Origin of the sequence: Pseudomonas sp. GM55 (assembly GCF_000282395.1) — a bacterium.
GTDB lineage: Bacteria > Pseudomonadota > Gammaproteobacteria > Pseudomonadales > Pseudomonadaceae > Aquipseudomonas > Aquipseudomonas fluorescens_CC.
Genome location: NZ_AKJJ01000106.1, coordinates 1 through 48,953, shown reverse-complemented (window position 1 = coordinate 48,953; position 48,953 = coordinate 1). Strand labels below are relative to the sequence as shown.

General features: G+C 60.8%; 40 protein-coding genes. 9 read left to right on the top strand and 31 right to left on the bottom strand.

Annotation, left to right across the window (positions count from 1 at the left end):
• Positions 1 to 396 precede the first annotated feature (396 nt).
• The 10 genes from PMI31_RS24045 to arnB form a co-directional block, all read right to left on the bottom strand.
• Positions 397 to 1,575 carry an MFS transporter gene (locus tag PMI31_RS24045; RefSeq protein WP_043302613.1) on the bottom strand — a complete coding sequence of 393 codons (1,179 nt, stop codon included), beginning with the start codon at positions 1,573 to 1,575 and terminating at the stop codon, positions 397 to 399.
• Positions 1,576 to 1,665: 90 nt separating this feature from the next.
• Complete coding sequence (locus PMI31_RS24040) at positions 1,666 to 3,258, bottom strand: ArnT family glycosyltransferase (RefSeq protein WP_238539317.1); 1,593 nt, start codon at positions 3,256 to 3,258, stop codon at positions 1,666 to 1,668.
• Between the two features lie 5 nt (positions 3,259 to 3,263).
• Positions 3,264 to 4,643 (bottom strand): UDP-glucose dehydrogenase family protein, encoded by a 1,380-nt coding sequence (locus tag PMI31_RS24035; protein WP_008021612.1) that lies wholly within the window; start codon positions 4,641 to 4,643, stop codon positions 3,264 to 3,266.
• Positions 4,640 to 5,041 (bottom strand): 4-amino-4-deoxy-L-arabinose-phosphoundecaprenol flippase subunit ArnF, encoded by a 402-nt coding sequence (arnF, locus tag PMI31_RS24030; protein ID WP_008021611.1) that lies wholly within the window; start codon positions 5,039 to 5,041, stop codon positions 4,640 to 4,642. Before arnF ends, PMI31_RS24035 begins: the two co-directional genes overlap by 4 nt.
• A complete protein-coding gene (gene arnE, locus PMI31_RS24025; protein WP_008021610.1) occupies positions 5,038 to 5,382 on the bottom strand; it encodes a 4-amino-4-deoxy-L-arabinose-phosphoundecaprenol flippase subunit ArnE in 345 nt (114 codons plus the stop codon). Before arnE ends, arnF begins: the two co-directional genes overlap by 4 nt.
• Positions 5,379 to 7,028: a lipid IV(A) 4-amino-4-deoxy-L-arabinosyltransferase gene (gene arnT, locus PMI31_RS24020; RefSeq protein ID WP_008021609.1), complete on the bottom strand. Its 1,650-nt coding sequence runs from the start codon at positions 7,026 to 7,028 to the stop codon at positions 5,379 to 5,381. The genes arnE and arnT (PMI31_RS24020) overlap by 4 nt, the downstream gene beginning before the upstream one ends.
• The gene (gene arnD, locus PMI31_RS24015) at positions 7,025 to 7,909 is read right to left on the bottom strand and encodes a 4-deoxy-4-formamido-L-arabinose-phosphoundecaprenol deformylase (protein ID WP_008021608.1); all 885 of its coding nucleotides are present in this window, start codon (positions 7,907 to 7,909) and stop codon (positions 7,025 to 7,027) included. The genes arnT (PMI31_RS24020) and arnD overlap by 4 nt, the downstream gene beginning before the upstream one ends.
• Positions 7,909 to 9,900: a bifunctional UDP-4-amino-4-deoxy-L-arabinose formyltransferase/UDP-glucuronic acid oxidase ArnA gene (gene arnA / locus PMI31_RS24010; RefSeq protein ID WP_008021607.1), complete on the bottom strand. Its 1,992-nt coding sequence runs from the start codon at positions 9,898 to 9,900 to the stop codon at positions 7,909 to 7,911. Before arnA ends, arnD begins: the two co-directional genes overlap by 1 nt.
• Positions 9,897 to 10,916 carry an undecaprenyl-phosphate 4-deoxy-4-formamido-L-arabinose transferase gene (arnC, locus tag PMI31_RS24005; protein WP_008021606.1) on the bottom strand — a complete coding sequence of 340 codons (1,020 nt, stop codon included), beginning with the start codon at positions 10,914 to 10,916 and terminating at the stop codon, positions 9,897 to 9,899. Before arnC ends, arnA begins: the two co-directional genes overlap by 4 nt.
• A complete protein-coding gene (gene arnB, locus PMI31_RS24000) occupies positions 10,913 to 12,061 on the bottom strand; it encodes a UDP-4-amino-4-deoxy-L-arabinose aminotransferase (protein WP_008021605.1) in 1,149 nt (382 codons plus the stop codon). The genes arnC and arnB overlap by 4 nt, the downstream gene beginning before the upstream one ends.
• A 392-nt stretch (positions 12,062 to 12,453) precedes the next feature.
• On the opposite strand from arnB, the gene PMI31_RS23995 reads away from it, so the two are divergent.
• Positions 12,454 to 13,392 carry a site-specific integrase gene (locus PMI31_RS23995; protein WP_008021604.1) on the top strand — a complete coding sequence of 313 codons (939 nt, stop codon included), beginning with the start codon at positions 12,454 to 12,456 and terminating at the stop codon, positions 13,390 to 13,392.
• Between the two features lie 4 nt (positions 13,393 to 13,396).
• Here the strand turns inward: PMI31_RS23995 and PMI31_RS23990 are convergent, their stop codons facing one another.
• The 19 genes from PMI31_RS23990 to PMI31_RS23900 form a co-directional block, all read right to left on the bottom strand.
• The gene (locus PMI31_RS23990) at positions 13,397 to 14,467 is read right to left on the bottom strand and encodes an ABC transporter ATP-binding protein (RefSeq protein ID WP_008021603.1); all 1,071 of its coding nucleotides are present in this window, start codon (positions 14,465 to 14,467) and stop codon (positions 13,397 to 13,399) included.
• Positions 14,464 to 16,062, bottom strand: a complete 1,599-nt coding sequence (locus tag PMI31_RS23985) for an ABC transporter permease (protein ID WP_008021602.1) — start codon at positions 16,060 to 16,062, stop codon at positions 14,464 to 14,466. Before PMI31_RS23985 ends, PMI31_RS23990 begins: the two co-directional genes overlap by 4 nt.
• Positions 16,063 to 16,066: 4 nt before the next feature.
• Positions 16,067 to 17,080, bottom strand: coding sequence for an iron ABC transporter substrate-binding protein (locus tag PMI31_RS23980; protein ID WP_008021601.1), 1,014 nt, complete (start codon positions 17,078 to 17,080; stop codon positions 16,067 to 16,069).
• A gap of 199 nt (positions 17,081 to 17,279) precedes the next feature.
• Entirely contained in the window at positions 17,280 to 18,035 is a 756-nt protein-coding gene (locus PMI31_RS23975; protein ID WP_008021600.1) for an ABC transporter ATP-binding protein, read from the bottom strand.
• The gene (locus PMI31_RS23970) at positions 18,029 to 19,090 is read right to left on the bottom strand and encodes a FecCD family ABC transporter permease (protein ID WP_008021599.1); all 1,062 of its coding nucleotides are present in this window, start codon (positions 19,088 to 19,090) and stop codon (positions 18,029 to 18,031) included. Before PMI31_RS23970 ends, PMI31_RS23975 begins: the two co-directional genes overlap by 7 nt.
• A complete protein-coding gene (locus PMI31_RS23965) occupies positions 19,087 to 20,265 on the bottom strand; it encodes an ABC transporter substrate-binding protein (protein ID WP_008021598.1) in 1,179 nt (392 codons plus the stop codon). The genes PMI31_RS23970 and PMI31_RS23965 overlap by 4 nt, the downstream gene beginning before the upstream one ends.
• 65 nt (positions 20,266 to 20,330) lie before the next feature.
• A complete protein-coding gene (locus PMI31_RS23960; RefSeq protein ID WP_008021597.1) occupies positions 20,331 to 22,763 on the bottom strand; it encodes a TonB-dependent receptor in 2,433 nt (810 codons plus the stop codon).
• A 100-nt stretch (positions 22,764 to 22,863) separates the two neighbouring features.
• Complete coding sequence (locus tag PMI31_RS23955) at positions 22,864 to 23,841, bottom strand: FecR domain-containing protein (protein WP_008021596.1); 978 nt, start codon at positions 23,839 to 23,841, stop codon at positions 22,864 to 22,866.
• Positions 23,842 to 24,357, bottom strand: coding sequence for a sigma-70 family RNA polymerase sigma factor (locus tag PMI31_RS23950; protein ID WP_008021595.1), 516 nt, complete (start codon positions 24,355 to 24,357; stop codon positions 23,842 to 23,844).
• 78 nt (positions 24,358 to 24,435) lie between these two features.
• On the bottom strand, positions 24,436 to 25,680 hold the full coding sequence (locus PMI31_RS23945) for an MFS transporter (protein ID WP_008021594.1): 1,245 nt from the start codon (positions 25,678 to 25,680) through the stop codon (positions 24,436 to 24,438).
• A gap of 164 nt (positions 25,681 to 25,844) precedes the next feature.
• Entirely contained in the window at positions 25,845 to 27,566 is a 1,722-nt protein-coding gene (gene arnT / locus PMI31_RS23940; protein ID WP_008021592.1) for a lipid IV(A) 4-amino-4-deoxy-L-arabinosyltransferase, read from the bottom strand.
• A gap of 176 nt (positions 27,567 to 27,742) precedes the next feature.
• Positions 27,743 to 28,399 (bottom strand): histidine phosphatase family protein, encoded by a 657-nt coding sequence (locus tag PMI31_RS23935; protein ID WP_043302611.1) that lies wholly within the window; start codon positions 28,397 to 28,399, stop codon positions 27,743 to 27,745.
• Positions 28,400 to 28,702: 303 nt separating this feature from the next.
• On the bottom strand, positions 28,703 to 29,260 hold the full coding sequence (locus PMI31_RS23930) for a PqiC family protein (RefSeq protein WP_008021590.1): 558 nt from the start codon (positions 29,258 to 29,260) through the stop codon (positions 28,703 to 28,705).
• 17 nt (positions 29,261 to 29,277) lie between these two features.
• Positions 29,278 to 30,954, bottom strand: a complete 1,677-nt coding sequence (locus PMI31_RS23925; protein ID WP_008021589.1) for a PqiB family protein — start codon at positions 30,952 to 30,954, stop codon at positions 29,278 to 29,280.
• Complete coding sequence (locus tag PMI31_RS23920; RefSeq protein WP_008021588.1) at positions 30,935 to 31,591, bottom strand: paraquat-inducible protein A; 657 nt, start codon at positions 31,589 to 31,591, stop codon at positions 30,935 to 30,937. Before PMI31_RS23920 ends, PMI31_RS23925 begins: the two co-directional genes overlap by 20 nt.
• Positions 31,588 to 32,184, bottom strand: coding sequence for a paraquat-inducible protein A (locus PMI31_RS23915; RefSeq protein WP_008021587.1), 597 nt, complete (start codon positions 32,182 to 32,184; stop codon positions 31,588 to 31,590). The genes PMI31_RS23920 and PMI31_RS23915 overlap by 4 nt, the downstream gene beginning before the upstream one ends.
• A gap of 178 nt (positions 32,185 to 32,362) precedes the next feature.
• Positions 32,363 to 33,664, bottom strand: a complete 1,302-nt coding sequence (locus PMI31_RS23910; protein ID WP_008021586.1) for an NAD(P)/FAD-dependent oxidoreductase — start codon at positions 33,662 to 33,664, stop codon at positions 32,363 to 32,365.
• The gene (locus PMI31_RS23905) at positions 33,661 to 34,749 is read right to left on the bottom strand and encodes a polyamine ABC transporter substrate-binding protein (protein WP_008021585.1); all 1,089 of its coding nucleotides are present in this window, start codon (positions 34,747 to 34,749) and stop codon (positions 33,661 to 33,663) included. The genes PMI31_RS23910 and PMI31_RS23905 overlap by 4 nt, the downstream gene beginning before the upstream one ends.
• A 156-nt stretch (positions 34,750 to 34,905) precedes the next feature.
• A complete protein-coding gene (locus PMI31_RS23900) occupies positions 34,906 to 36,264 on the bottom strand; it encodes a glutamine synthetase family protein (RefSeq protein ID WP_008021583.1) in 1,359 nt (452 codons plus the stop codon).
• Between the two features lie 161 nt (positions 36,265 to 36,425).
• Between PMI31_RS23900 and PMI31_RS23895 the strand changes: the two genes are divergently transcribed.
• Positions 36,426 to 37,358, top strand: coding sequence for a helix-turn-helix domain-containing protein (locus PMI31_RS23895; RefSeq protein ID WP_008021581.1), 933 nt, complete (start codon positions 36,426 to 36,428; stop codon positions 37,356 to 37,358).
• Here the strand turns inward: PMI31_RS23895 and PMI31_RS23890 are convergent.
• Both PMI31_RS23890 and PMI31_RS23885 read right to left on the bottom strand, forming a co-directional pair.
• Complete coding sequence (locus PMI31_RS23890; RefSeq protein ID WP_008021580.1) at positions 37,355 to 37,951, bottom strand: cupin domain-containing protein; 597 nt, start codon at positions 37,949 to 37,951, stop codon at positions 37,355 to 37,357. The two genes, PMI31_RS23895 and PMI31_RS23890, sit on opposite strands and share 4 nt — an antisense overlap.
• Before the next feature lie 171 nt (positions 37,952 to 38,122).
• Complete coding sequence (locus tag PMI31_RS23885; protein WP_008021577.1) at positions 38,123 to 40,084, bottom strand: oxidoreductase; 1,962 nt, start codon at positions 40,082 to 40,084, stop codon at positions 38,123 to 38,125.
• Positions 40,085 to 40,401: 317 nt separating this feature from the next.
• Between PMI31_RS23885 and PMI31_RS23880 the strand changes: the two genes are divergently transcribed.
• The 7 genes from PMI31_RS23880 (at position 40,402) to PMI31_RS23850 (ending at position 48,806) form a co-directional block, all read left to right on the top strand.
• Positions 40,402 to 41,451, top strand: coding sequence for an ABC transporter substrate-binding protein (locus PMI31_RS23880; RefSeq protein WP_008021576.1), 1,050 nt, complete (start codon positions 40,402 to 40,404; stop codon positions 41,449 to 41,451).
• A 183-nt stretch (positions 41,452 to 41,634) separates the two neighbouring features.
• Positions 41,635 to 42,423 (top strand): class II aldolase/adducin family protein, encoded by a 789-nt coding sequence (locus tag PMI31_RS23875; RefSeq protein WP_008021574.1) that lies wholly within the window; start codon positions 41,635 to 41,637, stop codon positions 42,421 to 42,423.
• A gap of 260 nt (positions 42,424 to 42,683) precedes the next feature.
• Complete coding sequence (locus tag PMI31_RS23870) at positions 42,684 to 43,331, top strand: TetR family transcriptional regulator C-terminal domain-containing protein (protein ID WP_008021572.1); 648 nt, start codon at positions 42,684 to 42,686, stop codon at positions 43,329 to 43,331.
• 94 nt (positions 43,332 to 43,425) lie between these two features.
• A complete protein-coding gene (locus tag PMI31_RS23865; RefSeq protein ID WP_008021569.1) occupies positions 43,426 to 44,142 on the top strand; it encodes a response regulator in 717 nt (238 codons plus the stop codon).
• A 5-nt stretch (positions 44,143 to 44,147) separates the two neighbouring features.
• Positions 44,148 to 44,921 carry a substrate-binding periplasmic protein gene (locus tag PMI31_RS23860; protein WP_008021568.1) on the top strand — a complete coding sequence of 258 codons (774 nt, stop codon included), beginning with the start codon at positions 44,148 to 44,150 and terminating at the stop codon, positions 44,919 to 44,921.
• Positions 44,918 to 47,173: a hybrid sensor histidine kinase/response regulator gene (locus PMI31_RS23855; RefSeq protein WP_008021565.1), complete on the top strand. Its 2,256-nt coding sequence runs from the start codon at positions 44,918 to 44,920 to the stop codon at positions 47,171 to 47,173. The genes PMI31_RS23860 and PMI31_RS23855 overlap by 4 nt, the downstream gene beginning before the upstream one ends.
• 208 nt (positions 47,174 to 47,381) lie before the next feature.
• Positions 47,382 to 48,806 (top strand): amino acid permease, encoded by a 1,425-nt coding sequence (locus tag PMI31_RS23850; protein ID WP_008021562.1) that lies wholly within the window; start codon positions 47,382 to 47,384, stop codon positions 48,804 to 48,806.
• The last annotated feature ends 147 nt before the right edge of the window (positions 48,807 to 48,953 follow it).

Sequence of the window (48,953 nt, the reverse complement as noted above, 5' to 3'; positions counted from 1 at the left end):
CCCACTGCGCAGAACCTGCGCTCGGCCTCTCGAGGGGGCGTGCACCGCAGAAGCACCGCGAGGCGAGCTAACGCTCGACCTCGTTGTTTGGTGGTGCACGCGTTCTCCTGTAGGAACTGCCGAAGGCTCGGGCCGCGTTCGGACGATCTTTTGATCTTGCTTTTGCGATCTGGATATTGCTGAAGATCAAGATCCAAAAGATCGCAGCCTGCAGCAGCCCCTACAGATACTTCGTTATCTGTGTTCCCCCGGGATTCCGTGAAGTATCAAAAAAAAGGGCTTGGCTGGGAGAACCAGAAAGCCCTTGAAGTTGTTCCAACTGTTGGGGGAGGAACGCGCACAGTGTGCCGTTCAAACCTGCTGCTGACAAATTCATATTAATGAGCTTTCAGTGCATTAATTTTGCTTTGAATGACTGCGTCGGCCGCTTATGTAGCACAGCAACCCACCCACGGCAGCGAGTGCACTCAAGGCATAAAACATCGTCGGTGCCGGGGTGTGCATCAACATGAAGCCGCAAATCATCGGGCTCAACGCGCCGCCAAGCGCAGCAAGGTTCTGCGCGCCGTAATAGCTGCCGCGCAGTTCTTCCGGAGCCAGGGTATCGACGAAGAGAAACTCGGCCGGGTAAATGATGATTTCACCGAGGGTGAAGATAAACATCGCCACGCACCAGCTCACCAGGCTGTCTGCCAGGCTGAAACCGATCAGCCCGAGGATGAACAGGCCGGTGCCGACAACGATCCATTGGCGCAGTTGCTCGCGCTTGAGAAAACGCCCGATCTGGTATTGCAACAAGATCACGCTGATGGCGTTGCAGGCGAGCAGGGCGGCCATGATTTCCATGGTGTGTCGGGGGTTGCTGATCACCAGCAGGTACTGCGACAGATAAAACGTAAATCGCCCATGCACCACCGTGCTGAGCAGGCAACCGGCGGTGAACATGATCAGGGTGCGGTCGTTTTTCAGGGTGATCAGGGTTTTGAGAAAACTCTGCGCCTGGCCGGTCAGGGAAACACTGGCCGGGTCCCGGGGAATACCGGTCATCAGGAAAATACTGAAAAAAGCGACGGCCGCAGCCACCAGGAATGGTGCGCTCGCAAAGGCGCCGGCGATCAGCACACCGAGCATCGGCCCGACCGCGTAGCCAATGTTGGTCAGTGTGTAGCTCAGGGAAAACGCCTTGGCGCGCTGGCCGACCTCAAGGTTGTCGCTGAGGATCGCTTTCGAACCGATCAGGAAAAGCGATGAGGCGGTTTCGGTGACGATCAGGGTGATCGTTGTCAGGTAAAGGTTTTCAGCAAAGGTCAGCAACACCAGGCCGATAGCACTGGACGCCATCGAGAGAACAAGCAATCGGCGTTTTTCGAAGCGATCGATGATGTAGCCGCCGTAGAGCGAGAGCAGGGTGGCGACGAACACTGCAATGCCGAGCAGCAAGCCAACGTCCTGTTGGTTGAGGCCAAGCTTGTCACTGACGAACAGAGTGAGTAACGGGCTGGTGATGGCGCGGCTGACGACGATGGTCAGCGAACAGATCAGCAGGCGGCGGATAAGGGGGGAGTAGGTGGTCACGGCGTGAATGTCCTTATTCGATCGGGCCGGCATCAGCCCGATCATGGGCGCTACTCTAACAGTCGGACGATTCGATTGTTGCCATGGGATTTACTTGAGGTGCAGCAGCACGAAATCATTCTTGTCGAAGCGCCCGCTCAGCACAGGCGGCAATGCACCAATGGCCGTGCCTTGCAATGTCTCGTACGCGTTCAAGTCCATCATCAGCCACGCCGGGCCCTTCAGGGCTTCAAGTTCCGCAGGGGAGTCGGTGAACACCGGGTGCAGTTCCTGCGGGATGTTGACCATGAACTTGATGGCCTTCGCGTCTTTGCCCATGCCGTGCATCACCAGCGGTGCCGGGTCTTCTTGCACCTGTTCAAACGCCTCGCGGCTGAAGGTCCGGGTATCGTAGAGCTGTCGTTGAACAGGCTCGAACTGCAGGATGTAGAACGACCAGAGTGCCAGGACCGCGCAAAGGGCCAGTGCCTGTGCTCGCTGCACTCGCCAGCGCGGTTGCTTGAGCGCTGCCACGGCGATCACTTGCAGCACCCCGAGAATAATGAACAACGAAGTGAGGTGGGCCACTTCATCGGGAAATTTTCGTCGTACAACCAGCAAGGTCACGATCAGCAGCCCAGGGATCAGCAGCCACAGTCCCTGCATCAACCCTCGCAGCCAGGCAAACAAACGACCCTGTGTGGCGTAGAACGGATAGGCCGCCACAATGGCCGCCATGGGCAGCATCGGCAACAGGTAGCGGGCCTTTTTCGCCTGTGGGACGGAAAGGCCGATCATCACGATCAGTCCGGCGGCGACGCAGTATTGCAACAGGCGCAATGCCGGGCTGGTTTCCCGGTGGCCGGAGACTCCAACCGCCAACAGCGCCAGCACCGCCAAGGGCCAGGCCAATGCGTAATTACCTAGCGAACTGGTGAAGTAATACAGCAAATCGTTGGAACCCTCGGTGCCGTCCATGCGCCCCATGAACTGCATGCGAATCACGTCTTGCAAAAACGCCGGGCCGCCACTGACATCTGCCAGCCACAGTAACAAACCTACACATCCTGCCAGCAGTACCGACGCCAGCAGGCCGAAGACAACCAGCTGTCGCCATTGGCGATTGACCAGAAAATAGCTGCAGAGCATCCCTGTCGGAATGACCAGGCCGATCGGTCCGCGAATCCAGAAGCCGAGCATCAGCAAGGCAAAGATCAGAACCCGGCGCCGCGGCGCCGCGAAGTGATCGGCGGCATAGCCCAGGTAGAACACGCTGAACGAGACAGCGGCCAGCATCAGGTCGAGGGAAACCGCGCGGGTTTCCGTGATGAAGGTGTTGGTCAACAGCATCAGGGCGATGCTCAACAATGCCCAGCGCGTGGAGTAGGGCGCCAGCAGGCGGTACATCAATGTGACGATGATCGCTGCGGCGATGGCGCTCGGCAGCCACGCGGTCAGGCTGGTGACCTGTCCGAACGGCAGTGAAAGCAGCCAGATGAATATCGTTGAAAGTCCCGAATAGTCTGCGTAGGGCTGGCCATAGGTCGTCGGAAAAAACGACGGCCCATTGCGCAGCATCTCTTGGGCGAACAGCACGAAGCGCGAGTCGAAACCGATGGCCGCCTGCTGATACATCCCGGCGCAGAACAACAACAGCGCCAACAGACCCAGCGCGAGGGACTGTTGGCGGATGTGAGGGATCATGGGGTTCAGGCGACCACTGATTCGGTTGACCATTGCTGGTAGGGTATCGGCAATTTGCGCGATTCGCCCCGGCCGATCGGGAAGTAGGTGAAACCGATCCGTGCCAGGCGGTCTGCGTCGTACAGGTTGCGGCCGTCGAAGATCACCGGTGCATTGAGCCGCTGCTGGATCAGTTCGAAGTCCGGAGCCTTGAACTGTTGCCATTCGGTGCAGATGATCAACGCATCGGCACCGGACAGGACCGACTCAGGCGTCCCCATGAGCATCAGTTTCGATTCATCGGGATACAGCTTCTGGGTTTCCTGCATGGCTTCCGGATCGAACGCACGGACATTCGCCCCGGCGGCCCACAACGATTCCAGCAACACGCGGCTCGGTGCATCGCGCATGTCGTCGGTATTCGGCTTGAACGCCAGGCCCCACAAGGCAAAGGTCCTGCCACGCAAGTCGCCCTTGTAGAACGCGTTGATGCGTTCGAACAGCTTGTGTTTCTGCCGCTCGTTGATGGCTTCCACCGCTTGCAGCAGGTCGCTGGAGCAATGGGCCTCTTCGGCGCTGTGGATCAGGGCGCGCATGTCCTTGGGGAAGCATGAGCCACCGTAGCCGCAACCGGGGTAGATGAAGTGGTAGCCGATACGCGAGTCGGCCCCGATGCCCAGGCGTACCGATTCGATGTCGGCACCCAGGTGTTCGGCCAGCTCGGCGATCTGGTTGATGAAGCTGATCTTGGTCGCCAGCATGCAGTTGGCGGCGTACTTGGTCAGTTCGGCACTGCGCAGGTCCATGAACATGATGCGCTCATGGTTGCGGTTGAAAGGCGAGTACAGGTCACGCATCACGTCACGTACTTCATCGCGTTCGCAGCCGACGACGATACGGTCCGGGCGTCGGCAGTCGGAAACGGCCGAACCTTCCTTCAGGAATTCCGGGTTGGAGACGATATCGAACTGCAAGACACGCCCGGCATTGAGCAGGCATTTGTCGATGTGTGCACGCAAGGCGTCGCCGGTGCCGACCGGGACGGTGGATTTTTCTACCAGGATCGCCGGTTGCTCGCGATGCCGTGCCACGGCTTCGCCCACCGACATCACGTAGCGCAGATCCGCTGAACCGTCGTCCCGGGACGGAGTACCAACCGCGATGAACAGTACCTGTCCGTGCTGGACCGCGAATTTTTCGTCGCTGGTGAACTGCAACCGTTTGGCGTCGAGGCCTTCGCGTACCAGGCTGGCCAGCCCGGGTTCGAAAATACTCACGTGGCCCTGTTTGAGCAGTTCGACTTTTTTCTCGTCAACGTCCATGCAGACCACGTCGTGGCCAACTTCCGCCAGTACCGCAGCCTGCACCAGGCCAACATAACCGCTACCAAATACACTTATTTTCATGGGGCACTCCTTAATTCAGGCGCACGAGCAGGTCGAGAATTGATAGTAATGACGCCGAGGATGACCAATGCCACGCCAAGGCTTTTTGTAAGGCTGAAGGTTTCGTTGAACAGCGGCAGGCTGGCGGCCAGCAGGTACACCAACGCGTAGCTGATGCTCAGCAACGAGTAGGCACGACCCAGGGGCAGGTCCCGCAGGGGGGGGAGCCAGCAAAGCATCGACAGGGCGTAGGCGCAGATGGCAGCGAGCACCACGGCAACGGCTGTCAGGTCGATGTGAGCGGTGAGCCATTGTTCGGGTTGCGGCAAGTGACTCATGCTCCAGCGCATGCCCAATTGGGCGGCGCTGACCAGCAAAACGCTGCCCAGTGCGAAGGTAATACCGCGTCTCAGGTTCATGCGTGTTGCCCCAGCAATGCCACGCCGCCGATCACCAGCGCCACACCCAGCCAGTGACGGCGGTCGATGCTTTCGTGGAACACGAAACGCGCAACCAGGGTGATCAACACGAAGTTCAGGCTCAGCATCGGGTAGGCAATCCCGACTTCCAGGCGTTGCAGCACCAGCAGCCACACCAGCAGGCCTAACCCCAAAGAGGCCAGGGCCAGCCAAAGCCAGGGCGAGCGCAGTTTGTCCATCCACCCGGAAGCTTTGCCACGCCAGCTTTCCACCGCATATTTCTGGGCGATCTGGCCCAGGCAGGTCAGCAGGCAGGCGACCAGTAGCAATAGCAGGCTCATAGCGTCGCCTGAGGGATAATCAAAATCACCAGGTTGCCTTGTTCGTAGCGCTTGCCCTCTTTAGGCAATTGATCAAGTTCGCGCAGTTCTTCCTCGCCCTTGACCCGCATGACCACACCCACCGAGCCAAGCTGGCGAGCATCGAGCATCCACTGTTGTACCTGGTCGGGGCCGACGCGCTGCTTGAGCGAATCAGGATAGGCAAGGCCATATTTCAACTCGCCTATCGTGTTGAAAAAAGCCACTTCCGGCCGTTTCAACCGCCAGGACAACGCCGACGCGGCACCGAGGTCGTTGCTCAATAACTTGGCGGTCTGGCCGAGTTCCTGGGCGTGATCGAGGATGAATTGGTCAGGGGTTTTGTTGGCGACTACGGAGTTGGGCAGTCCGGCAGGCACCAAACCGATGAGCAACAGGCTGCCAAAAGCCGGGGCTGTCCAGCACTGCAACGGGCGGAAGGCTTGCAGCAGGTTGGCCATGATCCAGCCGATCAAGCCGATGAACACCAGCACCAGGTTGTGCAGTTCGTGATTGTAAATCGGCTTTTTCAGTTGCAGATAAACCAGGGCCAGCAGAGTAACCACACCCACCGCCAGGTTCAGCAGGCCGTTGATGCCCAGCACGCGACCTTGCTCCAGCTTCAACCGGTCAGCCAGTGCATGGCCGAGCAACAATGCCAGAGGCAGCAGGCACGGCAGGATGTAGGCAGGCAGTTTGCCCTTGCTCAGGCTGAAGAAGAACAACGGCATCCACAGCCACAGCAGCAGGAACGCGATATCGGACTGGCGTCGGGTCTGCCAGGCCTGCTTCAGCGCTGGCGGCAGCAATGCAACCCACGGCATGCTGAAAGCCACCAGCAGCGGCAGGTAGTACCACCACGGCGCGTCATGCTGGGCGTCGTCCCCGGCAAAACGGCGGATATGTTCGTGCCAGAAGAAAAACCGCCAGTAGTCAGGCTCCTGGGCATGCACCGCCAGGGCCCATGGCAGGCTGACGGCGATGGCGACCACGACCGCCACCGGGCCGTAGACCAACAGTTCACGCCAGCGTTTTTGCCAGATCATCCAGGGCAGGGCGATCAGCACCGGCAGCAACCAGGCCAGGAAGCCCTTGGTCATGAAACCCATGCCGCAGGCCAGGCCCAGCACCGCCCAGGCGATCAGGCGTTGACCGCGGCCGACGCTGTCCAGTGCAAACCACAGGGCCACCAGGCTCAGGTTGACCCAGAACGTGAATTGCGGATCGAGGTTGGCATACCCCGCCGAAGCGGCAATGACCGAGAAGCTCATGTACAGCAGCGCGCAAGCGAAACTCTTGCGCGGTTCGTTCCACATCCGGCGGGCGACCAGGTAGCACAGCAGCACACTCAAGCCGGTGCTCAGTGCGGAGGCGAAGCGCACCCCGAAGAGGTTCTGGCCGAACAGCGCCTGACCGATGGCAATCATCCAGTAGCCGGCCGCGGGTTTTTCGAAATAGCGCACGTCCATGAAATGCGGCGACACCCAGTTGCCGCTCAGGAGCATGCCCTGGCTGATCTGGGCGTAGCGGGTTTCGTCAGGAATCCATAAGCCATGACTGCCCAGTGGCAGCAGGTAGGCCAGCGCCACCATGGCCAGCAATAACGGCAAAGCCCAGCGTTTGCTCATGCGCCTTGCACTCCCAGCCAGCCTTCGCGACCTTCGAGCGCACCGCGTACCACGCGGCCGATCGGCAAACTGTCAGGGGCCTCGGGCAACAAGTCGCCCAAGGGTTGAAAACGGATGTCCCGCTGATGTGCATCGCTCAGCAGTTGACGGAAATCGTTGGCCATCAGAATCCCTTCTACCTCGGCATGGATCGTGTAGACATTGAGTTTTTCCGGGGTGAACCGGTCCAGGATGAACGTGTTGAAATCCTTGGCGGCGACGGTCGGCCCTACCACTTCGTCGAAGGTCGGCAGGTCTACCGGTATTTGTGGAGCGCCCAGGCGACCATCGGCCAGTCGTGGCTGGAACAGGCCCAAGCCGCGACAATCGCTGTTGTAGCGAAAGCCGAATCCCTGCTTGGCTTCGATCACACGCTCATCGGCACGCCAGCCGGCGGACGCCGAGCAGGTGATCTTTTCCCCGAGGATGTCGCTGAGGGTGTCCACGCCACGGCGTATCTGTTCGACCAGTTGTGCGTCGCTCCAGCGCCCGGCATTGGCTTGCCAGCCATGGTGATCCCAGGCGTGCAGGCCAACCTCATGCCCGGCATCCCGGGCCTGGCGCATCAAGTGCCCCAGGTCGCGGCCGATCGGTTTTCCAGGCCATGCGGTGCCGGCCAGCAGAATGTCCCAGCCATACAGGCCGGCTGCGTTGGAGCGAAGCATTTTCCAGAGAAACTGTGGACGGATGAGGCGCCACAAGTGGCGCCCCATGTTGTCCGGCCCGACACTGAAGAAGAACGTCGCCTTGACCTGAGCTTCATCAAGGATTTCCAGCAGCCGGGGCACCCCTTCACGGGTGCCCCGGTAGGTGTCGACATCGATCCGCAGTCCCGCCTGCATCAGCGCTTGTCCGCGATTTCGAGCATGGCTTCACGCAGGAAGAAGTCCAGGGTGTTGCCGATGGTTTCGCTCATCTCCACGGTTGGCGTCCAGTCCAGCAGGCGCTTGGCGTTGGCGATGCTTGGCTTGCGGTGCGACACGTCCTGGTAACCGGTGCCGTAGAACGCCTTGCTTTCGATGTCGCGGAAACCGGCGAACGGAGGGAAGTTGGCACGCAGCGGGTGAGCTTCGAACTGACGCAGCAGTTCTTCGCCCAACTGACGGATGCTGGCCTCGTTTTCCGGGTTGCCGATGTTGATGATCTGGCCGTTGCAGACGTCGTTGTCGTTGTCGATGATCCGTGCCAGTGCTTCCACACCGTCGGCGATGTCGGTGAAGCAACGTTTTTGCTCGCCACCGTCGAACAGGCGAATCGGCGTACCTTCCACCAGGTTCAGGATCAACTGGGTAATCGCGCGGGAGCTGCCGATACGGGCAGAATCCAGGCGGTCCAGGCGTGGACCCATCCAGTTGAACGGACGGAACAGGGTGAAGTTCAGGCCCTTCTGGCCATAAGCCCAGATCACGCGGTCCAGCAGTTGCTTGGAGACCGAGTAGATCCAGCGCTGTTTGTTGATCGGACCGACCACCAGGTTGGAGCTGTCTTCGTCGAAGTTAGGGTCCTGGCACATGCCATAGACTTCCGATGTCGACGGGAAGATCACGCGCTTGTTGTACTTGACGCAGTAGCGAACCAGTTTCAGGTTCTCTTCGAAGTCGAGTTCGAATACGCGCAGCGGGTTACGGGTGTATTCGATTGGCGTCGCGATGGCCACCAGCGGCAGCACCACGTCGCACTTCTTGATGTGGTACTCGATCCACTCGGAGTGGATGCTGATGTCGCCTTCGACGAAGTGGAAGTTCGGGTGGCTGCGCAGGCGCTCGATGGCGTCCGAACCGATATCCAGGCCGTAGACTTCGTAACGGTCATCGCGCAACAGACGCTCGGACAAGTGGTTGCCGATGAACCCGTTGACGCCGAGGATCAGCACGCGGGTGCGACGCGGGGCACGACCGGATTCGGCACCGCGCAGCACGGAACCGTCCACCAGGCCCAGTTCGTTGGCCAGTTGCGGGCCGCTCAGGTACAGACCGTTGTCGTTGCGCTGGCCGGCGTTGATGATCAGCGAGTCCTCACCGCAGGCGATGCGCAGCGGCTCGACGCTGATGACGCGGCCTGGCGCCAGGCCTTCGTTGCCCTTGGCGACTTCGGCGCTCCAGACAATCAGCTTGTGCTCGCCCACCGCGCAGAAGGCGCCCGGGTACGGCTGGGTCACGGCGCGGACCAGGTTGAACAGTTCTTCGGCCGGCTTGGCCCAGACCAGTTTGCCGTCCGCCGGGGTGCGACGGCCGAACACCGTGGCTTTGGATTCGTCTTGCGGTGTTTCGCTGGCTTTGCCCTGCAGCAGTGCCGGCAAGGTGTCGCGCAGCAGGTCAGCGGCCGCCGTGCGCAGTTTGCCGTGCAGGCTCAGCGCGGTGTCGCTGCGCTCGATCGCAACCTTTTGCTGGGCAACGATGGCGCCCGCATCGGCACGCTTGACCATGCGGTGCAGGGTCACGCCGGTTTCCGTTTCGCCGTTGACCAGCACCCAGTTGGCCGGTGCACGACCACGGTAGCGTGGCAGCAGGGAACCGTGCAGGTTGAACGCGCCTTTACGGGCCGTGGCCAGCAGCGTTTCGCTCAGCAGGTTGCGGTAGTAGAAGGAGAAAATGTAGTCGGGGTCGAGCTTGGCAATACGCTCGATCCACAATGGATGGTTGGCGTCTTCCGGTGCATGCACGGCAATGCCGTGACGGGCGCATAACTGTGCGACGGAACCGTAGAACGCGTTCTCCTTCGGATCGTCGGCGTGGGTGAACACCGCCGCGATCTCGAAACCGGAGGCGAGCAGGGATTCGATGCCGGCACAGCCAATATCGTGATAGGCGAAGACAACAGCTTTTGCACTCATGAAGGAACCTGATCTGAAGAAGTGGAAGTAAGGCCGTCGACGGTAACAACGGAAGCGGGGGAGTCGGGCTGGCTGCGCAGCACCTTTTCAATGAAGAAGCGCGGACGTGCGCGTACGTCGCTGTACATGCGGCCCAGGTATTCACCCAGCAGGCCCATGCCGATGAATTGACCACCGGTGAAGACGAACAACACGGCGAACAGTACGAAGGTGCCACCACCGGCCCAACCGGCGCCGAACACCAGACGCAACAGGACCAGCGCCACGGCGAACAGCACGCCCAGGGCCGCCATGCCGACGCCGACGATGCTCAACAGTCGCAGCGGCGTGGTGGTCATGCAGGTGACCAGGTCGAACATGAGGTTGATCAGGCGCATGGGGCTGTATTTGGAATCGCCGTGTTCACGCTCGGCGTGGGTCACGAGGATTTCCGTGGTGTGGCGGGCAAAGCTGTTGGCCAGGATCGGAATGAAGGTGCTGCGCTCGCGGCAGGCGAGCATGGCGTCGACAATGGTGCGTCGGTAGGCGCGCAGCATGCAGCCGTAATCGCTCATGGCGACGCCGGTGGAGCGTTGCACGGCAAGGTTGATCAGCTTCGATGGCCAGCGGCGCAAGGCCGAGTCCTGGCGATTGTTACGCACCGTCGCGACGACGTCATAGCCGAGTTCGGCCTGTGCTACCAGCCGCGGGATTTCTTCGGGCGGGTTTTGCAGGTCGGCATCGAGGGTGATGACGACATCGCCTTTGCACTGTTCGAACCCGGCCATGATCGCCGCATGCTGGCCATAGTTGCGGTTGAGGATGACCGCCACCACCGGGCTGCCTTCGCGGGAGGCGGCGTCTTCCAGGATCTGTGCGGAGTCGTCGCGGCTGCCGTCGTCGACCAGCACGATTTCGTAGGCCTGGTGCAACTGCTGGCAAGCCGCTTCGGTGCGCCGAAGCAGTTCAGGCAGGCTTTCCTGTTCGTTGTAGACCGGAATGACGATCGAAACGAAGTTGATTGGGTAAGGTCTCAATGGCTTCTATCCATGCAGTTTTCGATGGCACCGACGACGCGCTCGACATCATCGGTGGTCATGTCGGGGAACAACGGGATCGAACACAGCCGCGCCGAATTCCATTCGGTGTTGGGCAGGTACAGGTTGGGGTAACGCTGGCGGTAGTAAGTGTGCAGGTGCGTTGCAATGAAGTGAATACCGGTGCCGACATTCTGCTCCTGGAGGGCTTTCATGAACGCTTCGCGATCCAGCCCGCACTGCTCGGCGTCGATGCGCAGGATGAACAGGTGCCAGGCATGTTGTTGCGAATAGGCGGGGACGCTCAGCGGTTGTACCGGCAAACCTTCCAGGCGCTGCAAGTAGGCCTGGGCCAGTTGAGTGCGCCTGACGTTGATCTCGTCCAGGCGTTCCAGTTGCACCAGTGCGATGGCCGCGTTGATGTCAGCCAGGTTGTACTTGAAGCCGGGTTCGACAACCTGGGCCTGGGGCTTGCGGCCGTGGGTCAGGCGGTCGTAAGCATCAACCCCCAGCCCGTGAAACTTGAGCATGCGTACCCGCGAGGCCAGGGCTTCATCGTCGCTGACGAACATGGCGCCTTCGGCGCAGGTCATGTTCTTGATCGCGTGGAACGAAAAGATCGCCGTGCCTTTGGAGCCGACGTGACGACCTTTGTAGAGAGTACCTGCGGCGTGGGCGGCGTCTTCGATCACGGCAATGCCGTGTTTGTCGGCCAGCGCGTAGAGCGGATCGAGATCGAATGCCGCACCGGCGTAATGCACCGGGATGATGGCTTTGGTGCGCGGCGTGATCGCTGCTTCGACAGTGGCCACGTCGGTCATCAGCGTGTCGCGGTCGACGTCGACGAACACCGGCGTAGCACCCAGCAGGGTGATCATGTTGGCGGTGGACACCCAGGTCTGCGACGGCGTAATGACTTCATCGCCGGGACCAATGCCCAATGCCAGCAGGGTGATATGCATTCCACCGGTGGCCGAGGACAGTGCCACGGCATGTCTGCAACCGACGTAGTTGGCGAAGTGTTCTTCCAGTGCCTGGTTCTTCGGACCGGTAGTGATCCACCCGGAGCGCAATACTTGCTCTACGGCAGCGATTTCTTCGTCGCCGATGCTGGGACGGGAGAAAGGGAGAAACGCCTGACTCATGGGCACCTCAGGGGCTGAAAACGTAAATAGCCTTTGAGGCTAAAAGGGATCCAAAAATCAGCATAGACGCTAAATCAGAATCTGCATCAAATCAACTAGTTACTGGATGGAAGCAAAAAATTGCGTCAGTTGACTTTTTCCGCGATGGCCGGCAGGTTGGGCATCCGTCTGGGCTGCACCGATTTTACAGAAGGTTATTCCCGATTTTGTGAAAGGAACATGAAAAAACGGTTGGGGAATCGTTTTATCTGGAGGCTATTAAGCCGCTGTTCAGACTTCTTCCGTTTATCGCGTTTTTTCGGAAAAGTCCTACAAGTGTATTGTCTTTTAAATCATCGTTATTTCACTTCTTAGTTGTTTCATTGAACTGTTTACATTCAAGGCCGTTTCGTTTGATTGACTTACCTGTAACTGATTCACGCACACCCCTTACCAACCCGCTGACCCTGTATCTGGCGCGACTGGCGCCGTCCAGCCAACTGACCATGCGTTACGTGCTGCAGGATGCTGCCGACCGCCTGGGCTTCGAAGACCACGATATCGAGGAAATACCCTGGCACAACTTGCAGCCCGAAGACGTGATCGCACTGGTGGCCACTTTGCGTTCCGACGGTTATGCGCCCAACACGTCCTCGCTGTATGTCAACGCGGTGCGCGGGGTGATGAACGAAGCGTGGCGCATGAGCCTGATTTCTCAGGAGCATCTGTTGAAGATGCGTACGGTAAAGGGCATGGCCGGTACACGGCTGTCACAGGGGCGCAATCTGCGGCGGACGCTGATTCAGGAACTGATGGCGGTCTGCGCGGCTGATCCGCGGCCACAGGGACTGCGGGATGCCGCGATCATCGGGATTCTGTACGGCTCGGGGATGCGCAAGTCCGAATCGGTGAACCTGGAGCTGAGCCAGGTCGATTTCACCGAGCGCAGCCTGCGGGTGACGGCCAAGGGCAACAAGCAGTTGATCAAGTACGCCCCGGCCTGGGCCTTCGCCAAGCTGGAAGCCTGGCTTGAGCTGCGCCGTTCGTTGCTCAAGGACGGAGAGTCGGATGACCCGTTCCTGTTCAACCGCATCCGCCGTGGCAGCCATATCACCCGTGAGCGCATCACCAAGCATGCGATCTACTACATTGCCCGGCAGCGGGGCGCGCAGGTCGGGGTGAAAATCATGCCCCACGACTTCCGGCGTTCATTCATTACCCGGGTGATCGAAGAGCATGACCTGTCGATTGCGCAGAAGCTGGCACACCACAGCAACATCCAGACCACGGCCAACTACGATGTGCGCGACGACAACGAGCGACGTCGAGCAGTGGATCGATTCGATCTGTGAACGATCAGATCTCGCTCAGCACATGGGCGTGGCCAATGGTCGAGACCTGAACCGAACTGCCGGCGGGTGGCGCATACATGCCTGAACTGCGCACCAGCAGTGATCGACCCGGTTGCTCGCGGCGGGTCAATGGCTGCAGTTCCACCGTCAGCGTGCAGGTGTTGCCGCTGAAGTCCCGATCGGTGACCACGGCCCGGCAACCGCTGGCTTCCGGGTCACTGGGGAGGATGCTGGCCAGTTGCAGCTGTTCGGGGCGCAGCATGATTTGCGCGGACTTGTTGTTGCGGTGGTTGTTGACCGGGATCCGCCCCAGGTCGCAATGGGCCCAGCCAGCCTCGATGCGTGCGGGCATAACCACGGCATCCCCGAGGAACAGGGCGGTTTGCTCGTCTTCGGGGTAGCGGTACAGGTCCAGTGGATGGCCTGACTGGACCAGCCGGCCATGGCGCATCACCGCCAACTGGTCGGCGAACGACAGGGCTTCACTCTGGTCATGGGTGACCAGAATGGTGGTGACACCCGCGTCTTCCAGCAGCCGCGCAACCATCTTGCGCATCGCGGCGCGCAATCCGGTGTCGAGCGCCGAGAACGGTTCGTCCAGCAGCATCAGCCTTGGCTGTTGTGCCAGCGCCCGGGCCAGGGCCACTCGCTGTTGCTGGCCGCCGGACAATTCGTGAGGCCAGCGCTCGGCCATCTTCGCGTCCAGCGCCACGCTGTCCATCAGTTCAGCGACTCGCTGCTGTTTTTCATTGCCCTTGATGGACAAACCAAAGCCGATATTCGCTGCCACGGTCATATGCGGGAACAGTGCGCCGTCCTGCGGCACGTAGCCGATCAGGCGTTGATGCGCCGGCACTTCGTGGGTGCCGTCGACCAGGGTCTGGCCATTGAGCGAAAGACGCCCGGAATCAGGGAACTCGAAGCCGGCAATCATCCGCAGCAACGTGGTTTTACCGGAACCGGACGGGCCGACGATGACCGTGCGACTTCCGCTTGGCACCGACAGGCTGACGTTGTCCAGAGCGCAATGGGCGCCATAGGACTTGTAGAGGGCATTCAATTCAAGAGTGTTCATCGGCCAGCCGTTTTTTTCGATTGGTGATAAAGAAGTCCGGTCAACGGAAGCGACAGCACAACCATCAATAAGGCGTAGGGCGCAGCAGCGGCATAATCGATTTCGCTGGTCATGGCCCAGAATCCGGTTGCGAGCGTGCGCGTGCCGTTAGGGGCCAGCAGCAGGGTGGCGGTCAGTTCGTTGGTGATTGCCAGGAACACCAGCGCCGCGCCAGCGGCTGCCCCCGGTGCGGCCAGGCGCAAGGTGATCAGCCACAGGGCCCGGGCTGGCGAGCGGCCAAGGCTGCGGGCGATGTTTTCCAGTTCCACCGGGGCCTGGGCAATGCCTGCGCGCAGGCTCACCAGGGCACGGGGCAAGAACATCAGCAGGTACGCCAGCAACACGGTGAAGGTGGTCTGGTAAATCGGCCGGGCAAAATGGATCGTGACGGTCACCAGCGCCAGCGCCACGATAATTCCGGGCAAGGAACTGGTGATGTAGTTGCAGCTTTCCAGTACCCGTTGCATTCGGCCGGGGTAGCGGATCGACAGCCAGGCAATCGGAATCGCCGCGCAGGTGGTCAGCGCCGCGCCGGCGACGCCGAGTAGCAGCGTTTGCTCCAGCGCGGGCAACAACTCGGCCATGTCCCAGACTTCCGCGCCGCCGGCGATCAGCCATTTACCCAAGGTGATCAGTGGAACACCCAAGGCCAGGGCGCAGGTCCCGATTTGCAGGGTCAACGACAGCAGCGTCGAAGTCGTTTTCAGGACGACCACCCGTTGCTCCCGGGCGCTTCCCGAGCCGACGCGAGCGTAACGTGCGGAACCCCGGGCGGCGGACTCGGCCGTCAACATCGCCAGGCAACATAGCGCCAGCACGCTGGCCAGCATGTGCGCCGCTGCGCCGTTGAAGGTCGATTTGAACTGATCGAAGATCGCGGTGGTAAAGGTGTCGAAGCGGATCATGGCGTACAGGCCATATTCGGCCAGCAGGTGCAGGCCGACCAGCAAGGCGCCGCCGCAGATCGCCAGACGCAATTGCGGCAACACCACGCGGAAAAACACTTTCCAGGGTTTGAGCCCCATGGACTCGGCGACGTCTTCGATGGCCGGGTCAAGTCGGCGCAAGGTGGCCGCCACCGGCAAATACAGAAACGGGAAGTAGGCGATGACCGAGACCAGGACACCGGCAAACAAGCCGTGAATGGGTGGCACCAGGCTGACCCAGGCGTAGCTGTGAACGAACGCAGGCACCGCCAGCGGTGCAGTGGCCAGCAACGACCACCAGCGCCGTCCCGGCAGATTCGTGCGTTCGGTCAGCCAGGCCAGCGTCACCCCTAGCGCCACGCACAAGGGAATTGTCAGCAGCACCAGCAACACGGTGTTGACCAGCAGTTCACCCACCCGAGGGCGGAACACCAGGGTCACGACGGTTGACCAGCCTGTCTGCAGGGACACGCCAATAACGTAAGCGATCGGTAGCAGTGCCAGTAATGAAACCAGCACCGACAAACCGATCACCCATACACCGCCACGTCCCGCAAAGACTCCGCGGGATCGTCGACGCAATGTTGCGGGTGTCGCCTCAGCGACCCCCGCAGGCAGGATTTCAGGCATCAATTTAGAGCAGTCCGGCCTGTGTCATCAGCTCCACGGCTTTTTTGCTGTCGAGTTTAGAAGCATCGACAGTCGGCGCATCGAGTTGATTCAGAGGCACCAGTTTAGGGTTGGATTCAGCGCCTTTGCCCACGGCGTACTCAAACGACTTGCCGTTCTTCAGCACAGCCTGGCCATCCTTGCCGGTAATGTATTTGAGAAACGCCTGGGCTTGTTCTTTGTGTTTGCTGGAGGCGAGGACGCCGCCGCCGGAGATGCTAACAAAAGCGCCCGGATCTTTGTGCTTGAAATAGTGCAGGGCGGTGTTTTTGCTGTTTTCGCCGGTCTTGGACTGATCCACCAGGCTGTAGTAGTGGTAGATCACGCCGCTGTCGATCTGCCCGGCATTCACCGCTTTGAGTACGGAGCTGTTGCCACGGTAGTTGCTGTAGTTGGTTTTCATCGCTTTCAGCCAATCCAGCGTGGCGGCTTCACCCTTTTGTTCCAGGATGGCAGCGACGATGGCCTGGAAGTCAGCACCGCCTGGCGACGCAGCCCAGCGACCTTTCCAGCTGGGATCGGCCAGGTCCATGATCGATTTCGGCAGATTGGCTGCAGGCAGTTTGCTCGGGTTGTACACAAACACCGTGGAGCGTGCGGCAATCCCGACCCATTTGCCGTGGGCCGGACGGTAGGCGGAGTCAATCTGCTCCAGCGTGGCCTTATCGACAGGTGTAAACAGCCCGGCGTTGTCGACCAGGACCATGGCCGGGGAGTTTTCGGTCAGGAACACGTCCGCCGGAGAAGCCGCACCTTCCTGCACGATCTGGTTGCCCATCTCGGTGTCGTCGCCATTACGCAAGGTGACGGGAATACCGGTTTCCTGGGTAAAACCTTCGACCCAGGCCTTGGTCAGGCCTTCGTGTTGCGCGTTGTACACCACGATGCCGACGGAGTCAGCTGCGTAGACCTGGCCAGCGCTCAGCAAAGCGGTGGCCAGCAGGGCCTTTTTCAAGAACGAGGGGATGTTCGGAATCATTCTGCGGGCTGCTCCTGGTGCATTTTTTTGAAAAGTCATGGGCATTGAAACGCTTGTAAACCAATGCGAATCATTTGCATATTTTGAGTTGCAGGGAATCTAGAGATCCAAATGAGAAAATAACGTCAAAAAAACCGTTAATACATGTAATTTTCATTCAGATTAGCAGCACTGTGCCCACTGTGGTTCGACTCGTCGATCAAACGATGTCGTCGATCAGAATATGACGCTGTCCCCGGCTGCATTTTTCGATCCTGGCGTCGACCTTGTAGACGTCTCGCAGCATCTGCCCAGTGATCACTGCTTCGCTGGGGCCACTGCCTTTTGTCGTGCCCTCGGCGATGACCAATACCTGATCGGCAAAGCGCAGCGCCTGATTCAGGTCATGGATGGCGATGAACACGATCACCTCACGCTGTCGCGCCAGCTCGCGCATGAAATTCAGCACCTGCACCTGACGGTGCATGTCCAGGGCGCTGGTGGGTTCATCCATCAGCAGCACTTCCGGTTCGCGCACCAGGGTTTGCGCAATCGAGACCAGTTGCTGCTGGCCGCCGCTGAGTTCGCCCAGGTTGCGAAATGATAGCTCGGTGATGGCCAGTGCGCCGAGGATCTGGTCCACCCGCTTCAACTCGTCGTCGTCGACGGTCCAGCCGGGCGTCAGCTGTTTGCGTGCCAGCAGAACCGATTCGTAGACCGTCAGGCGGGCACTGGCATTCAGGCCCTGGGGCATGTAGCTGATGCCCTGATGGCCTTTTTTCGAGTCTTGCAAGTTGACCCGGCCGGGACCGTCGATCAATCCGGCCATGCGTTTGAACAATGTGGATTTGCCGGCGGCATTCGGCCCGACCACGGCGACCACCTGGCCGCCGCTGAAGGTTGACGTGGTAACGCCCGAAATGATCTCGCGTTGACCGTAGCGGGCGCCAAGGTTCTCGAGTTGTATCTTCACCATGAGTTTTTCTTCCCGCCCAGAATCAGAGAAATGAAGAACGGCACGCCGATCAGCGAAGTGACCACCCCGATCGGAAATATCGCACCCGGTATCAGGGTTTTACTGACCACCGAACTGGCGGACAGGATCAGCGCCCCGGTCAATAGCGATGCCGGAAGGAAGAAGCGTTGGTCTTCGCCAATCAGCATCCGTGCGATGTGCGGGCCGACCAGCCCGATAAAGCCGATGGTGCCGACAAACGCCACCGGAAACGACGCCAGCAGGCTGACCATGATCAGCGTCTGAAAGCGCAGGCTGCGCACGTTGATGCCGAAGCTCGCGGCCTTGTCATCGCCAAGGCGCAGGGCGGTCAGTGCCCAGGCCCGTCGGGCGAAGATCGGCAGGGTGATCAGGATCACCAGGCAAATGATGCCGAGTTTGGGCCAGGTGGCTTTGGTCAGGCTGCCCATGGTCCAGAACACCACGGCCGCCACGGCTTGCTCCGTGGCAAAGAACTGCACCAGCGCCAACAGTGCGTTGAAGGTGAATACCAGTGCAATCCCCAGCAATACTATGGTTTCGGCCGTGACGCCGCGGCGCATGCTCAGGAAGTGGATCAGCAGCGCCGACAACATCGCCATGATGAACGCATTGACCGGGACCATGTATTGCGCCGCCAGGGGAAACAGCACCACGCCGAAGGCCAGGCCCATGGCCGCGCCAAAGCTGGCCGCGGCGGAAATGCCCAGGGTAAAAGGACTGGCGAGGGGATTGTTGAGGATGGTCTGCATCTGGGCGCCGGCAAGGGACAACGCGGCACCGACCGCCACCGCCATCAATGCCACCGGCAAGCGGATGTCCCACATCACCACCCGCACTTGTGCCGGTGCGGTTTGCGGGGAAAAGAGGGCGCCCAGCACTTCACTCAAGCTGTAGCTCGCCGGTCCCAGCGCCAGGTCCAGCAGCACGCTGAACAGCAGCAAGGCGGCCAGTGCCACGAGGATCAGGCGTTTGCGCAATACCAGATGCCGATAGATGTCGCGTTGCACCACCGGGGCTTCGCCGAGAGAACTCATGGCGTGACCTCCGGGGTCTTCAGGCTGACGAAATAACCCGACTCGTAAGGGACCGGCAGGAAGCGCTCATGCAGTTCGCGAAACGAGGCATCGGGGTCGAGGTCGGCAAACAGGTGCGGATGAAACCATTTGGCCAATTGCTGAATGGCCACGAACTGGTAGGGGCTGTTGTAGAACTGATGCCAGATGGCGTGAAACGCCTGATCGTTTTGCGCCTTGATCCCGGCATAAGCCGGACGCCGGGTGTACCACGCCAGTTTGCTGCGCGCCTGCTGCAGATCGGCGCCAGGTCCGATACCGACCCAGTGTCCGCCCGGTGCAAAGGCCTGCCAGTTGGCACTGGTGACCACCACCTGATCCGGGTTGGCCACCACCACCTGTTCGGCGTTCAATTGGCCAAAGGTCGTGGGGATGATGCCTTTGGCGATGTTGTTGCCACCGGCCATTTCGACGAAACGTCCGAAGTTCTCGTCGCCGAAACTCAGGCAGCAATCGTCGGTGTAACCGCCAATGCGCTCGATGAAGACGTTCGGCCGCGTTGGCTGGCGGGCCTCGATGAGCGAGGTCACCCGGCGAATCTGCCGGCTGCGAAAGTCGATGAACGCCTCGGCGCGATCTTCCTTGCCAAACAGCTGGCCAAACAGGCGCATGGTTGGCTCGGTGTTTTGCATCGGGTTGTTGCGAAAATCGACATAGACCACCGGGATGCCCAGCGCATCGAGCTTCTCGATGTAACGGGCGTCTTCGGTGGCGTGCTGTGCTTCGATGTTGAGGATGATCACATCGGGTTGCTGGGAGATGGCCTGCTCAATGTCGAACGTGCCGTCTTCAAAACCGCCGAAGGTCGGGATGTTCGCGATGTCCGGGAATTTGCGCAGGTAAGCGCCATACGTATCCGGGTCGGACTGGATCAAATCCTTGCGCCAGCCGACGATGCGCTGGATCGGGTTTTGCGTATCCAGCGCGGCCACCAGGTATAACTGGCGACCTTCGCCGAGTATGACCCGCCTGACCGGCACGTGAACCTTGACCTTGCGGCCCAGCAGGTCCGTCACGGTAATGGCTGTCGGGTCTTGCGCCGCGCTGGCAGGAAGCGGTGTCAATGTGAACGCCGCCATGCCCAGAAGCCCGACAAGCAAAAACGCAGTGAGGCTGCGTCGATGTACAGATGCCATGGTTGAATCCTTTGCCAAAGGCCAGCCCGGACAACGACTCAGGTCGCTGTCCGGGGCCGGATGTTTCAGAAATCGACGGTGGCCGACATGAGCAGGGTGCGCGGCGCGCCTTGGGAGAACGCGCCGTAAGAGGCAACGCCGGACCAGTATTCACGGTCGAACACGTTCTGCACTGTCGCCCGGAACGTGGTCGGGTGCTCGGCGATACGCGTGGTGTATCGGGCGCCGGCATCGAAACGGGTCCACGCGTCAAGTTCCTGGGTATTGGCCTGGTTGACGAACTGGCTGTCGGTGTAGATCGCACCACTGGTGAGCGTCAGGCCTTCGACCCAGGGGGTGTCCCATTCAGCCCAGAGGTTGGCCTGGACGTCGGGCACACCCACCGGTTTGTTACCGCGGTTGGCGGGCGTGCCGGACTTGGTCAACTCGGCGTCCAGCAGTGTGACGCCACCGAGCAGGCGAGTGCCCTGGGCGATTTCGCCGAACACATTCAACTCCACGCCGCGGTTGCGTTGTTCGCCCTGCACCGAGAACACGCCGTTGGCCAGTTCGCCGCTCGGTTTCTTGATCTGGAACAGGCTGAGGGTCGAGGTGAAGGTGCCGTAATCGACCTTGACCCCGACTTCCTGTTGCCGGGAGATGTAGGGCGCGAAGATCTCGCCTGAGTTCGACGCGGTGGCCGGTGCGATATCGCCTTTGCTCAGACCCTCGATGTAGTTGTAGTAGAACGAAACATGGTCCCAGGGTTTGACCACCACCCCGAACATCGGCGTGGTTTCGCTTTTGTCGTAGGACGTGGTGACGAAACCGGCCGGGTTGAAGTTGTCGGACTTGATGTTCTGTTTGCGCAGCCCCAGGGTGACTTGCACGCGCTCATCCAGCACCGAAAGGGTATCGGCCAGCGCCACGCCGGACAGCTCGGTCTCTGACACTTTCGGTGTGTCAGGCGTGGCGATGTTCGGCTTTGGGCGATCGATCGGGTGGTAGATGTTGGACAGCACGGGTGGCCCGGAAATAATGCCGCGGGACAATTCATCGCGGTAACGAGTGACTTGCAGGGTAGTGCTGTGGCTGATCGGGCCGGTGTCGAAGCGCAGCCGGGCGCCGGCGTCGACGGTGTAGCGCTCGACTTCAAACTTGTAGTAACCGGGAATCGAGGACGTGTCACCGGCGCTGTTGAGGATGGTCGGGGTCTGGTCGGACATCCGCGACACGTCGGACTTGCCGCCACCGGCATGGGCGAACACGGTCAATGCGTCGTTCAGGTCGTACTCGCCGCTGAGCAGTGCCGATTTGTCGCGGGTTTCGGACCAGCCCCATTCCTGTGTCACGTTGGTGCGGCCGTTGGCGGCGGAAGGGATGTCGATGCCCTTGGCAATCAGGAAAGGCCGCGAAGGGGCGTCGAACTCTTCTTTCTGGCTGATCAGGTCCAGGGCGGTGCGCAGGCGTTCGCCCTGGTAATCCAGGGAAATGGCGCCGATGTCGACGTCCCGGGACTGGTCGTCGATGGCGGTGTCGCCGGTTTGCGTGCTGCCGTTGATGCGCACGCCGAACTCGCGACCTTCACCGAAGCGCCGGCTGAGGTCGATATGCCCGCCCAACTGGGAATTCATGGCGTAGCTGGCAGTGAAGCGGGTCAGGTCCTCGTCCAGCGAGCGTTTGGGCACCACGTTGATCACGCCGCCGACACCGCTGTTGGGCGACATGCCGTAGAGCAGCGCGCCAGGGCCCTTGATCACCTCGATGCGCTCGGCGTACTCGGTGAACACCCGGTAGTTGGGTGCGACACCGTACACACCGTCGAAGGCCAGTTCACCGAGGTTGCCTTCACCCACCGGAAAGCCACGGATGAAGAACGAATCCACCACGCCACCGGCCTGGCCGGTGGAGCGCACGGAAGAATCGCGCTCCAGGACGTCGGCCACGGTCACGGCCTGTTGATCCTTCATCAGGGTCGAGGTGTAGTTGCTGACGCTGAAGGGGGCGTCCATCACATCTTTGTTACCCAGCAGGCCGAGCCGGCCACCTCGGGCGACCTGACCGCCGGGGTACACCGGCGGCAAACCGTCGGCGCGCCCATCGGTGCCGCTGACCGTGGTGGCGCCAAGCGTCAGCGTACCTGCGCTGTCGGCGGGGCGTCGCGCCAAGGTGTAGCTGCCGTCGCTGCGCCCAACGATTTCCAGATCGCTGCCAGCCAGCAGTTTGTTGACGGCTTCCTGGGTCGAATAGGTGCCGGACAGGCCCGGGCTGTTCAGGCCGTCGGTCAGCGATGGCTGGAACGACAACGCAATGCCGGCCTCCACGGCAAATTTCGACAGGGTCGTACCGAGTGGGCCCGGGGCAATGTTGTAGGTGCGGGTGGCTGTGGCGTCCAGTTGCGCCGGCTCGGCCGCTTGGGCGTAAGGGTTGGCGGCGCTGGTCAGGGCAAGGCTTAGCAGTGCGCTGCGGATCGCCAGTTTGAGTGAGCGATCCGAGCGCAGAGGTCGTGCAACGAACATGGAGTGATGACCCTTTCGACGAGGTTGAGAAGTTCTTCCTTTCCTTGCCAGCCGAGATCAAAAAAAGTATCACCCGCGCAGCAAATTTTTTTGCATGGCGTCAGGCGGGGGAGAGCGTCACCCAGTAGCCGCTTAAATGACCGGTGGCGATGACCGGGTAGGTCTGCACCAGCATGTTCAGGGTGCGTTGGGTTTCCCGGATGGGGAAGGCGCCGGAGATCCGCAGATCGGCAATCGCCGGGTGGCAGCGCACGATGCCGCTGCGATAACGCGCCAGTTCGATCACGAAATCCGCCAATCGCAGGTTGTCGGCCATCAACATGCCTTGGGTCCAGGCGCTGACGGAGCGGTCTACCGGACTCGGTTGACCAAAACTGTGCGACGAAAAATCGGTACGTTCTCCGGCGTTGACGATCAAGGGTGCCGCACGATTGGCGTCGGCTAACTGCACCCGGACTGCGCCCTCAAGGACCGCGAGTCGGGTGCGGGCCGACAGTTCCCGGACGGTGAAGCGGGTGCCCAAGGCCTGCATCAGCCCCTGGTGTGTGCTGACCAGGAACGGCCGCGCCTGGGGCAGGCTGTCGGCTGCGGTCTGCACCAGGATTTCACCTTCGCGCAACCGGACAAGGCGCTGGTTGGCGTCAAACAGCACATCGATGGCAGTGTCGGTGTTCAGGGTGATCTGCGATCCGTCGGCCAGGGTCAACTGGCGCTGCTGGCCGACGGCGGTGCGGTAATCGGCTGTCCATTGTTGCGACTGCACCAACTTCCAGCTGCCCCAACCCACGGGCAACGCTGCCAGAATCATTGCCAGTTTGCCCAGCGCCATCCGACGTGCCGGACTGCTCGGACGGTCCAATGCCGACATCGCCAGCGACGGTGGCAGCCCGCCAAGCTTGGTTTGCAGCATCTGGGCGCGGGCCCAGGCTCGATGGCGCTCAGGCGTGCTGACCTGCCAGCATTCCCATTGCGCTCGCTCGGTTTCGTCGAGTTCGCCTTCGCTCAGGCGGATCAGCCAATCAGCGGCTTCTTCGAGTGCCTGCGTATCGAGCTCGGAATGACTGCGCAAGGTCGACATTCATTCCACCAGCAGCAGGCATTGCACAAAGGCTTGCTTCATGTAGCGTTTGATGGTGATCAGTGAAACCCCCAGTTGCTCGGCGATATCGTCGTACTTCAGGCCGCTGATCTGCGACAGCAGGAATGCCCGTTTGACCAGCGGTGGCAAGGCATCGAGCATCGCGTCGATTTCATGCAGGGTTTCCAGCACGATGAAGCGCAATTCGGGTGACGGCGCTTCGGGGGCGGGCAGCAATGCCAGGGCATCCAGATAGGCGCGCTCCAGTGCCTTGCGCTGATACCAATTGACGAGGATGCCCTTGGCCACGCAACTCAGGTAGGCCCGAGGTTGATCAATGACCGCTACCCGCGAAGCCAGAATGCGGGTGAAGGTGTCCTGCGTCAGATCTGCCGCATCCATGGCGTTGCCCAGTTTTTTCCGTAATGTGGCGTACAGCCAGCCGTGATGTCCGCTGTAGAGTGCTTCGATCGCGGCCAGGTGGTTGTTGAGAGGTGCGGGGAGGGCGTTGCTCATGAATGATTTTTTGTAATTGAGAAGTATTCCCAATGCTAATGGACAGCCTGCCTCTGACGCAAGCGCGATCCTGCCCGGTCAGTCGCCCGCTGCGGTCTCGCCCGCTGGCGCGAGCGTGCCGCGAGTGCGCAGGGCGACGATGGGAATCAATGCCAGCAGGTAGGCGGCGCAAACGAACAGGTAGATGTACTGCAAGCCATACACCTGGCCGAGCAGCCCGCCGACCGAGATGCCGACAATGGACGCCAGTTGCAGGGCGCTTTGCGCAATTCCCATTACATAACCTTGTTGGGCGTTGCCAGCGGCTTTTGAAATCTGTGCCATCAGTACCGGGGTCGTCGCCCCCAGCAGCACGCCCCAGATGAAATAGGCGCAGACGAACACAAGCGGTTGCCGGGTGAGGGCGGCAACGGCACTCAGGCCGGCGCAGCCGATGATGATGTACGTGAGGCGGTGCAGCGTCTGCTGCCGGTTCCTGTTTTCGAAATACCGCGCCCATGGGCTTGCCGACAGGATGAAACCCAGCGCCAGCAAGCCGTAGCACAGACCCACCACCGAATGGCTGACCTGGAATACCGAGCTGACATACAGCGAGAACGAGGTTTGCGGGAGCATCCGCGCCAGCAACAGGATGCCCATGGCGCCCAACAGCGGCAGCAGCGGCGAATGTCGCCAGAGACTGCCTGACCGGTTGGGCTGCGCCGCTGCATCCACCACGGGCCCTTTCGGTGCAGGCGGCACATTCGGCAGTGTCAGCGCCGCCACGACGGTGCACACCGCACACAGCGCCGAGGCGATCAGATTGATCCAGAAAAACGTCGCGTAATCGAGAATCAGACCGCCGACCAGCGCACCGAGCAAGGAGCCGACATTGGTCGAAATCTGCAGAATGGCGAACAATCGCGCCCGCCGCGCCGGCGCTTCGATACTCACGCCATAGGCCTGGGCCGGGGCAATGTAGCCGGCGAACGCGCCCTGCAAAAAGCGCAACAGCAGGATGACCCAGATATCGCTGCACAGGGCCAGGCCAAGCTGTGTCAGGGACAAGCCGGCCAGCGCGCGGATCATCATCAGCTTGTGTCCATGGCGGTCACCGATGCGCCCCCAGAACGCGCTGGTGAGCATGATGCCCAGCATGGGGCCGATGTAGACGGCGATGCTGGCGAAGCTGAACAGCGCCTCGGAGCCTGTCAGCCCACGCAGGTACAGGGGCCAGAACGGGCCGCTCATTTCCATTGCGCCCATGGAGACAAGCTGGATCGTGAACAAAAGATAAATCAGGATTCTGACGCTCGATCCCTGGAACGTACCTGCAACGGGCATTGACGGTTCTCGGTGGTTAATCGCTATCGATGGATGGCGCGAAGAGTACCGGCCTTGCCGCTGTGCTGAACACCCCACTCGCGAAGATCGGCTTGATTGCACCTGGCGGAAACGAAAAAACCCGAGAGGCCGGCCAGGCCACTCGGGTTTTTTCTTCTTGGCTATCAGGGCTGGATTTGCGGGAAGATCAGGACCTGCAGATTGCCGCGCTGATAACGTTTGCCGTCGGTGGGCAGCGCCTCGACCTCCTGAATCTCGTCGACGCTGTTGACTCTCATCACCACTCCGACCGAGCCTTTTTTACGTGCCTCGGTCATCCATCGCCCGATATCTTCGCTGGTCACTTTGCGCGAGGCCGCGGCCGGATCCGAAAGGCCGTACTTCAGCTCGCCGATGACATTATAGAGCGCCACCTCCGGCCGCCCGGTCAGCCACGACAAGGCCGAGGCTGCGCCCAGGTCGTTGCTCAGCAACGAGGTGGTCTGGTTCAAGCTGTCCAGGTGCTCGGAGATAAACCGGTCGGGCATCTTGCTGTCGACAATCTGGCCCGGCATGGCGGCGGGAAGCAGCGCCACCAGCAGCCAGATGCCGAGGGCCGGCATCGCCCATAACGTCAATGGCCGCAGGATTTGCAGGGCATTGGCGATGATCCAGCCCAGCAGCACGATGAACGCCAGGGACAGGCTGAACATCTCGGTATTTTGGTAAATCTCTTTGCTCAGTTGCAGGTACAGCAAAGCAATCAGGGCCGTGGTGGCAATGACGACGTTGAGCCATCCGTTGACGCGAATCGTCCGTCCCCGTGCCTGTTGCAGCAGGCCGGTCAGCGCATGGCCCATCAGCAGCGCCAGCGGTAACAGGCACGGCATGATGTAAGTCGGCAACTTGCCGCTGCTCATGCTGAATATCGCCAATGGCAACAACAGCCAGAGCAGGAGAAAACCGCTGACGGGCTGACGCTTGTCGTTCCAGGCCTGGATGAACGTTGTCGGCAACAACACAGCCCAGGGCAGGGCGGAAACGACCAGCATCGGCAGGTAGAACCACCACGGACGGGCGTGCTGCGCATTGTCGGCGGCGAAGCGGCGTACGTGTTCGTTCCAGAAGAAGAAATTCCAGAAATCCGGTTCCTGATGATGGATGGCCAATGCCCAGGGCAAGCAGACTGCCGCGGCGACCACCACAGCCAGTGGCCCGTAACGCAACAGCTCGCCGATGCGACGCTGCCAGAGCATGTAGGGCAGGGCGATCACCGCCGGCAGCAGCCAGGCCAGAAAGCCCTTGGTCATGAAGCCCATGCCGCAAGCGACGCCCAGGACCGCCCAGGACCCCAGGCGGGCGCGAGTGGTCCGACCGTCGATGGCAAACCACAGGGAAACCAGGCTCAGGTTGACCCAGAGGGTGAACTGCGGATCGAGGTTGGCGTACCCGGCCTGACCGGCAATCAGCCCGAAGCTCATGTACAACAGTGCGCAGGCAAAGCTTTTGCGCGGATCGCCCCAGAACCGGCGGGCAATCAGCCAGGTCAGCCACACGCTCAGCCCGGTACTCAGTGCTGAGGCGATGCGTACCCCGAACAGATTGTCGCCAAACACCGCCTGACCGATGGCGATCATCCAGTACCCGGCAATCGGTTTCTCGAAATAGCGCAGGCCCATGAAGTGCGGCGACACCCAGTTCCCGCCCTGCAGCATTTCCTGGCTGATCTGGGCATAACGGGTTTCATCGGGAATCCACAGGCCGTGGCTCATCAACGGCAGCAAATAGAATGCGATGAACGCCAGTACCAACGCGAACAGCATCCAGCGTTCATTGGCTGGCTCCGTTGGAGTGTGCAGGCGGGAAGAATGGCCAGCAAAGTCTGGCAGTGGCTGATTTGACGTCATGTCTCGACCTTGGCGCTTGGATGGCTGGTTGAAGTGTGATGTGCAACGTGCAACAGAGAAAACTGGAATGATATTGAACGGCGAGAAGTTCAATCACACTTCTCGCTGTTCTGTTCAAGATTCATTCAGTCCGGCTTGAAACAACTTAGTGCCTGAATTTTCGATCTGTAATGATTTCAGTTTTTTTCTTGTAACAGAGTGTTCCAGTCTTCGGCATTCACAATGCCGAGCACTTGCAGTTGGCCATTGCCATCGATGCGGACAAATAACGAACTGGCGTACTCGGCGTCCTTCGCCGAATGCTTGAAGCCGGTCTGCTTTTCAAAGTCCGCGATGCAACCGCTGTGGGTCACCAGCACCAGGTTGCGATGGGCAACCTTGTGCGCCACGACGTCGTTACGCAGGGTCGTACCGCAAGTCGCCAGCCACTCCTGGGTTCGTGGGTCGCTGTTGAACATGTAATGCGCGGTCTGCACGGTGCGCGTGACCGGGCTGGTCAGGATATCGGTGTGCTTCAAACCCAGGCGCGCCAGGCCTTGCCCGACACCGGCGGCCGCCTCACTACCAACACGGGTAATGCCATCGGCCGGGCCCAGGCAAGGATTGCTGGAACGGTCGCAGCGCTCGGCGTGACGAACCAGCACCGCGATCTCGCCGGCCTCCCACTGTTGCAGCAATTGGGCCCGGGCTTGCGCGCCCTCCTGGGCCAGGTTGGTCGGTGATTTCGGCCACAGGAGAAAACCGGTGGCCAGTACGGCGACGGTCAGTGCACCAATGGCCACGACCGATCTGGACAGGCGCGAAGACGGTTTACGCGAGACGGAGTTGACCAAGTTTGTCCACCAGTTGGAGCGCAGGGAGGTGCTGTTGAACAACGTGTGAAACAGCACGATAAATTTTCGCCGAGACTGGGTTCAGCGAATTAACTGCAGCCAAAGTTAAGTCTGCACAGCTGTCGGAACGGTGAAAGGAATGTGAAAAATTTGCAGAAGGGATTCCCTCGGCTAATTAGTTTGTTACTGGGAATTGTTATCTATTGCTCCAGCGTGGAATGACAGTGGGAAACAGAGGGGAAATATGGGATAGGACTGACGGCGAACTTGTCGCCGTTAGTCCGGGAAGCGTGAAAAGGGTGTTCAGGGCGAAGGGCAGGTCGCCTGTGGCCTGCTGGCGGCCAGGCTGATCAGCGAGGCCAGGCGTTTGACGTTGTTTTGCTGGGCAAGCACCAGGTCGTCGATGCTCGCGCCTGACGGCGTTTGCAAGGTGCTGCGGCAAATCACCCGTTCCGTGTCGCCGGCGCCGGCACTGCGCAGGCGCCATTTCACGTCCATCAACGCGTATTGACCGGGAACCGAGTCAAAACGCTGCACATCGACCCGTACTGAATATTTGCCTTGTACCGGACTGTTGCCCAATTGATCGGCCAGTGCACTGCGCAATTCGTCCACGAGGGTCGCGCCCCACCATTGGGTTTCCAGGATTGCCAGGCCACTGTTGCCCTGGCGAATGACAATCTGCGCTCGATCAACCTGGGGCGGCACGCTGATCGTCTCGATCTGAATCACCCCGGCGGTGGTCCTTGAATGATCACCCACCTGGGCCGGGGTCAGGGTGTGGAACTGAATCGGGTCACTGCGGCAAGCGGCAAGCAGCAACATCGCGGTGACCAGGGTGAACTTCAGCGGTAAAGCCATGGGTGATGCTCCTGTGTTCAATTGCGCGGTGGCCCTTGCAGATCCACGGGGGCGGCATTGTTCGGGCGGCCGCGAACCAGCGATTCCGGATGCCGTCCCAGGTAATCAGAAAGATCACGCAAGGATCTCGAGGTGCGTCCCAGTTCATCCAGGGTCTGCCCCAGTTTTTCCCGTTGCGGCGAGTCCTCGGCCAAGGTCGAACTGGCGGATTGCAGGGTCGAATTGGCCGTTTCCAGCGTCTTGCTGACATCCGACAAGGTGGATTGCACGCCAGGCAGGATCTTGCCGTTGAATTGCATCATGCCTTTGCGCAGCTCGACGAGATTGCCATCGAGGTTGCCGGCGATACGCTCGATCGGCAGTTTGTTGAGTTTGTCGACCATGGATTCGAGTTTTTCCTGCAATTGCTCGAGGCTGCCCGGAATGGTCGGAATCACGACCGGGCGTGCGTTTGCATCGAAAGCGACTTTTTCTGCCTTGGGGTAGAAATCCAGGGAGATGTACAACTGGCCGGTCAGGAAGTTACCGGTGCGGGCCTGGGCCCGCAGGCCGTTGTCGATGAAGGTGCCCATCAGGCGCACACCCCCGGCTTCGTCATTGGGGTCATGACTGAGCGCCTTGAGCATTTTGATGTGGGCCTGGCCCAGGCGTTGCGGGTAGATCACGATGCCGACGTTGACCGGAAAGGAACGTTTTTTCTCGTCGTAATCCAGATTGACCGCCACCACCTTGCCGATTTCGACACCGAGGAACTCCACCGGAGCATCCACCTTGAGCCCGCGCAGTGCCTGGTCGAATCGCATGGCAAGGTACTGCGGCTTGCCGTTTGGCGGGGCGAGGGCGGTTTGCTGGTCGTCGAACAGCTCGTAGGCATACTCTGCCGCAGCGGGTTTATCGTCAGGGCTGTAGTCGGGGGCGCGGAAAGCAATGCCGCCCACCAGCAAGGACGACAACGATTCGGTCTTGACCGCAAAACCGTTGGCACCGACGTTCACGTCAATGCCGCTGGCGTTCCAGAAACGGGTGTTTTCGGTGACGTACTTGTCATTGGGGGCATGGATGAACAGTTCGATGTTCACGCCCTTGCCGTCCGGGTCCAGTGCGTAGGCCACCACCTGACCCACCGGAATCTTGCGGTAGTAAACCGGAGAGCCGATATCCAGCGACCCCAGGTCCTGGGTGAACAGGGTGAAACGCTTGCCCGGCTCGCCGTAGGTGATGGGCGGCGGGTTTTCCAGCCCCTTGAAGTTTTTTGCCCGGCCGTTGGCCTGGCCGATATCGGCACCGATGTAATCGCCCGACAGCAGCGTATCGATACCGGATACACCGCCAGCGCCAATGCGCGGACGCACGACCCAGAACTGCGAATCTTCGCGGGTAAAACTTTCAGCCTGCTTGGACAGCTTGATGGTGGCGTTGACACTCTTCTGATCGTTGCTCAGTTCCACATCAGAGACTTGGCCAATCACGACATTACGGTATTTGACTTCGGTTTTATTCGCGGTCAGGCCGTCCCCGGTCTTGAACGTGACAACGATGGTCGGGCCTTCCTGCAGCATGCTGTGAACCACCAGCGAGATTCCCACCAGCACCGCGACGATCGGGACGATCCAGACCAGCGAAACGCTGAAGCGGCGGGTCTTGACCGGCGCCGGCCCTGGGGCTTGCGGCCCGTCAGTGGCTTGTGACTTCATCCGTGACCTCCTCATTGTGTGGGTTTTGCCGTTCTTTATCCCAGATCATGCGTGGATCGAAACTCATGGCCGAGAGCATGGTGAACACCACAACCAGACCAAAAAACAAAATGCCCGGACGCGGCTCGATGTCGGCCAGGGCCTGGAATTTCACCAGCGAGGCCACCAGGGCGACCACTATCACATCGAGCATCGACCAGTAGCCGATGACCTCGACGAACCGGTACAGCTTCGACCGCTCGATGCGTGCCCACTCGCTGTCGCGGTGCACAGTGACCAGCAGCAATGTGATGGCGACGAACTTGACGCCCGGCACCGCGATACTGGCAATGAAAATGATCAGGGCAATATCCCAGGCCCCGGCTTCCCAGAACTCCAGCACGCCGCTCATGATCGTGCTGTCGGCACCGTGGCCAACCATTTCGGTGTTCATCACCGGCAGCAAATTGGCCGGGATGTAAAACACCAGGGCCGCGATCATGTAGGCCCAGGTCCGGGTCAGGGCATTGGTTTTGCGTCGATGCAAAGGCGCGCCGCAGCGCTCGCATTCGTGAGGTTCGCCAGTCATGTCGCAGGCCAGCCCGCAGCTGTGACACAGGCACAGGTTGAGCTCGTCGGCGTACGGAGGCGTGCTCATAAGATGTCCCATAAGTCGCGGATATCGCGCCCGGCGATGCGGATCATCATCAGACTCAGCACAGCCAGGGCAAACAGACCTATGCCGGGCAGCACGTCGAGCAGCCCGGCGAGCTTGATCACCGCGACCATGGCGCCCAGCAGGCAGACTTCGAGCATGCTCCAGGGGCGCAAGGCTTCCAGCCAGCGCATGCAGAATCTGAATCCCGGCGAGCGTTGCCGGGCGAGGGCGAAGCCCAAAACCCAGATCAGCAGCAACAACTGGAAGATCGGCGCGATGATCATGGCGATCGCCGCCACCATGGCGATGAACGTGATGGGCCCCAGGCTCAGGGCCAGCACCGAGTCCCACAAAGTCGCACTGTTTTTCATGCCTTTGAGGCTGATGCTCATCACCGGATAGAAGTTGGCAAACAGCCACAGCATCAACGCGGTGAAGGTCAACGCCAGACGCTGTTCCACCGTGAGGCCGTTATAGCGTTGAAGCACGCCGCCGCAGCGCGTACACAGGGTTTTCTGATGTTTGGCGAGCGTTACTTTCTGGTACACGCTGTCGCAGTGCTCGCAGATGATCAGCTGATCAGTAGTTGCCATGGGCCAGGCTCAACAGAAGGCAGGAAATTCAGAGCACCCCCTCAATATAGAAGTGCCTTGCAATTGAGCAAATCGAAAGTCGAAACAACGGAATCGAGTGAGTGTGGAATGCGACCACAAAGCATTGTGGGAGCGAGCAGGCTCCCACAAGATACAGCTGCCTTTCGCAAGGATTGTGTCAGCCCAGCATTTCCCGCATCCGATACCAGAACATGCCAAGGGCCAGCAGTGGCGAGCGCAGGGCACGCCCGCCGGGGAAGGTCATGTGCGGCACGGCGCTGAATACGTCGAAGCCTTTGCTGTGGCCGGCGTGGATCGCTTCGCCCAACAGCCTTGCGCACCAGTGAGTCACGTTCAGGCCATGGCCGGAGTAACCTTGGGCGTAGAACACGTTCGGGTGCTGGCTCAAGCGCCCGACCTGCGGGAAGCGGTTGGCCGAGATGCCAATCATGCCGCCCCACTGATAATCAATGCGCGCACTGGCCAGTTGCGGGAACACCTTGAGCATCTGCGGGCGCATGTAGGCAGCGATGTCCGCCGGGTCGCGCCCGGAATAATGACAGGCACCGCCGAACAACAAACGCCGATCAGCCGAGAGCCGGTAGTAATCCAGGCCGACTTTCTGGTCGCACAGCGCGACATTGTGAGGGATCAGTTGCCTGGCGGCGTCTTCTGACAGGGGTTCGGTGGCGATGATGTAGCTGCCCGCCGGGAGCACTTTGCCACTGAGCTTCGGTTCCAGCTCTTCCAGATGGGCATTGCAGGCCAGCACCAACGTGCCCGCACGCACAGTGCCACCGGCACAGCGTACTTGCACGGTACCGCCGTGGATCAGCTCCAGTACCGGGCTCTGTTCGAAGATCTGCACGCCAAGGGACTCGGCGACTTGCGCTTCGCCGAGTGCCAGGTTCAGCGGATGCAGGTGGCCTGAGCCCATGTCTACCAGGCCGCCGGCGTAAACGCCGGAGTTCACCACGTGCTCCCGGATCTGGCCAGGTTCGATCAGGCGGGTTTCATGGGCGTAACCGGACTCAAGCAGTTCGGCGTGCTCGGCCTTCAACCCGGCAAAGTGTGCCGGGGTGTTGGCCAGCTCGCAGAACCCCCAGCGCAGGTCGCAATCAATGCCGTGTTCGCGGATGCGATTGGCCACGACTTGCACCGATTCGACCCCGGACTGTTCCAGGTACTGCACCCCCTCGGCGCCCACATGCCTGGCAAAGCCGCTGACGTCATGACCGATGCCGCGTATCAACTGGCCGCCGTTGCGCCCGCTGGCACCCCAGCCAATCCGCCGGGCCTCCAGCAGGATCACCGAGAGCCCGCGCTGGGCCAGCTCGATGGCGGTGTTGATGCCGGTGAAACCTGCGCCGACCACGCAGACATCGGCCTCAAGGTCCGAGGCCAGGGCGGGACGCTGCTTCATCCCCTTGGCGGACGCCGCGTAATAGGAGAGGGCGTGTTCCTTGGTGTACTGGTTCATTTGTTGGACTTCACTTTGCTCCACGAGCGGGTCATCAGGCGCATGATCGACTGCGGCGGCGTGGTGGAGATGTAGAGTTTGTCGAGGACTGCCTGGGACGGGTAAACCTCGGGATTGCTGACCAGCTCAGGGTCCATGTACTGCTTGGCGGCCGGGTTCGGGTTGGCATAGCCGACCGAAGCGCTGACCTTGGCAATCACTTGCGGGTCCAGCAGGTAGTTGATGAAGGCGTGGGCTTCTTTCGGATTGCTGGCGTCGGCGGGGATGGCCAACAGGTCAAACCACAGGTTGGCGCCTTCCTTGGGAATGGCGTAGGCGATGTTCACACCGTTGTTGGCTTCCTTGGCGCGGTTGGCGGCCTGGAACACATCACCCGAGTAACCGAACGCCACGCAGATGTCGCCGTTGGCCAGGTCCGAGACGTACTTGGAAGAGTGGAAGTAGGTGATGTAAGGGCGGATCTGCAGCAGCTTGGCTTCGGCCTTTTTGAAGTCCTCGGGGTTTTCGCTGCGCGGGTCCATGCCCATGTAGTTGAGGATCGCCGGGAACACTTCGTCCGCCGAGTCCATCATCGACACGCCGCAGGCGCTCAGTTTCTTGATGTTTTCCGGCTCGAACAGCACGGCCCAGGAGTCGATGTGATCGATGCCCAGCACCTGCTTGACCTTGTCGACGTTATAGCCAATGCCGTTGGTACCCCACAGGTACGGCACCGAGTGTGCGTTGCCCGGATCGTTTTTCTCCAATAGCGTCAGCAGTTTCGGGTCAAGGTTGGTGAAATTCGGCAGTTGCTCGCGATCGAGCTTGAGGAACGCGCCGGCCTTTACCTGACGGGCGAGGAAGTGGTTCGACGGCACCACCACGTCATACCCGGTACGCCCGGCAAGCAGTTTGCCTTCCAGGGTTTCGTTGGAATCGAAGACGTCGTAGATCACCTTGACCCCGGTTTTGGCCTGGAAGTCGGCGAGGGTGGTTTCGCCGATGTAGTCGGTCCAGTTATAGACACTGACCTGTGGCTTAGCCTGGGCACCGGTGCTGAACAGCACTGCCAGCGCGACCGGAACCATGGATTTCAATAGACGCATATCGATACCTCTTGGAATTATTGGATGCTTCCGAATTTTTTGCGCCTCTCCCTGTAGGCGCTGGCTTGCCAGCGAAAGCGGTGTATCAGGCAGACCGTCTTCGCTGGCAAGCCAGCTCCTACAGGGGGAGCGAGTTTTTTAGCGGGATCGTGGTTGTCAGACGCTGAGCATCAGGAACTCACGTTCCCAGGAGCTGATCACCCGTTTGAAGTTCTCGTGCTCGGCGCGTTTGACCGCGACATAGCCCCGCACGAACTTGCTGCCCAGGTAGCGGCTGATGGTGTCGCTTTCTTCCATCTGGGTCAGGGCGTCTTCGATGGTGATCGGCAGGCGCAGATTGCGACGCTCATAGGCGCGACCCTGTACCGCTGCGCTCGGTTCGATGCGCTCGACCATGCCCAGGTAACCGCACAGCAGGCTGGCGGCGATGGCCAGGTACGGGTTGGCATCGGCGCCCGGCAGACGGTTCTCGACGCGCATGGCGTCCGGGCTGGAGGTCGGCACGCGCAGGCCGACGGTGCGGTTTTCTTCGCCCCATTCGACGTTGACCGGCGCCGAGGTATCCGGCAGGAAACGGCGGAACGAGTTGACGTTCGGCGCGAACATCGGCAGCACTTTCGGGATGTACTTCTGCAAGCCACCGATGTGGTGCAGGAACAGCTCGCTCATGTTGCCATTGGCATCGGCAAAGATCGGCTGGCCGGTGGCAATGTCCACCACGCTCTGGTGAAGGTGCATGGCGCTGCCAGGCTCATCGCCGACCGGTTTGGCCATGAAGGTCGCCGCCACGTTGTGCTTGAGCGCCGCTTCTCGCATGGTGCGCTTGAACACGGTGATCTGGTCGGCCAGGTCCAGTGCGTTGCCATGACGGAAGTTGATTTCCATCTGTGCCGGGCCGTCTTCGTGAATCAGCGTGTCGAGGTCCAGACCTTGCAGTTCGCACCAGTCGTAGACGTCTTCGAACAGCGGATCGAATTCGTTCGCGGCGTCGATGGAGAACGACTGACGACCGCTTTCGGCGCGACCGGAACGGCCCATCGGTGCCTTGAGCGGCAGGTCAGGGTCTTCGCAGCGCTGGGTCAGGTAGAACTCCATTTCCGGCGCGACAATCGGCCGCCAGCCTTTGTCGGTGTACAGCTGCAGGACTTTTTTCAGCACGTTGCGCGGCGACAGTTCGATCGGGTTGCCGAACTTGTCGAAGGTGTCGTGGATCACGATGGCGGTCGGCTCGATGGCCCACGGCACCACGTAGACGGCATCGGCATCCGGCTTGCAGACCATGTCGATATCGGTCGGGTCGAGCAGGTCGTAGTAGATGTCGTCGTCGACAAAGTCCCCGGTTACCGTTTGCAACAGCACACTTTCCGGCAGGCGCATGCCTCGCTCATGCAGGAACTTGTTGGTGGGTGCGATTTTGCCGCGTGCAATGCCGGTCAGGTCGCTGACGACGCACTCGACTTCGGTAATCTTGTGATCTTTCAGCCAAGTGAACAGCTGATCGAAAGGGACATTCATAAAGACCTCGTTATTGGTTTTATTAACGCCAGGAGAGGCCGGTTTCATCCGCCGGACACTTCCCCTGTAGCGCGTTGACGTCTATCTTGGGCGAGCCTTGCAGTTCCATCTATCCACTTTAAGCAGCACAAAGCGCACCAAAAGAGTGCGCAAGGTCACTTATGTCGACGTGCAATTCACTCCAGGTCCAAGCGTTCAATACCGCCGATGTCGCTGAGCAAATCCGCGCCACACCGGGCTGGGTCCAGCATTACCAACAGATGTCGCCGGGGCATTTCGCAGGTCTGGTGCGCTACCTGGATCTGCAGGGCGTGGAGATTTACGAAGAGCACATGAACACCCGGGTCGAGCAGAATTTCAGCGCGCCTCAGGGGTCGCTGTCGTTCTGCTTCGACCGCGGCGACAACGCGCTGTATGTGTTGAATGGCGAAAGTCGCAACATCTGGATTACCCCGGAGAACTACCAGGAAATCGCCGTGGTGTTCGGTCCGGAGTTTGTAAAGCGTCATAGCCTCGACATCGCCCGGCTCGAAGGGCTGTTCATGGCACCGCTCAACTCTCAGCAGAACGCGCTGTTCTGCCGTTGGCTCAGCGGGACCCTGACGCGGCTGTCGCAGACCATCGACCCACCGAGCCGCGAAGCGCTGACCCAACAGCTGCTGGAAGACTGCCTGTTCATTCTCGACAACGCGTGTGTCGGCCTCGACCAGGGCGCATTGCAGCGCCGTGCGGGAGAACGGGCGATCATGAAGCGGGTAGGGGAATGGGCGGCGGACACCCCGGAAGAACACCTCAACCTGCTGGAGCTGTCCCAGGTTGCCGGGGTTTCACTGCGCCAGTTGCAGCATGCGTTCAAGACCTACACCGGCATGTCGCCAACCCAATGGCTGCGCTTGCGCCGACTCAACAGCGCCCGCCGCGAACTGCTGAGCCGCTCACCCACGCAAACCACCGTGGCCGAAGTGGCCATGCATTGGTCGTTCTGGCACCTGGGGCGGTTTTCCAGCAGCTATCGTGCGCTGTTCAAGGAATTGCCGAGCGACACCCTCAAGCGCGGGAATGTCGCGCAGCCAATCGGGCGCGGCCGGCGTTAGAAAGTCGGCGGCGTAATCACCCAGATCACCACCGCGTCCACCTCGCCGGGATTACCGTAACGGTGAGGTTCCTGGCTGGAAAAGCTGAAGCTGTCACCTTCGTTGAGCTGGAAATGACGCTCGCCAACCCACAGCTCAAAACTGCCGGACAGCAAGTAACCGGCTTCTTCGCCTTCGTGGCTGTAGCTTTGCTGGCTGTAGGTGCCGGGCGGGAAACGCGAGTGGAGCATCTCCAGTTGGCGGTTGGCTTGCGGCGTCAGCAACTGGTCGACGATGCCGTCTTCGTAATGCACGTTCAGGCGGCTGTTCTTGCGCACCACGACGCCGTCGTCTTCGGGGGCGGTGACCGCTTCACTGGCGAAGAACCACTGGATGGTGACACCGAGGCTGCGGGCAATGTTGAACAGCGCCGGGATCGACGGGTAGGCGAGGTTGCGTTCCAGCTGGCTGATGTAGCCGGCGGTGAGTTCGCTCTGTTGCGCCAGTTCCGCCAGGGTCATGCCCCGACGTTTGCGCAGGCCGCGAATGCGCGTGCCGAGAAAATGCGGTTCGGCGTTGCCGGGTGCGGGCGGTGTGGTGCTGTTGTTGCTCATGGAAAATTCCGAACCGGGAAGGGGACCATAACCCCCTGTAGGAGCTGGCTTGCCAGCGATGCAAGTAAAGACGCCGCGGTTACCCAGTGAGCACGCGTTATCGTTGACGACCATCGCTGGCGAGCCAGCTCCTACAGAGCGCTGCGGTGAAGCCCCGGAGTATAAACAGCCTTAAAGCTCCCACGCGACTTTCAGGCCTTCATAAATCGCTTCTTCGACGGTGCGAGGCGCCAGGCAGTCGCCGATGCGGCGAAACTCCACCAGCCCTTGCAGCTCGGCACCCAGGGTATCCACCGGTTGGTGACCCTGGCACAGCACCAGGGTGTCGATGTTTTCCATCAGCATTGGTTCGCCGCTGGCGGTGTGTTGCAGGTAGACCGTGTTGTCATCGCAACCATACAGCCGCGCATACGGCGTGATCGGCACCCCCAGTTTATGCAGCTCGCCGGCCAGTTGATCGCGCACGTACAGCGGCAGGTTTTCTCCGCAATGGGTACCGTTGACCGCCAGTTGCACCTGATGCCCGGCGCGCACCAGGCGTTCGGCGATGCCGGGGCCGATCCAGTCGCAGCGCCAGTCGACCACCACCACCGAACGGCCGACCTGTACTTCATCGCGCAGCACTTGCCAGGCGTCTACCACCTGTAGCTCACCACCGCGCTCAAAGGCTGGCCAGTATGGCTCGGCACCGGTCGCGATGATCACCATGTCCGGTTTTTCCTGCTCCACCAATGCCCGGTTGACCCGTGTGTTGCGCACCACGCGCACGCCGGCCAGCTCCATTTCCCGCTGCAGGTTGGTGCTGGCACCGCCGAATTCGCTGCGCCGAGGCAGCAGTTGTGCGAGCAACACCTGACCGCCCAGTTGTGAGCCGGCTTCGTACAGGGTCACGTCATGTCCGCGCTGGGCAGCGACGGCGGCGGCTTTCATGCCGGCCGGGCCACCGCCGGCGATCATGATGCGCTTGCGAGTGATCGTCGGTTTACGCTCGGCAAAAATCAGTTCACGACCGGTTTCCGGATGCTGGATGCAGGAAATCGGCAAGCCTTTGTGGAAGTGCCCGATGCACGCCTGGTTGCAGGCGATACAGGCGCGCACGTCTTCGACGCGGCCAGTGTCGGTCTTGTTGGGCATCTGCGGGTCGCAGATCAGCGCGCGGGTCATGCCGCAGACATCGGCCTGGCCCCGGGCCAGAATCAGCTCGGCTTCCTGAGGCTGGTTGATGCGCCCGGTGACGAACAATGGAATGTTCAGGCTGGCCTTGAACGTCCCGGCTTCCCTCGCCAGGTACGCGGCTTCGATCGCCATGGGCGGCACGATATGCACAGCGCCGCCAAGGGACGCCGAGGTGCCGGCGACGATGTGCACATAATCGAGCTGCGTTTGCAGCGACTGCACGGCGGCCAGGGATTCGTCTTCGGTCAGGCCTTCCGGGTCGCGCTCGTCGGCAGAAATACGCAAGCCGACGATGAACTGCTCATCGGTCGCCTCACGTACGGCTTTGATGACCTCGCGCAGAAAACGCAAACGCTGTTCCAGATCACCGTTGTAGCCATCGGTACGCCGGTTGACCCGCGGATTGATGAATTGCGCCGGCAGGTAACCATGGCTGGCGACCACCTCGACGCCATCGATCCCGGCCTGATGCAGGCGCCGGGCGGCGGCGGCATAGCCGGCGACGATCTCGTCGATCATTGCCTGATCCAGCGCGCGGGGCATCACCCGGAAGCGTTCGTTGGGTACCGACGAGGCGGAGTAGGCCACCGCCAGCAAGCCATCGCTGGACTCCATGATCTCCCGTCCCGGATGGAACACCTGGGACAGCACCACGGTGCCGTGGGCATGGCAGGTTTGCGCCAGTTTGCGGTAGCCCTCGATGCACGCATCGTCAGTGGCCATCAGCACGTGCGAGGTGTAGCGCGCACTGTCGTGCACCCCGGCCACCTGCAGCACGATCAGCCCCGCACCGCCTTCGGCCCGTGCCCGGTGATAGGCGATCAATTGTTCATTGACCAGGTTGTCGGTGGGCATCGACGTGTCGTGACCGCTGGACATGATGCGGTTTTTCAGGCGCTTGCCACGGATCTCCAGGGGTTCGAACAGGTGCGCGAAGGCAGGTGTCGAGGACGGCATGGTGCGGGTACTCCAGGCAGGCTGACCTGTGTAGGAGCGAGCTTGCTCGCGATGGACTTGAGGGCGACGCGTTCATCCAGACAACACGCGCCATCGTTAACGTCCATCGCGAGCAAGCTCGCTCCTACAGAGGCAGCAGGTTTTCGGCGTTGTTATTATTGGTCTATAGAAATTTACCTTCAGTAAAAAATCAACTTGTTTTTTTACTGCGCCTTGCAGTAATTTCGCTTCGAGCCTGCTCCTGGGGCTTACCTCACAACAATAAAAAAGGGCCTGGGCGGAATGTGTCCGCAGGGCACCTGCCAGAGGAACCACTGATGAAATCGAATACGCTCAAGCACGGTTTTTATCCCTTGGTGTTGTCCGTGGCCATGGGCCTGGGCAGTGCCCAGGCAGCATCGGACATGGTGGTAGTCGGTTACGGCGGAGCCGGACAAAAAGCCCAGGACGTGGCGTTCTTTCAACCGTTCGCCGCCGTGGATCAAAGCAAAGTGATCCAGAGCGAATACAACGGCGAAATGGCCAAAATCAAAGTGATGGTCGACACCGGCAATGTCGATTGGGATGTGGTGCAGATCGAAGGCCCGGACCTGATGCGCGGCTGCGAAGAGGGCATGTACGAGCGTCTGGACTGGACGCGCCTGGGGCACGCCGACCAGTTGATCCCCGAGGCGGCACAGGAATGCGGTTCTGCCGCGCTGGTGTGGAGCGTGGCAATTGCCTACGACACCGACAAACTGGCCCAGGCCCCGACCTCGTGGGCCGACTTTTGGGACGTGAAGAAAACCCCCGGCAAACGCGGGTTGCGCAAACGCGCAGTGTACAACCTGGAGTTCGCCCTGCTGGCGGACGGCGTGAAAACCGAAGACGTCTACAAGGTCCTCGGCACCCCGCAAGGCGTGGACCGGGCCTTCGCCAAACTCACTGAGCTCAAGCCATACATCCAGTGGTGGGAAGCCGGCGCACAACCGCCACAGTGGCTGACCGCTGGCGATGTGGTGATGACCTCGACCTACAGCGGGCGCATCGCCGACGCCGCGCAGAAAGGCAGTCACCTTGGCCTGGTCTGGCCCGGCAGTCTGTATGGCATGGATTACTGGGCGATCATCAAAGGGTCCAAACATGTGGATCAGGCCAAACGTTTTATCGCCTTCGCCAACCAACCGGATGCCCAGGTCAACTACGTGCAGCAGATCCCCTACGGCCCGACCAACACCCAGGCTGCCGCACGGCTGGACGAAAAACTGGCGCAATGGGTGCCCACTGCACCGCAGAACCTCAAGGGCGCGCTGTCGATGAACGTCGGTTTCTGGGTCGATCATGGCGAAGAGCTCGAAGAGCGCTTCAACGCCTGGGCCAGCAAATAACCTGACTGTGCAGGCGCTGCCTTTGTAGGAGCTGGCTTGCCAGCGAAGACGGCCTGATGGTCGACGCAAGACTCAAGGCCGCCTTCGCCAGCAAGCTGGCTCCTACAAGGGGCGTTGGCTGGACGTACACACGCGTCCAGCCTTATTGTCTGCCCCAGCCGATCACCCTGGAGAACCAGAACAATGAACAACATCGCCAGCCACCTGGCCCCTGAGCGCAGCGCAACCGAGCAGCGCCTGCGTGAGGAATTGGCGGCCTGTTACCGCCTGGTTGCGCACTTTCGCTTGACCGATTTGATCTTCACCCACATCTCGGTGCGCATTCCGGGGCCGGAGCATCACTTTCTGATCAACCCTTACGGGCTGATGTTCGACGAGATCACTGCGTCCAACCTGGTCAAGATCGACCTCGATGGCCACGCCGTGGAGCCGTCGCCGTACCCGGTCAACCCGGCCGGCTTCGTGATCCACAGCGCCATCCACGGTGCCCGTGAAGATGCGCAATGCGTGCTGCACACCCACACCCGATCCGGTTGCGCGGTGGCGGCGTTGAAGTGCGGACTGTTGCCGGTCAATCAGATTTCCATGGAGTTTTATGGCCGGGTTGCTTACCACGACTACGAAGGTGTGGCGCTGGACCTGAGCGAACAAGAGCGCCTGGTGCAGGATATCGGCGACAAGCCGGTGCTGATGCTGCGCAATCATGGATTGCTGACCGTCGGCGAGACGGTGAGCCAGGCTTTCTTGCGCATGTACTACCTGGAAAAGGCCTGTGAAATCCAGTTGGCGGCCATGGCGGCGGGAGAGGTCGTGTTGCCGTCGGCGCAGGTGTGTGAGCACACCGAGCGTCAGTTCAATGATCCGGGGCGGCCGCTGGAAGAGGGTGAACTTGCTGACCCGGATGCGATGCAACTGGCCTGGGCGGCGTTGTTGCGAATGCTGGATCGGGTGGCGCCGGGGTATCGGGACTGATCCAGATTCTCGGTTGTGTGAACTGGCCTCATCGCGGGCAAGCCCGCTCCCACAGGGTCAGTGGGTGTACGCGACATCTGCGAACAACAAAAACCACTGTGGGAGCGGCGGTGCGGCGATCCGACTTGCCCGCGATGCGGGCGGCACGGTCCATCTGGCTTACACCCGACTAGAGATATTGCCCGCTCTTGCTGTACAGTCGTTCAGCCCGCCGCTTACCCGTGCGGGCTTGAACGATTGAACCAAGGAGCGTGTCGCCCATGAATCAGGAAGCCCGTTTTTCCCGCATGGAACCGGAGTTGCGCAAAGCCAACCTGATCGAGGCGACGCTGGTGTGCCTCAAGCGTCATGGCTTCCAGGGCGCGTCGATCCGCAAGATTTCCGCCGAGGCCGGGGTCTCGGTGGGGCTGATCAGCCATCACTATTCCGGCAAGGATGAGCTGGTGGCCGAGGCCTACATGGCCATCACCGGGCGGGTCATGACCTTGCTGCGCGACGCCATGGAGCAAGCCGCGCCGAATGCCCGGGAGCGCTTGTCGGCATTTTTCCGCGGTTCGTTTTCCGCCGAACTGCTCGATCCACAATTGATCGATGCGTGGCTGGCGTTCTGGGGCGCGGTGAAAACCGCCGAGGCCATCAATCAGGCCCACGATCATTCCTATGGCGAGTATCGCGGCATCCTGCGCAAGGTGCTGGCGGAACTGGCCCAGGAGGAGGGTTGGGAAAGCTTCGATGCCGACCTTGCGGCCATCAGCCTCAGCGCGTTGCTCGACGGTTTGTGGCTGGAGTCCGGGCTGAACCCCGGCACCTTCACCCCGGAGCAGGGCATCCAGATTTGCGAGGCCTGGGTCGATGGTTTGCAGGCCGGTGGACGCCAGCGCTTTTGCCTGCAGACGAGCGACTGTTGATCAGTCGTTCAGCAATGGATACTCTCTGGCGCCGATGCGGGAAAACACTCTAATAAGAAACTGGCCTTTTCGGGCCTGAGCCGGACACCAAGCGATGACTCCTCGGGTATTGATCGTCGATGACGATCCGCTGATTCGCGATCTGCTGCACGCCTACCTGTCTCAGGAAGGCTACGACGTCCATTGCGCCGCCACGGCGGAACTGGCGGAAACCTTCCTCGCCAGCCAGTCGGTGGACCTGGTGATGCTCGACATCCGCCTGCCGGGCAAGGACGGTCTGACCTTGACCCGCGAGCTGCGGGTGCGCTCGGAAGTCGGGATCATCCTGATCACCGGACGCAACGACGAGATCGACCGCATCGTCGGCCTCGAATGCGGCGCCGATGACTACGTGATCAAACCCCTCAATCCAAGGGAACTGGTGTCTCGGGCGAAAAACCTGATTCGCCGGGTACGTCATGCGCAAACGCCAGCGCCTGCCGTCACGGTGGCCAAACCGGTCAAGCAATTCGCCGACTGGTCGCTGGACACCGACCGCCGTCGGCTGATCGATGCGTCGGGCAGTGAAACGCTGTTGACCCACGGCGAATACCAGTTGCTCAGCGTGTTCCTGCGCAACAGCGGCCACACCCTCAGCCGCGACCAGTTGATGGACCAGATCCGCAACCGCGAATGGGTGCCCAACGACCGCTCCATCGACGTACTGGTCGGGCGCCTGCGCCGCAAGCTGCACGACGATCCGGCCGAACCCCAGTTGATCATCACCATTCACGGCGCCGGTTACCTGTTCACCGCCGGTGTGGCGGCCTGAACCTGATGAGGCGTTGGCTTTGCCTGCTGGCGGTGTTTATGGCCGGCCATGCCGTCGCGGCGGACAAGGTTCGCTATTGCGATTACCCGGTGTACCCACCGATCTCCTGGAGCGACGGCAAGCAGGTGCGCGGACTGGCGCCCAGTGTGGTGAAGCACTTGTTCGGCCAGTTGGGGTATGAAGTCGAGATGGTTGTGCTGGGCAACTGGAAACGCTGCCTGCTGGACGCCGCCGAAGGCCGGGTCGATGTGGTGCTGGCCTACAGCACCGCGCAGCGGGAGCAGAGCATGCTGTTCTCGACGGTGCCGGTATTGCGTGAGGAAGTGGCGCTATTCATCAACCGAAAGCACCCGGTGAAATTCGAACAACTGGACGACCTCGCCCATTACCGTGGCGGCCTGTTGTTCGGCGAGAGCTACGGCGTTGCGTTCGATCGCATGGTCGTGCGCCACAACAACATCGAATGGGTTTCCGACAGCCACCAGAACTTCGGCAAGCTGATTCGCGGGCGCATCGATTTCATCACCCAGGAGCGGCGCACCGGCCAGTTGTACGTGGAAAACCTGCCCGGCGGCCAGGACATCGTCGCCTTGCCCAAGGCGTTGAGCGTGGACTACCTGCGGGTCGCCGTGTCACGGCGCTCGCCATTGGCCACTCGCATGCCCGAGATCAATGCGCAGTTGCAGCGCATGGTCGATGCCGGCGACATCGAGCGCTGGCTCAACGAAAGCGAAGTGACCTACCGCGACATGATCAACCTGCCGGCGGATGCGCAATGATTCGCGCCCGTCCCGGTGGACTGCTGCGCCGGCTGCTGCTGTTCATTCTGTTGTTCAGCCTGTGCTTCACCGTGCTGGCCAGCAGCGTGCAACTGTACATCGAGTATCGACGGGAAATGCGCGACATCGATTCACGCATGGAGTTGATTCGCGCCGGTTACCTGGCCAGTCTGGAACGCAGCCTCTGGGACTTGAACCAGGAACAGCTGAACGTGCAACTGCGCGGCCTGGTGGACTTCTCCGACGTCGCCCGGGTGCACTTGATCAGCGCCGATTTCGACCTGATACAGGGCAATCCAGAGCCCGCGGGACCGCTGCGCATCGAGCGCTTCGCCCTGGATTATCAGCCGCCGTCCGGTCCGTTGCGCAACCTTGGCGAACTGGAAGTGAGCACGGATCTGGGGGCGGTGTACCAGCGTCTGTACGCCACCGGTTTGACCAGCCTGTTGTGGATGGCAGTGTTTCTCTGCGGCCTGGCCATTGCGCTGTCGGGATTGTTTTATCGACTGGTGACCCGGCACCTGAAAGTCATGGCCGAGTTCGCCCGGCGCATCGCCGCCGGTGAATGGCAGGAACCCTTGCGCCTGGACAAGCGTCGCGGCAGTGACGAAATCGATACAGTGGCCCACGCGCTGGACGACATGCGCCGGGCGATCCTGCGGGACATCGAGCGCCGGGAAACAGATCGACTGGCCTTGCAGGACAACCGCGACGAACTGCTGAAAATGGTCGAGCGTCGTACCGCCAGCCTGATGCGGGCCAAGGATGAAGCGGAAGCGGCCAACCTCGCCAAATCGCGGTTTCTGGCGACCATGAGCCACGAACTGCGCACGCCCCTCAATGGCATCCTCGGCATGGCCGAACTGTTGCGCGGCGCACCTCTGGATGCACAGGACGGCAAGCGCCTGGATGCCTTGCACAAGGCTGGCGAAGGCTTGCTGACGATCCTCAACGAAGTGCTGTATTTCGCCAGACTGGAGGAGGGCGTCAGCCATCCCGAACCGGTGGATTTCTCGCTGCGCCAGTTGCTTGACGAGGTGCTGACACTGTTGGAACCGCGAGCGCTGAACAACGACACGATCCTCAGTTGCCAGGTCGACAGGCGGATTGCCGAGCATCACCACGGTGCCGAGCAGTTCCTGCGTCAAGTGCTGAGCAACCTGCTGGCCAACGCGATCAAGTTCACCGAAGGCGGCGAAGTCAGCGTCGAAGTGGCGCTACTCGCTGAAACCGGCGAACAGACGGGGCAGCGCCTGCGGGTCAGTGTCACTGACGACGGCATTGGCATTGCCCCGGCGATGCAGGCGAAGATTTTCGAGCGCTTCACCCAGGCCAGCGAAGAAGTCGCGCAACGTTTTGGCGGGACCGGGTTGGGACTGGCGATCTGCAAACATCTGGTGGAGCAGATGGGCGGCTGCATCGGCGTGGACAGTGAAGTGGGGCGCGGCAGTTGCTTCTGGTTCGAGCTTTGCCTGCAGCCGGCCAGTGCTGTGGTGGCAGTCGCGCCGGTTCGCGCGGTGGGTCCGGCCCTGAATATCCTGGTGGTTGAAGACGTGGCGCTCAACCGCGAAGTGGCCATGGGCCTGCTGCAACGGGACGGTCACCGAGTGTGGCTGGCCGAAGAGGCGCAACAGGCGCTGGCACTCTGTGCCGCGCAGGTTTTCGACCTGCTGTTGCTGGACGTGCATCTGCCGGGCATCAGCGGAGTCGAGTTATGTAGGCAGATCCGCCACAGCGACGGGCCGAACCGCCATACCCGCATCTTCGCCCTGACCGCCAGCGTGCAACCGGCGCTGGTGCGAGGTTATCTGGAGGCCGGCATGGACGGCATCCTGGCCAAGCCCCTGAAGCTGGATAACCTGCGCCAGGTGCTGGAAGGGCACACCCCCGTCGCCGAGTCGCTTGTGCATGACGAGACGATCGACTGGCCGCTGTTGCAGACCCATCGCAACTTGCTCGGCGAGCAAAAAGTCCAGGGCCTGCTGGCGGTGCTGCGCGACTCGATTCTTCAGCATCGCGATGCGCTGCATGAAGCCATTGTCGCTGCCGACTGCACGGAGGTCGCGCAACTGGCTCACCGGCTGGCCGGTAGCTGTGATTCGCTGGGCTTCCGCTCACTGGCCACAACGCTGAGAGCGCTGGAAACGTCGGCCCTGGTCAACGATGAATCGGCGATCCACCGCATGACCTCCGCGCTGGATGAACAATTACAGCACGCACTGACCACCCTGAAAGGCCTGTTGCAGAGCTGACGTACAAGTTTGTTACGACTTTCTACAACTTCGATCTTTACGGTCAACGCGAACTTACATGGCTTTCCAATAATCGACGCAACCGCCGCAGCGCGGTCTTCGAAGCTTATTGGAGATAATAATAATGAATTGCCGTAAAGCTGATCCCACCCTGCGCCGTGACGTCCTGTCGCGCGCTGTACACCTCACTGACTGCTGAGGTGCCGACATGAACGCAAACACTGAGCGCAGTACTGATCAAAAAGGCATTCAGCTGACCCGTGCCCTGAAAAGCCGGCACATTTTCATGCTGTCCCTGGGCGGCGTCATCGGTACCGGGCTGTTCATGGGCTCCGGCGTGACCATCAACCAGGGCGGCCCGGTGGGGGCGATCCTGGCTTACCTGGTCGCGGGGTTCCTGATGTACCTGGTGATGGTCTGCCTGGGCGAACTGTCGGTGCAGATGCCGGTGTCCGGTTCGTTCCAGACCCACGCCACTAAATACATCGGCCCGGCCACGGGATTCATGATCGGCTGGGTGTACTGGATGAGCTGGGCCACCACCGTCGGCCTGGAGTTCACCGCCGCCGGCATGCTGATGACGCGCTGGTTCCCGCATGTGCCGATCTGGTACTGGTCGGCACTGTTCGTGGTGGTGCTGTTCGGCATCAATGCCCTGGCGACCCGCGCTTTCGGTGAGGCCGAATACTGGTTCTCGGGGATCAAGGTCGCGGCCATTCTCGGTTTCATCGTGGTCGGCGTGCTGGTGATCTTCGGCGTGATGCCCCTGAGCAGCGGCGCACCCGCGCCGATGGCGAGCAACCTGATCGGCGATTCGCTGTTCCCCAACGGCCTGTCAGCCGTGTTCGCGGTGATGATGACCGTGGTCTACGCGTTCCAGGGTTGCGAGATCATGGGCGTGGCCGCCGGTGAAACCGATCAGCCAGAAAAGAGCATTCCCCGCGCCGTGCGCAACGTGGTGTTCCGCGTGCTGATCTTCTACGTGCTGGCGATTGTCGTGCTGTCGGCCATCGTGCCATGGCAGCAGGCGGGTCTGATGGAGAGCCCGTTCGTGCAGGTGTTCGACATGGTCGGCATTCCCTACGCCGCCGACCTGATGAACTTCGTGATCCTCACCGCGATCCTGTCGGTGGGCAACTCTGGCCTGTATGCCTCGACGCGCATTCTGTGGGCGATGTCGAAAACCGGCATGGCGCCGAAAAGTCTTTCGCCATTGAGCAAGCGTGGCGTGCCGTTGCGTGCCTTGAGCATCACCTTGTGCTTCGCACTGGTGTCGCTGATGACCAGTTTCGTTGCCGCCGACACCCTGTTCATGGTGCTGATGGCGGTGAGCGGCATGTCCGGCACCGTGACCTGGATTGTCATCGCGCTGGCGCAGTACAAGTTCCGCAAGGCGTACTTGCGTGACGGCGGCAAACTCAGTGACCTGAAGTACCGTGCACCCTGGTTCCCGGTGTTGCCGCTGATGTGCATCACGCTGTGTTGCTCGCTGTTCGTGTTCCTGGCCCTGGATGAAACCCAGCGTCCGTCGCTGTATTGGGGCTTTGGCTTCATTGCGCTGTGCTATGGCGCGTACTTCCTGATTCATCGCAAGCGTCAGGGCGTGTTGGCGCCGAGCTTGCCGACCGTTTAACCGCGACTGGCAAGCAAAAACGCGACAGGCGACTGTCGCGTTTTTTTGTGCCCGCTCGACAGGCATTGCATCTGTAGGAGCTGGCTTGCCAGCGAAAGCGGCCTTGAGTCATGCGTCAACATTGCAAACGCCTTCGCCGGCAAGCCG

What these genes read in the sequence shown, in the direction of transcription:
- PMI31_RS23905 (WP_008021585.1), bottom strand. Translation starts at nt 34,749, where the DNA reads ATGCGTCTATTGAAATCCATGGTTCCGGTCGCGCTGGCAGTGCTGTTC.
- arnB (WP_008021605.1), bottom strand. Translation starts at nt 12,061, where the DNA reads ATGAGTCAGGCGTTTCTCCCTTTCTCCCGTCCCAGCATCGGCGACGAA.
- PMI31_RS23955 (WP_008021596.1), bottom strand. Translation starts at nt 23,841, where the DNA reads ATGTCGACCTTGCGCAGTCATTCCGAGCTCGATACGCAGGCACTCGAA.
- PMI31_RS23965 (WP_008021598.1), bottom strand. Translation starts at nt 20,265, where the DNA reads ATGGCATCTGTACATCGACGCAGCCTCACTGCGTTTTTGCTTGTCGGG.
- PMI31_RS23970 (WP_008021599.1), bottom strand. Translation starts at nt 19,090, where the DNA reads ATGAGTTCTCTCGGCGAAGCCCCGGTGGTGCAACGCGACATCTATCGG.
- PMI31_RS23975 (WP_008021600.1), bottom strand. Translation starts at nt 18,035, where the DNA reads ATGGTGAAGATACAACTCGAGAACCTTGGCGCCCGCTACGGTCAACGC.
- PMI31_RS23900 (WP_008021583.1), bottom strand. Translation starts at nt 36,264, where the DNA reads ATGAATGTCCCTTTCGATCAGCTGTTCACTTGGCTGAAAGATCACAAG.
- PMI31_RS23880 (WP_008021576.1), top strand. Translation starts at nt 40,402, where the DNA reads ATGAAATCGAATACGCTCAAGCACGGTTTTTATCCCTTGGTGTTGTCC.
- PMI31_RS23870 (WP_008021572.1), top strand. Translation starts at nt 42,684, where the DNA reads ATGAATCAGGAAGCCCGTTTTTCCCGCATGGAACCGGAGTTGCGCAAA.
- arnE (WP_008021610.1), bottom strand. Translation starts at nt 5,382, where the DNA reads ATGAGCCTGCTATTGCTACTGGTCGCCTGCCTGCTGACCTGCCTGGGC.
- PMI31_RS23875 (WP_008021574.1), top strand. Translation starts at nt 41,635, where the DNA reads ATGAACAACATCGCCAGCCACCTGGCCCCTGAGCGCAGCGCAACCGAG.
- PMI31_RS23910 (WP_008021586.1), bottom strand. Translation starts at nt 33,664, where the DNA reads ATGAACCAGTACACCAAGGAACACGCCCTCTCCTATTACGCGGCGTCC.
- arnF (WP_008021611.1), bottom strand. Translation starts at nt 5,041, where the DNA reads ATGAACCTGAGACGCGGTATTACCTTCGCACTGGGCAGCGTTTTGCTG.
- arnA (WP_008021607.1), bottom strand. Translation starts at nt 9,900, where the DNA reads ATGAGTGCAAAAGCTGTTGTCTTCGCCTATCACGATATTGGCTGTGCC.
- PMI31_RS23930 (WP_008021590.1), bottom strand. Translation starts at nt 29,260, where the DNA reads ATGGCTTTACCGCTGAAGTTCACCCTGGTCACCGCGATGTTGCTGCTT.
- PMI31_RS23950 (WP_008021595.1), bottom strand. Translation starts at nt 24,357, where the DNA reads ATGAGCAACGCCCTCCCCGCACCTCTCAACAACCACCTGGCCGCGATC.
- arnT (WP_008021609.1), bottom strand. Translation starts at nt 7,028, where the DNA reads ATGAGCAAACGCTGGGCTTTGCCGTTATTGCTGGCCATGGTGGCGCTG.
- PMI31_RS23855 (WP_008021565.1), top strand. Translation starts at nt 44,918, where the DNA reads ATGATTCGCGCCCGTCCCGGTGGACTGCTGCGCCGGCTGCTGCTGTTC.
- PMI31_RS23915 (WP_008021587.1), bottom strand. Translation starts at nt 32,184, where the DNA reads ATGGCAACTACTGATCAGCTGATCATCTGCGAGCACTGCGACAGCGTG.
- PMI31_RS23980 (WP_008021601.1), bottom strand. Translation starts at nt 17,080, where the DNA reads ATGATTCCGAACATCCCCTCGTTCTTGAAAAAGGCCCTGCTGGCCACC.
- PMI31_RS23865 (WP_008021569.1), top strand. Translation starts at nt 43,426, where the DNA reads ATGACTCCTCGGGTATTGATCGTCGATGACGATCCGCTGATTCGCGAT.
- PMI31_RS23860 (WP_008021568.1), top strand. Translation starts at nt 44,148, where the DNA reads ATGAGGCGTTGGCTTTGCCTGCTGGCGGTGTTTATGGCCGGCCATGCC.
- arnD (WP_008021608.1), bottom strand. Translation starts at nt 7,909, where the DNA reads ATGCAGGCGGGACTGCGGATCGATGTCGACACCTACCGGGGCACCCGT.
- PMI31_RS23895 (WP_008021581.1), top strand. Translation starts at nt 36,426, where the DNA reads ATGTCGACGTGCAATTCACTCCAGGTCCAAGCGTTCAATACCGCCGAT.
- PMI31_RS24040 (WP_238539317.1), bottom strand. Translation starts at nt 3,258, where the DNA reads ATGATCCCTCACATCCGCCAACAGTCCCTCGCGCTGGGTCTGTTGGCG.
- PMI31_RS23990 (WP_008021603.1), bottom strand. Translation starts at nt 14,467, where the DNA reads ATGAACACTCTTGAATTGAATGCCCTCTACAAGTCCTATGGCGCCCAT.
- PMI31_RS23850 (WP_008021562.1), top strand. Translation starts at nt 47,382, where the DNA reads ATGAACGCAAACACTGAGCGCAGTACTGATCAAAAAGGCATTCAGCTG.
- PMI31_RS23945 (WP_008021594.1), bottom strand. Translation starts at nt 25,680, where the DNA reads ATGCCCGTTGCAGGTACGTTCCAGGGATCGAGCGTCAGAATCCTGATT.
- arnT (WP_008021592.1), bottom strand. Translation starts at nt 27,566, where the DNA reads ATGACGTCAAATCAGCCACTGCCAGACTTTGCTGGCCATTCTTCCCGC.
- PMI31_RS23985 (WP_008021602.1), bottom strand. Translation starts at nt 16,062, where the DNA reads ATGCCTGAAATCCTGCCTGCGGGGGTCGCTGAGGCGACACCCGCAACA.
- PMI31_RS23925 (WP_008021589.1), bottom strand. Translation starts at nt 30,954, where the DNA reads ATGAAGTCACAAGCCACTGACGGGCCGCAAGCCCCAGGGCCGGCGCCG.
- PMI31_RS23960 (WP_008021597.1), bottom strand. Translation starts at nt 22,763, where the DNA reads ATGTTCGTTGCACGACCTCTGCGCTCGGATCGCTCACTCAAACTGGCG.
- PMI31_RS24035 (WP_008021612.1), bottom strand. Translation starts at nt 4,643, where the DNA reads ATGAAAATAAGTGTATTTGGTAGCGGTTATGTTGGCCTGGTGCAGGCT.
- PMI31_RS23885 (WP_008021577.1), bottom strand. Translation starts at nt 40,084, where the DNA reads ATGCCGTCCTCGACACCTGCCTTCGCGCACCTGTTCGAACCCCTGGAG.
- PMI31_RS23920 (WP_008021588.1), bottom strand. Translation starts at nt 31,591, where the DNA reads ATGAGCACGCCTCCGTACGCCGACGAGCTCAACCTGTGCCTGTGTCAC.
- PMI31_RS23890 (WP_008021580.1), bottom strand. Translation starts at nt 37,951, where the DNA reads ATGAGCAACAACAGCACCACACCGCCCGCACCCGGCAACGCCGAACCG.